Genomic DNA, 54,750 nt, shown 5'->3' with positions numbered 1-54,750 from the left:
ATCAGGAACCGCCAGCCGGTCAGGCGGGTACGGGGCGGCCTGCCGCCCGCTGCCAGGTTCGAGACGCCCAGTCGGTCGAGGACGTGGACCGGAAGCGGGAGTTCGGGGGTCATCGGCCCCTGGATCGCGCGCAGGGCGGGGGTGTGCGCCTCGTGGACGGCGGTGGGGGAGCCGAGAGCCGCGAGGACGCAGCGCAGGGCGGGCGCGGGAGCCGGAGGGACATGCAGCGGCATGGTGGGTCGCCTCTCACTTGGGAGACCTGTGGAACGGGGGCAGGTGCGGTGCGGACGGCGCTGTCGCATTCTGGGGCCAGAGGGGGGCTGAGGGGCAATGGCCGCGCGCCAACTCTCTGCCTCGTTTGCGGAGTTTATACGACATGTGTTCACGCAGTGTTTCGGCTAGCTGTCCCGCCTATTGCCGACAAGGCGCTTACCGGTCCCGCTGACGTGGCATTCATGCCGGATGCACGCGGACATGACGCGCTGACCTCGGAGGTTACCGGACGGGGGCTCGGCTGAAAAGCACCGGTTTTCCGGAACAGGCAAAGTCGATGCGGAATTTGCGCGAAGTGACTTGCCAGGTGAATGTGCCGTAGCGCCCGTCGGCCAAACCGGCGCGCGCTCCTCGCCACGCACGCCCCCTCCGCGTTATGGATCACTCTGCCGGGGCATCATCGACCGTACATGCGGGCCTGGGTGCACAGGGCCAGGCCCAATCGAGGAGGGGACGCTTCGATGGGGGAGAAGGTCGTGGCAGGCGGATTCGACCTGTCCGATCGGCAGCGGTATCGAAGGAAGCTTCACGAGTGCCTGGAGGGGCTGGAGCGGCTTCTGGCAGAGAAGAGGTTCGATCGCCCGAAGAACATGATGGGGCTGGAGATCGAGTTGAATCTCGCGGGTGCCGACGGTTTGCCGAGAATGGTGAATGCGCAGGTACTGGAGAGGATTGCGAGCCCTGATTTCCAGACCGAACTCGGAATGTTCAACCTGGAGGTGAACGTCCTCCCGCACCGGCTCGGCGGCCGGGTATTCGACCAGCTCGCCGAGGAACTCAGCGCGGGTCTGGGCTATGCCCACCGGCAGGCCGCGGAGATCGACGCCGGTGTGGTGATGATCGGTATTCTGCCGACGATCTCCCGCGAGGACCTGGTCACCGCCAACCTCTCGGCGGTCGACCGCTACTCGCTGCTCAACGAGCAGATCCTGATGATGCGCGGTGAGGACTTCACGCTCGACATCGACGGGGTCGAGCGGCTGACCTGGAACTCCGGGTCGATCGTGCCGGAGGCCGCCTGCACCTCCGTACAACTGCATCTTCAGGTCACCCCGGCGCGGTTCTCGGACGTGTGGAATGCGGCCCAGGCCGTGGCGGCCGCGCAGATAGCCGTCGGCGCCAACTCGCCGTTCCTGTTCGGGCGTGAGCTGTGGCGGGAATCCCGGCCGCCGCTGTTCACACAGGCCACCGACACCCGGCCGCCCGAGCTCCAGGCGCAGGGGGTGCGGCCGCGCACCTGGTTCGGGGAGCGCTGGGTGGACTCGGCGTACGAGCTCTTCGCGGAGAACATCCGCTACTTCCCCGCGCTGCTGCCGATCTGCGACGAGGAGGAGCCCCTGCGCGTGCTCGGCGAGGGCGGGATACCGGGGCTGCAGGAGCTGGTCCTGCACAACGGCACCGTCTACCGGTGGAACCGGCCCGTGTACGGGGTCGCCGACGGGGTGCCGCACCTGCGGGTGGAGAACCGGGTGCTGCCGGCCGGGCCCACGGTCGCCGACGTCGTCGCCAACGCCGCCTTCTACTACGGACTCGTACGCACCCTCGCCGACGAGCCGCGCCCGGTGTGGACCCGGCTGCCCTTCGCCGAGGCGGAGGCGAACTTCGACGCGGCCTGCCGGTACGGGATCGACGCGCGGCTGCGCTGGCCGCGCCGGGGCCGGGGCGGGGGGCTGGCGAGCGTGCCCGCCGTCCGGCTGGTCCTGGACGAGCTGCTGCCGATGGCGGCGGCCGGACTGGACGCCTGGGGCATCGAGCCCGCGGACCGGGACCGCTATCTCGGCATCATCGAGGAGCGCTGTCGGCGGCGGGTGAACGGGGCGACCTGGCAGGTGGACACCTACCACCGGGCGCTCGCCTCCGGGCTGGAGCGGGACGAGGCGCTGGCCGCGACCACCCGGCGCTACAGCGAGCTGATGCACAAGGGCGACCCCGTGCACACCTGGCCCGTGGGGCTGGGGGAAGGAGAGGTGGGCGCCTCGGGGCCGGCCGTGCGCTGAGTCCGGTGATCCCGTTCCGTGGCCGAAGGGGCAGTATGGGGAGGTCGGAACGGGACGGTAGGACGGGAGTCGGGCGTGCGGGCGGAGCCGGAGCCGGTGGTCGTGGAGCTGCGCGAGGACGGGCGGCGGGGTCTCCTGCGCACGGAGACCCTGCTGGTCCTGGCGCTGTCGCTGGGCGCCAGCGCGGTCTCGGCGCTGATCAGCTTCATCGGCTCGCTCACCAAGCCGGGCGGCCTCAAGGACCAGGCCGCCACGCTCAACGGCTCCTACGCGCCCGGCCGGCCCTGGCTGGACCTGGCCTGGCAGCTGTTCGGCATCGGGACCGCCCTGGTACCCGTACTGCTGGTGGCCCACCTGCTGACCCGCGAGGGTGTGCCGGGGCTGCGGGTGCTGGGGTTCGACCGCACGCGGCCCGGGTGGGACCTGGCGCGGGGTGTTCTCGTGGCGGCCGGGATCGGGAGCGCCGGGCTGGTCTTCTACCTGGGGGCGCGGGCCGGCGGATTCAACCTCACGGTTGTGCCGGAGGCGCTGCCCGACGTGTGGTGGAAGTTCCCCGTGCTGGTCCTCTCCGCGGTGCAGAACTCCGTGGTGGAGGAGGTCATCGTGCTGGCCTACCTGCTGCGCCGCCTCGACCAGCTGGGCTGGTCGCCGACGGCCGCGCTGCTGGCCAGCTCGGTGCTGCGCGGCTCGTACCACCTCTACCAGGGCATCGGGGGCTTCATCGGCAACGTGGTGATGGGCGTCGTCTTCGTGCTGGCCTACCGCCGCTGGGGCCGGGTCGGACCGCTCGTGGTCGCGCACGCGCTGCTCGACATCGTGGCCTTCGGCGGGTACGCGCTGCTCGCGGGCAAGGTGGGCTGGCTGCCGACGCCGTGACGGGCGGCCGGTCGGGGCCGGCCCGCCGCGGCGCCGGCGGCGGTCCGGTCAGGGGGCGGTGAGGAGCTCCCCGTCGAGGACGGTGACCGCGTGGCCGGTCAGCAGGGTGCGCTCGCCCGCCAGGGTCACCCGTACCAGGCCCTTGCGGGCGCCGCCCTGGAGGCCGGTGAGCTCGGTGCGGCCCAGGCGCTCGGCCCAGAACGGGGCGAGCGCGGTGTGGGCGCTGCCGGTGACCGGGTCCTCGTCGATGCCGAAGGCCGGGAAGAAGCCGCGGGAGACGAAGTCGTACCCGAGAGAGGGATCCTCGGCGGGCGCGGTGACGATCACCCCGCGCTTGGCGAACGCGCGCAGGGCGGAGTGGTCCGGCTCCAGTTCGCGGACGGTCTTCTCGTCGGCGAGCTCGATCAGCAGGTCCCCGATGTGGGCGGCGGTGTCGTGTACGGAGAGGATCGGGGCGCCCCCGAGGGCGTGGTCCACCGCGGTCGGAGGCTGCACCGGGGTGAGTGAGGACGTCGGGAAGTCCATGGTGATCGCCCCGTCCTCGGCGGTCTCGGCCGTGAGGATGCCGCAGCGCGCGGTGAAGCGGATCCGGCCCGTGGCGAGGCCCTCCGTCGCCAGTACGTGGGCGGTGGCGAGCGTGGCGTGGCCGCACATGTCGACCTCGGCGGCCGGGGTGAACCAGCGCAGCGCCCAGTCTGCGTCCCCGCCGGGCGGCAGGGGGTGCGCGAAGGCGGTCTCGGAGAGGTTCACCTCGGAGGCGACCTGCTGGAGCCAGGCGTCCGGGGGGAACCCGGTGTCGAGGAGCAGGACTCCGGCGGGGTTCCCGTGGAAGGGGCGGTCGGTGAAGGCGTCGACGATTCGGATGCGCATCCCCCGACGGTAGGGCGGTTTCTTGATCACCGACAAAGGCCAATCGGGGTGACTGGCCTTGTTCGAAGCTGTTCGCTCAGAAAGTTTCCGATATATCGTTGACGTGTCGCGATAGAGCATCGATAGTGGAGGCATCGGACAACCGATACGACACCACGAACAGACGGAAGGAGCGCGGTCATGCGTTCACACGGACAGCACGGACACGACCACGGACATGAGCACGGACGGGGCCACGGCCACTGCGGGCCGGATCGTCGGGAGGAGTTCAAGGGGCGCCGCGCCGCCTTCGGCCCGTTCGGACCGCCCTTCGGCGGAGGCCCCTTCGGTGGGCGCGGCGGCCGCGGGGGACCGCGGGGCCGGGCCCGGCGGGGTGACGTGCGCGCCTCGATCCTGGCGCTGCTCGCCGACCGGCCGATGCACGGCTACGAGATGATCCAGGAGATCGGCGAGCGCAGCGGCGGGACCTGGAAGCCCAGCCCCGGCTCGGTCTACCCGACCCTGCAGCTGCTCGAGGACGAGGGGCTCATCACCAACGAGAGCGAGGGTGGCAAGAAGCTGTTCACGCTCACCGAGGCCGGCCGCACCGAGGCCGAGTCGGGCCCCGACGCCCCCTGGGCGGATGCGGGGCGCGGCGTCGACTTCGAGGCCATGCACGAGATCCGTTCGGCCGGCGTCGGCCTGTGGGAGGCCTTCGGGCAGGTCTTCAAGACCGGCACCCCCGAGCAGCGGGAGAAGGCCGTCGCGGTCATCAACGACGCCCGCAAGAAGCTCTACCTGATCCTGGCCGACGAGCACTGACCGGTCGGCCCGGACGATCGCAGCGGCGCGCCCCGCGAGTGACTCGCGGGGCGCGCCGTCGTGCGTACGGAAGCGTTCGGGAGGTCAGGCGACCAGGCCGGCCAGCTTGCGCAGCGACTCGTTCAGCGCGGCGGTGGCCGAGTCCTTGAGCTTGCCCGCCATCAGCGAGACGGCAGCCCCGGTGAACTCGCCGTCGATGCGGACGGTGGTGGCCGTGCCGTCCGGGGTCAGGGTGTACCGGGTGAGGACGGCCACGCCCATCGGGCCCTTGCCGGTGATGGCGAAGACGCGCTCGTCCTCCAGCTCCGAGACGGTCCAGACGACCTCGGCGGGGAAGCCCATCATCTTCATGTTCTCGGCGAAGGTGGAGCCGATCGCGAGGGTCTCCGGGCCGCCCTTCGGGAAATTGGTGTGGGTCATGCTCCACTGGCCGTACGCGTCCCAGTCCGTCAGCTGGGACCAGAGCTGCGCGGCGGACGCCTCGATGCGTGATTCCGCGGTGACTTCGGCCATGCGACCACCCCTTCTCGTCGGGTACGTGCGGCGGAACGTAGCCCCGGCGGGCGGAACATTCAATACTGACGACCTGTCAGATATCGGAGGGGTGGGTGGCGGTGGTGTCATCTGCGTCTCAACAGGTGTCATGACCGTGACGCTCCTGACGAGCCCTGCCATGATGGCCCGATGCAAGCGTCAGGGAAAAACGCCGGACTGGGTCTCGCCCTCGTCTCGGCGGTCGCGTTCGGTGGTTCCGGAGTGGCGGCGAAGCCGCTGATCGAGGCGGGTCTGGACCCCCTCCACATGGTCTGGCTCAGGGTGGCCGGGGCAGCGCTCGTGCTGTCCCCGCTGGCCTGGCGCCACCGTGACCTGATCGTGCGCAGGCCGGCGCTGCTCGCGGGCTTCGGGCTGGTCGCCGTCGCCGGTGTCCAGGCCTTCTACTTCGCCTCGCTGTCCCGGATTCCGGTCGGCGTGGCCCTGCTGCTGGAGTACCTCGGCCCGGCGCTGCTGCTCGGCTACATCCGCTTCGTGCAGCGCAAGCCCGTGACGCGGGGCGCCGCCGCCGGAGCGGCCGTGGCCGTCGTGGGGCTGGCCTGCGTGGTCGAGATCTGGGCCGGGCTGCGGCTCGACCTGCTCGGCGTGCTGTTCGGCCTCTGCGCGGCCCTGTGCCAGGCCTTCTACTTCGTCTTCGCCGACCAGGGCGCGGACGGGGACGACGCCCCGGACCCGCTCGGGGTGATCGCGTACGGCATGCTCGTCGGCGCCCTCGTGATGACGGTGATCGCCCGGCCGTGGGAGATGGACTGGCAGGTGCTGGGCGGGGAGGCCGCCGTGGGCGGCACTATGGTCCCCGCTCCGGTGCTGCTCGGCTGGGTGGTGCTGATCGCGACCGTCTTCGCGTACGTGACCGGCGTGGTCTCCGTACGCAGGCTCTCACCGCAGGTCGCGGGCGTGGTGGCCTTCCTGGAGGCGGTCGTCGCCACCGTGCTGGCCTGGATCCTGCTCGGCGAGCACCTCTCGACCTGGCAGATCGTCGGCGGCGGGCTGGTGCTGGGCGGCGCGTTCATCGCGCAGTCCTCCCGGCCGGCCCCGTCCCCGTCCACCGCCCCGGCCCCGGCCCCGGCCCCGGCCGCGGCCGCGGCCGATCCGGCCGTGGTGGACCGCGAGACCGCGAGGGCCTAGGGTGGCGATCATGCCTTCGACCGTGCTTCCGCCTCCCGCCGCCTAGCGCGGGCGGCACTTCCTCGAACGAGATCCCCTGCCCGGGGAGTTCCCGGGTGGGTGCGCGCTGCCCGCGAAGCGATGACCTGCTTCTTTCATCCTTCACGCATGCGCGGAGAACCACGTGTCGAACCATTCGCCCGCTGCCGGGCGCAGTCTGCTGTACCTCGTCATCGCCGGAGCCGCCTGGGGCACCGCCGGGGCGGCCGCCTCGCTCCTCTTCCTCGCCAGTGACCTCGGTCCGCTCGCCCTGTCGTTCTGGCGGTGCGCGGGCGGGCTCGTGGTGCTGCTGGGGGTGCTCGCCGTACGCCGTCCCCGGCCCGGTTCCCGGCCTTCGCACCCCGGCCTCGGGCGGACGCGGCCGTCGGCCGGCTCGCTGATCGTGACCGGGCTGCTGTTCACCCTCTTCCAGGCCGCGTACTTCGCCGCCGTGCGCGAGACCGGCCTCGCGGTCGGCACCGTGGTCACCCTCGGCGCCGGGCCCGTGCTGATCGCACTCGGGGCGCGGCACTGGATGGGCGAGCGGCTCGGCCGGGGCGGCGTGGCCGCCGTCGCGGGGGCGCTGGCCGGGCTGGCCGTACTGGTGCTGGGCAGCGGCGGCGGTGAGGTGCGCCCGCTCGGCGTCTGCTGGGCGCTGGTATCGGCCGCCGGGTACGCGGGCATGACCCTGCGGGCCCGTTCGCTCGGGCGGCGCGGGGCGGGCGGGGACCCCCTCGTCACCACGGCCTGGTCGGTCGCGGTGGGCACGGTGTGCCTGTTGCCGTTCGCCGCCGTGGAGGGGCTGCTTCCGCACACCGCCGAACTCGGGCGGGTGCTCTGGCTGCTGCTGTACGTCGCGACCGTGCCGACGGCGCTGGCGTACGCGCTCTACTTCACCGGGGCCGCCGCCGTGCGGGCCGCCACCGTGTCCGTGATCATGCTGATCGAACCGGTGAGCGCGGCGGTGATCGCCGTCCTGCTGCTCGGGGAGCGGCTGACCGGCGCCGTGGTGCTGGGCACCGTACTGCTGCTGGCGGCCGTGGGCGCCCTGATCGCGGCGGAGGCACGGCGCCCGGCGGACCGGCACACGGACGCGGACGGGCCGGTGGTTCGGCCCGTCCGCGCCCCCGAAGTGTCGGGTCAGAGCGCCGCGAGGTAGTCCGGGACGCCGGTCCCGGGGGCCAGGTCGGCCGCCGGGACCGGCGTCCCGTACGCCGGGGCGACCGGGACCACGCCCGCCCAGTACGGCAGGTCCAGGTCCTCGGCGTCGTCGTTCGGTCCGCCCGTACGGAGCTTCGCGGACACCTCGGTCAGGTCCAGGCGGATCACCGCGGTGGCGGCGAGCTCCTTGGCGTTGGCCGGCCGGGAGTCGGCGGAGCGGCCCGGGACCACGTGGTCGACGAGCGCGTCCAGGGCGATCCGGCACTCCTCCTCGTCCGTGACCTGGTAGGCGGTGCCGTGGACGACCACCGAGCGGTAGTTGAGCGAGTGGTGGAAGGCCGAGCGGGCCAGCACCAGGCCGTCGACGTGGGTCACGGTCACGCAGACCGGCAGGCCCGGGTCGGCCTTGCCCGCCGCGAGCAGCGGGCGGGAGCCGGTGGAGCCGTGGATGTAGAGCGCCTCGCCGACCCGGCCGAAGAGCGTGGGCAGGACCACCGGCGCGCCGTCGCGGACGAAGCCGAGGTGGCAGATGTAGGCCTCGTCGAGTATCGAGTGCACCGTCTCGCGGTCGTAGCGCGCCCGGTCGCGGGAGCGGGTCGGCACCGTGCGGTCGGTGGGCTCGTACCCGTTCGCGGTCGCGGTCGCGGTGGTCGGCTCGGAGGTCTCCGTGGCGGACGTGACGGGCGTGGCGGTCATAATGCGAACTCCGTTGTACTAGTGCATACTGTGCTTTGTGCTAGGAGACTATCGGATCACAGGACGTCGCGCATCGGATATCGCGGCCAGCGTCGAAGCGGGCGTGGGGGAGGGCGCGCTCGCGCCTGGAGCGCTGCTGCCGCCGATGCGGGAGCTGGCCGCGGAGCTGGGGGTGAACCCCAACACCGTGGCGGCCGCGTACCGGACGCTGCGCGAGCGCGGGGTCATCGAAACCGACGGGCGGCGCGGCAGCCGGGTCCGGGCGCGCCCGTCGAGCGCGCCCCGGGACGCCCTGCGGATGGAGGTGCCGGCGGGCGTACGGGACATCACGGCGGGCAATCCGGACGTGTCGCTGCTCCCCCCGCTGGACGGGGCGCTGGCGGCGGCGGCCCGGCGGTACGCGGAGGCGCCGACCCTCTACGGGCAGGACCCGGTCGTTCCGCAGCTGGCGCGGCTGGCCCGGGCCGACCTCGACGCGGACGGGGTTCCGGCCGGGCCGGTCGCGGTGACCTCGGGCGCGCTGGACGGGATCGAGCGGGTGCTCGCCGCCCACCTGCGGGCGGGTGACGCGGTCGCGGTCGAGGACCCGGGGTGGGGGAGCGTGCTGGACCTGGTGCCGGCGCTCGGCCTGCGGGTGCTGCCGGTGGCGGTGGACGACGAGGGGCCGCGGACCGACGCGGTGGCGCGGGCCCTGGAGGCCGGGGCGCGGGCGCTGGTGGTGACCTCGCGGGCGCAGAACCCGACGGGGGCCGCTGTGAGCGCGGCGCGGGCCGGGGAGCTGCGGGCGCTGCTCGCGGGCCACTCGGGGGTGCTGGTGATCGACGACGACCACGGGCACGGGATCGTGGACCTGCCGCTGCATCCGCTGGGCGGGATCACCCGGCACTGGGCGCTGGTGCGGTCCACGGCGAAGGCGTACGGGCCGGACCTGCGGCTGGCGGTGCTGACCGGGGACGCGGTGACGCTGGACCGGGTGCGGGGGCGGCAGCGGCTGGGCCCCGGGTGGGTGAGCCGGCTGCTGCAGTACGCGGTGGTCGAACTGTGGACCTCGGGCGCGGTGGACCGGGCCGCGGTGGCCCGCTCGTACGGGGAACGGCGGGACGCGCTGGTCGGCGCACTGCGGGAGCGGGGGGTGGCGGCGCACGGGCGGAGCGGGATGAACGTGTGGGTGCCGGTGGCCGACGAGACGGCCGTGGTGACGAGGCTGCTGGCGGCGGGCTGGGCGGTGACCGCGGGCGCCCGGTTCCGCGTGGAGTCGGGGCCGGGCGTCCGGCTGACGGTCTCGCCGCTGGCGGCGGCCGACGTCCCGGCCCTGGCCGACGCCGTCGCCGCGGCGGTCCGCCCGGCGGGGGGCGGCCGCTCCGTCTGACGGCCGGGCTGGTGGAGCCGGGCCCGCGGCCAGAGGGTCAGAGGGTCAGGGGAGTTCGAGGAGGCCACCCAGGGTGAAGGCGACTCCGCCCAGGGCCATGAATGTGGCCAGGTGGCGGATGACCCCGGCCGAAACGGTCCTCGTCGCCGGGCCGAGGTCACCCTGGGAGTGCCTGCGTAGTTCAGCGTCGGCCTCGCCCCGGCGGGCCGGCCATGCGGCCGATCCGCGGATGTCCAGTGCGACCCAGCCGCCGCCGACGAGGGCGGTGGGACCGGCGGTCAGAAGGACTGTGGCCAAGCTCAAGAGGTGCCCCGGGCGGTGTGGTGATCGCCGGGACGGTACCAGGGGTCAGGCGGGCCGCCGGGCCCCGGGGCGGGTCTGGGTGAGGGCGGCGCCCGCCAGGACGATGGCGGCGCCGACCGGAGTGTTCCAGTGGAGCTGTTCGCCGAGGACCAGGACGCCCGCCGTGGTGGCGATGACCGGGATGAAGTACGTGACCATCTGGGCGGTGGTCGGGCCGACCTCCGAGACCAGGCCGTACTGCATCTGGAGCGCCATGCCCGTGCCGAGGGCGCCCAGGGCGATCACCGACAGCGTCGGCCAGAGGGGGAAGGACGTCGGGGCGGCCGTGAACAGGGCGCTGACCAGGGCGAGCTGGAGGGTGGAGACCAGGAGCTGGGCGCCGGTCAGGGCGACCGGGGAGCCCGGGGTCCCGGCCAGCGTGCGGCGGACGTAGATCCAGCCGATGGGGTAGCAGAGCGAGGCCAGCAGGGCGAACGCGGTGCCCTTGGCGTCGACCCCGGAGAAGCCCTGCCAGGCGCCGAGCACCGTGAGGACGCCGAGGAAGCCCAGGCCCAGACCCGCGAAGCGGCGGCGCGTCGGGCGGTCCTCGGACAGGGCGACCAGGGACAGCGCCATCCCCCACAGCGGGGACGTGGCGTTGCAGATGCCGGCCAGGCTGGAGGGGATGCTCAGCTCCGCGTAGGCGAAGAGGGAGAACGGGGCGGTGTTGAGCAGGAGCGCCGCCACGCCGAGGTGGCCCCAGGTGCGCAGCCCCCGAGGCAGCGGCTCGCGGCGGACCAGCAGCACGGTGAGGAGGGCGAGCGCGCCGAACAGGACCCGGCCCATGGCCACCTGGAAGGGTGCGTACGCCTCCGTGCCCACCTTGATCAGCAGGAAGCTGAAGCCCCAGATGACCGAGAGGATCGCGAAGCGGACGCGCCAGTCCAGGAGGACGCCCCGCCGGGTGGTCGTGGTGGCGGACGGAGAGGGGGCCGCGAGGGTCGGGCGGGGGGCCGTGGGTGCGCTCATGACGCTTACTGTGCTCGTATCAACTTCGTAGGACAAGCGAGATTTTCTAGGAGTGACGGCGTAGCATCGCTTACATGTTGAACCTGGAGCGCCTGCGTACCCTCGACGCCCTCGCCCGCCACGGCTCGGTCAGCGGCGCGGCCGACGGACTCCACGTCACCACCTCCGCCGTGTCCCAGCAGATGGCCAAGCTGGAGCGGGAGGTCGGCCAGCCCCTGCTGGCCAAGAACGGGCGCGGGGTCCGGCTCACCGACGCCGGGCGGCTGCTCGCCGATCACGCGGCCCGGATCATCTCCCAGGTGGAGCTCGCCCAGGCCGATGTGGAGGCCCAGCGGGGCTGCGCCGTCGGGGAGTTGCGCATCGGGGCCTTCCCGACCGCGATGCGCGGACTGCTGCCGCAGGCCCTGTCCGCCCTGCGCGACGGCCATCCGGAACTGCGGGCGCTGGTGCGCGAGCAGGAGCCCGAGGAGAGCATGGCCGCCGTCGTGCGCGGGGACCTCGACCTGGCGCTGGCCATCGACTGGCACAACAAGCGGATGCCGGTGCCCGCCGAACTCACCCGGACGCACCTGCTGGACGACACCGTCGACATCGCGGTCCCGGCCGGCCACCGGCTGGCCGACCGGACCGAGATCTCCCTCGCCGAGTTCGCCGACGACGACTGGATCTCCTGGAACGAGGGCCAGTTCTGCCACGAGTGGCTGGTCTTCACCCTCCGCGGTACGGGAATCGAGCCGCGCATCGCCCACATCGCCGAGGAACACCACACCCAGCTGGCCTTCGTGGAGGCCGGGCTCGGGGTCTGCGTGGCGCCGAAGCTGGGCCGCGGCCCGGTGCCGCCCGGGGTCCGGCTGCTGCCGGTCTGCGACTCCGTACGCCGCCACGTGTACGCCGTCTGGCGCGCGGACGCCGACCGCCGCCCCTCCATCCGGGCCGCCGTCGAGGCGCTGCGGCAGGCCGCCGCCGCGCTCTGAGTCCCCTCGGCTCTAGAGCTTGCGGAAGTCCCACGAGACGACCGACTCCGGGGTCAGGCGGATCCAGGCGTGCCGCCCGTCGTGCGGCATCTCCTCGATGCCGAAGTTCTTGACCGGGAAGATCCGCTCGGCCTCCGCCAGTTCGGGGCACGGTTCGCCGGTGCGCGGGGCCTCGCCCACGAAGACGGCGCTGCCGGACAGTTCCACCCCGCGCAGCTCGTCGTAGGACTCGCCGGAGTCCACGACCACCGAGATCCGCGGGTCCTCGCGCAGGTCGGACCAGCGCCGGCTGCGCGTGATCGAGTACAGCCACAGCGAGCTGCCGTCCCAGGCGAACCACAGGGCGCCCACGTGCGGGCGTCCGTCCGGGGAGACCGTGGCCACCCGGCAGGTCCGCTGCTCGCGCAGGAAGGCGTCCACCTCCTCGTCGCTCATCATGATGCGGCGGCCTCGCCGCTGGGTCCTGTGCACGCGTGTCTCGTCCATCCGTCCCGCGCCCCTTCACATCTGACTGTGTGTCAGGAATCATGCGGGGTCGACGGCCGTCACGCCAGGGGGAGCCATGCCGGATCTCGATCCCGCCACCACCGCACTGCTCACCGTCGAATGCCAGAACGGCGTCGTCGGCGAGGAGAGCGCCCTGCCCGAGCTCGCGAAGGAGGCCCGGGACTCCGGGATGCTCGGGCGGGTGGCCGCGCTCGCCGACGCCGCGCGCGGGGCCGGCGTACAGGTGCTGCACGCGGTCGCCGAGCGGCGGCCGGACGGGCGCGGGGCGAACACCAACGCGCGGCTGTTCCGCGCCGCCGGGAAGCTGCCCGTGCGCCAGCTCTCGGGAAGCCGGGCGGTGGAGGTCGCGGCCCCCATCGTCGTGGCCGAGCAGGACCTGGTGGTCCGCCGGCTGCACGGGCTCTCCCCGATGGCCGGCACCGACCTGGACGCCCTGCTGCGCAACCTCGGCGTCCGCACCCTCGTCGTCACCGGGGTCTCCTCCAACATCGCCATCCCGAACACCGTCTTCGACGCCGTGAACCTCGGCTACCAGGTCGTGGTCCCGGCCGACGCCATCGCCGGGGTGCCCGCCTCCTGCACCGCCGAGGTGATCCGCAACTCCCTCTCGCTGGTCGCCGCCATCACCACGGCCGAAGCGCTGCTTATGCAGTGGGCTCCCGCGTCCTGACCGCCGTAACCTGGGCGGATGCTGTCCGAAGTGATCGCGACCCGTTACGTCACGCCCCTGCGTGAGGGCGGCTCGCTCCCGGGGATCGTCGAGGCCGACGATCTCGGTACCTACGTCATGAAATTCACCGGAGCCGGCCAGGGCCGCAAGACCCTGGTCGCCGAAGTCATCTGCGGGCGCCTCGCCCAGCGGCTGGGCCTGCGGGTCCCGCGGCTGGTGCAGATGCAGCTCGACCCCGTCATCGGGCTCGGCGAGCCCGACCAGGAGGTCCAGGAGCTGCTCAAGGCCAGCGGCGGGCTCAACCTCGGCATGGACTACCTGCCCGGGTCGATCGGCTTCGACCCGCTCGCCTACCAGGTGGATCCGGTCGAGGCGGGCCGCGTGGTCTGGTTCGACGCCCTGATCAACAACGTCGACCGGTCCTGGCGCAACCCGAACATGCTGGTCTGGCACGGGGACGTGTGGCTCATCGACCACGGCGCCACCATGATCTGGCACCACAACTGGCCCACCGCCGAGGCTGCCGCCGCCAAGCCGTACAACGCCTCCGACCACGTACTGGCCCCCGTCGGACCGGACATCGCGGCCGCCGCTGCCGCACTCGCACCGCTGGTCACCGAGGAGCTGCTCACCGAGGTGGCTGCCGACGTGCCGGACGAGTGGCTGGTCGACGAGCCCGGCTTCGACTCCACCGACGCGCTGCGCCGCGCCTATGTGGAGGCGCTGCTGCCGCGCGCGGCCACGATCCACGAGAGGATCTCGATGGAGGCGGAGGCGAAGGCTCCGCAGAAGCCGCCGGGCTGGCTCACCGAGCACCTGACGGAATGGCCCCACAAGACCAAGAAGAAGAGCGACGGCGAGTGACCAAGCGGGACGTGTTCGAGTACGCGCTGGTGCGTGTGGTGCCCCGGATGGAGCGCGGCGAGTGCTTCAACGCCGGCGTGATCGTCTACTGCCGGGCGCGCTCGTACGTGGCGGCGCGCACCCATCTCGACGAGGGGAAGCTCCTCGCGCTGGATCCCGGGGCCGACGTGGCCGGGGTGCGGGCCGCGCTGCGCGGGGTGGAGGGCGTGTGCACGGGCGGCGAGGCCGCCGGCCAGGCCGCGGGTGACGACGCGGGGCGGCGGTTCCGGTGGCTGATCGCGCCGCGGAGCACGGTGGTGCAGCCGGGGCCGGTGCACACCGGCCTGACGGCCGATCCCGCCGCCGAGGTGGAGCGGCTGCTGGACCTGCTGGTCCGCTGACCGGGGTCCCGTCGGTTGTCCGGGTGCGCCGCCGCGGGGCTCCGCCCCCGGGCCCCGGGCCCCGAACGCCGGCGGGGCCGAATCCGTCCCCGTTGACACGGAGTGCCATGGCTCCTAGCGTCTCCTCAGCTGAAGCTACTAAGCGGTTGCTCACCTCCGGGCGGCCGTCTCTCAAGGGCGAGGAGATCCAGCATGTCCACCACCGAGCAGCGTGTCGCGATCGTGACCGGGGCGGCCCGGGGCATCGGCGCGGCCACCGCCGTACGCCTGGCCGCCGAGGGCCGGGCCGTCGCCGTACTCGACCTCGACGAGGCGGCCTGCAAGGACACCGTGGAGGCGATCACGGCGGCCGGCGGCAAGGCCCTGGCGGTCGGCTGCGACGTCTCCGACGGCGCGCAGGTGGAGGCGGCCGTCGCGCGCGTGGCGAGCGAGCTCGGCGCCCCGACCATCCTGGTCAACAACGCGGGCGTGCTGCGCGACAACCTGCTCTTCAAGATGAGCGAGACCGACTGGGACACGGTCATGAACGTCCACCTGCGCGGCGCGTTCCTGATGTCGAAGGCCTGTCAGAAGTACATGGTCGAGGCCAAGTTCGGCCGCATCGTGAACCTCTCCAGCAGCTCGGCGCTCGGCAACCGCGGCCAGGTCAACTACTCGGCCGCCAAGGCCGGTCTGCAGGGCTTCACCAAGACCCTGGCCATCGAGCTCGGCAAGTTCGGCGTCACCGCCAACGCCGTCGCCCCCGGCTTCATCGTCACCGAGATGACCGCCCAGACGGCCGCCCGCGTCGGCATGGGCTTCGAGGACTTCCAGGCGGCCGCCGCCACGCAGATCCCCGTCCAGCGCGTCGGGCGCCCGGACGACATCGCCAACGCCATCGCCTTCTTCACGGGCGAGGCCGCCGGCTTCGTCTCCGGCCAGGTCATGTACGTGGCCGGCGGCCCGCTCAACTGACGAGTCCACGAGAGGCAGGGCGTACGGCCATGACGGACATCAAGGAACACGGCATCGACAGCGGCAAGGTCGCGCTGATCACCGGGGCGAGCCGGGGCATCGGCTACGGCATCGCCGAGGCGCTGGTCGCGCGCGGCGACCGGGTCTGCATCACCGGGCGCAACGAGGAGGCCCTCAAGGAGGCCGTGGAGCGCCTCGGCGCCGACCGGGTGATCGGGGTGGCGGGCAAGGCGCACGACGAGGCCCACCAGGCCGTCGCCGTCGAGCGCACCATGGAGGCCTTCGGCCGGGTCGACTTCCTGGTCAACAACGCCGGCACCAATCCGGTCTTCGGTCCGATCGCGGACCTGGACCTCGGGGTCGCGCGCAAGGTCTTCGAGACGAACGTGATCTCGGCGCTCGGCTTCGCCCAGCGGACCTGGCACGCCTGGCAGAAGGACAACGGCGGGGCGATCGTGAACATCGCCTCCATCGCCGGCGTCTCCGCCTCGCCGTTCATCGGCGCGTACGGGATGAGCAAGGCCGCCATGATCAACCTCACGCTCCAGCTCGCCCACGAGATGGCGCCCGGGGTCCGGGTCAACGCGATCGCCCCCGCGGTGGTCAAGACGAAGTTCGCGCAGGCGCTCTACGAGGGCCGGGAGCAGGAGGCCTCGGCCGCCTACCCGCTCGGCCGGCTCGGGACCCCGGAGGACATCGGAGGGGCCGCCGCGTTTCTTACATCTGCACAAGCGGAATGGATCACGGGGCAAACTCTCGTCGTCGACGGTGGGATGTTCCTCAATGCCGGTGTGCACTGACCGATAATCGGACGGATTTGCCTCTGAAAGGGAGGCAAATGCATACCGAATAGGCACGGAACCGGTCAAGTGCCCCACGAAACCAACCCATTGGATTTGTGGGGCACTGCGGTAGGGTCTGCCGCACCCCTGGCTGATCGAGGAGCGTGCACGTGTTCAACCGGACCAGATGCCTGCAGATCACTGCGGCCCTTGCGTCCATATCCCTGCTCGCCGGTTGCGGCCTGCTTTCGGATGACAGCGCCGACGACGCGAAGAGGATCGTCGTCGGTACGACGAGCGCACCGAGCACCCTCGATCCCGCGGCGGCATGGGACGGCTCCTGGGAGCTGTACCGGAACGTCTACCAGACTCTGCTGGCCTTCCCCACGGGCTCCACCAAGCCCCAGCCGGACGCCGCCCAGAGCTGCGAGTTCACGGACGCGGCGAACGAGTCGTACCGGTGCACCCTGCGCAAGGGCCTGAAGTTCTCCAACGGGGAGCCGCTCGACGCCAAGGCGGTCAAGCACTCCCTGGACCGGATCCGGACCATCGGGTCCAAGGTCGGCCCCAAGGACCTCTTCGGCAGCCTCGACAAGATCGAGACCCCGGACGCCCTGACCGTCGTCTTCCACCTGACGACCCCCGACGCCACCTTCCCCCTCGTCCTCGGCTCGCCCGCCGCCTCGCTGGTCGCGCCCAAGGAATACCCGGCCGACAAGGTGCGCGAGGACGGCAAGGTCACCGGTTCCGGCCCGTACGTGCTCGACTCGTACAAGGAGGGCGCCGAGGCCGTCCTCGGCCGCAACGAGAGCTACACGGGCTTCGCCAACCGCCGTAACAACGGCGTGACCATCCGCTACTTCGCGGACTCCACGAAGATGGTCGCCTCCCTCAAGGCCAAGGAGATCGACGCCACCTACCGAGGCCTGTCGGCCCCGGAGGTCAGGGACCTGCAGACCCCCGAGTCGCACTCGGCGGGCGTCCAGGTCGTCGAGAACGTCGGCGCCGAGATCCGCTACCTCGTCTTCAACCCGAAGGACCCGGTGGTCGCCAAGCTCCCGGTCCGCCAGGCCATCGCCCAGATCGTCGACCGCGGGGTGCTCGTCTCCAAGGTCTACCAGGGCACCGCCGAGCCGCTGTACTCGATGGTTCCCAAGGGCGTCGTCGGCCACAAGACGCCCTTCTACGACAAGTACGGCCACGCGGACGTCAAGAAGGCCCAGAAGATCCTCAAGGACGCCGGGATCCCCACGCCGGTCGACCTGACCTTCTGGTACACCACGGACCGGTACGGCTCCTCCACCGCCGACGAGTTCACCGAGCTCAAGCGCCAGCTGGACGAGAGCGGGCTCTTCAGGATCACCCTGCGCAGTCAGCCCTGGAAGGCCTTCCAGGAGGGTTACAAGGGCCAGGAGTACCCGGTCTTCGGCCGCGGCTGGTTCCCCGACTTCCCGGACCCGGACAACTTCATCGCGCCGTTCGTCGGCAAGGAGAACGCGGTCGGCACCCCGTACGAGCCGGCCGAGATCCTGACCGACCTGCTGCCCAAGACCCGCCGCGAGGGCGACCGCTCGGCCGGTGTCCACGAGTTCGAGCGGGCGCAGCAGATCTTCTCCGAGGACGTCCGGCTGCTGCCCCTGTGGCAGGGCAAGCTGTACGTCGCCGCGCGCGACGACATCGCGGGCGCCGAGCGGGCGCTGGACCCGCAGACCGTCATGCAGATGTGGGAGTTCTACCGCAAGACCAGCTGGTAGCCGCTCCACCGGAGCGGGCGGCTGAGGCGTTGTCAGTGGTCCCCGGTAGGTTCAGAGCAGTTGAATTGAACTTGTACCGGAGGTTGTCGCCGTGACCCAGATGCTGCCCGAGTCCTGGCTCCCCGTCCTCGGCGGGGAGCTGGACCAGCCCTACTTCAAGGAACTCGCGGAGTTCGTCGAGAAGGAGCGGGCGAACGGGCCGGTCTACCCGCCCCACGAGCAGGTCTTCGCGGCCCTGGAGGCCACCCCCTTCGACCGGGTGAAGGTGCTCGTCCTCGGCCAGGACCCGTACCACGGCGCGGGGCAGGGCCACGGCCTGTGCTTCTCCGTCCAGCCCGGGGTCAAGACCCCGCCCTCGCTCCGCAACATCTACAAGGAGATGAAGGAGGAGCTGGGCCTGCCCGTCCCGGACAACGGGTACCTGATGCCGTGGGCGAGCCAGGGCGTGCTGCTGCTCAACGCGGTGCTCACCGTCCGTGAGGCCGAGCCCAACTCGCACAAGGGCAAGGGCTGGGAGAAGTTCACCGACGCGGTGATCCGCTCCGTGTCCGAGCGCCCCGACCCGGCCGTCTTCGTACTGTGGGGCGCCTACGCCCAGAAGAAGATCCCGCTGATCGACGAGGAGCGGCACGTCATCGTCAAGGGCGCCCACCCCTCCCCGCTGTCGGCCAAGAAGTTCTTCGGCTCCCGGCCCTTCACGCAGATCAACGAGGCCATCGCCGCCCAGGGCCATGAGCCGATCGACTGGCGGATCCCGGACCTCGGCTGACGGCCCACCGCGCCTCGGCGCCAATGCCGGTACCTCCGGCTAGCTTCTTGACGATCAGACCGGAGCAGGTCTGGCGCAGAGCAAGCCGGAGGCCGCCGTGACGGAGCAGCAGCAGGAGGCGTCGGAGGACGCCGTCATGACCAGGATCGGCCAGGCGGTCATCCTGCTGCACGCCGGGGACCGCGAGGAAGCCCGCAACCGGCTCGGCGCGATCTGGTCCGAGATCGGCGAGGAGGGCGACTCCCTGCACCGGTGCACGCTCGCCCACTACATGGCCGACGCCCAGGACGATCCCGCCGACGAACTGGCCTGGGACCTGAGGGCCCTCACCGCCGCCGAGGCGCTCCGCGACGGGCCGCCCGCACAGGGGGAGCCGCATCCGGCGATGCGGGTGTTCTACCCGTCCCTGCACCTCAGCCTGGCCGCCGACTACGTGAAGCTCCAGCGGCCGGAGGCGGCCCGGGTCCACCTGGCGCGGGCCCGCGCCGCCACCGGCGCGCTGCCCGACGACGGGTACGGGAACGGCGTACGGGCCGCCATCGCCCGGCTGGAGCGGCGGCTGGCGACGGAACCGGGCGGGGGTCCCCGGCCGTTCCCGGAGCAGTCCCCGTGATCCGGCCGGCGCCCGCGAGCGGACAGGTCCGCTTCCCGTCAGCTGATCAGTCCCCCTGGACGCCCGCGCAGATGCGGGCCTCCGGGCTGTCCGGATGCCAGCGCCCGTGCCGGCGGCCCAGCGCGCACACGTCGGCGGGCCGTACCGGCAGCTTCCGCACCAGCTCACGCTCCACAGCGGCGTCGGGTCGCGGGCCGTGCGGGCGGCCGCCGCCCTGACGGCCCGCGACCGGTTCGGCGGGCCTGCGCGGCTCCGGGATGTCGGGCACCGGCGGCGCGGCCTCCAGGGGACCGCCGGAGGCGCCCTGGGCGGTGCGCTCGGCGGACCGCGCGGCGGGGGCGGGGGCCGTGGGCCGCGCCGGCTTCCGCGGAACCGCCTCCAGTGCCTCCAGGGCGGGTGCCCGGACGACCACCGGGGCGGCTCCCGGCCCGCCGCGCGGCTCGTGGTGCGGCGGCAGCCCCGCGGCGGGAGGCGCCGCCCCCGGCTGCCCGGGGGCGGGGCTCACGTTCACACAGCCGGAGACGGCCGAGACAGCACAGGCGACTCCGAGCAGCAGCTTCGTCGTGGTTCGGGTTGGATGCACTCGCGCAACTCTGCTCTGCGAGGACCACGTTGCGAAAACCCGCGAGCCATATTCACCCCGCACGGGTGACGGAACACCGCTAGTCGCCGGTGGCTCCGTCTATCTGCTCGCGCAGCAGGTCCGCGTGGCCGTTGTGGCGCGCGTACTCCTCGATCATGTGGGTGTACACCCAGCGCAGGCTGAACACCTCGCCCCGGTGGTGGCTATCGGCCTCCGACAGCAGGTCCAGCGAACGGCCCGCGGCGGCCTGGCGCGCCAGCTCGACCTCGGTCTGCCACACCTGCTCCACCTCGGCCCAGGTGTCCTCGTCGGTGAAGTGGAAGTCCCCGTCCGGGTCCTCGCTCGTGCAGTACAGCTCGGGAAGGTCCTCGCCGAGCATGATCTCCCGGAACCAGTACCGCTCCACCTCGGCCATGTGCCGTACGAGGCCCAGCAGGCTCAGTTCCGAGGGCGCGAGCGGGCTGCGGCGCAGCTGCTCGTCCTGGAGCCCCTCGCACTTCCAGGCGAGGGTCGCGCGGTGGTAGTCGAGCCAGCCGTCCAGCATGCCGCGCTCGTCGGCGGTGGTGGAGGGCTCATTGCGATGTGATCCAGAACTGGTGGTCATGGGGGACATCCTCGGGGAACGCGGCCCCCGCCACCAGGGATTAAGTCCTGCTCGACCACAGGACTTAAGCTGCCGGAGTCCCACAAGGAACGAACCAGGAGGCTCCCGGTGAAGGTCGGCTGCATCGGACTCGGCGACATCGCGCAGAAGGCGTACCTGCCCGTCCTCACCACCCGCCCGGGAGTCGAGCTGCACCTGCAGACCCGTACCCCCGCCACGCTGGAGCGGGTCGGCGCGGTGCACCACATCCCGGCCGGGCGCCGGCACACCGACCTCGACGCGCTGCTCGCCGAAGGGCTCGACGCGGCCTTCGTGCACGCCTCGACCGCCGCCCACCCCGAGATCGTCGGGCGGCTGCTGGAGGCCGGCGTCCCGACGTACGTGGACAAGCCGCTCGCGTACGAACTCGCGGACTCGGCGCGGCTCGTGGAACTGGCGGAGGAGCGCGGGGTCTCGCTCGCCGTCGGCTTCAACCGCCGCTACGCGCCCGGCTACGCGCAGTGCGCCGACCACCCGCGCGAACTGATCGTCATGCAGAAGAACCGCGTCGGGCTGCCCGAGGACCCCCGCACGCTCGTGCTGGACGACTTCATCCACGTCGTCGACACCCTGCGCTTCCTGCTGCCCGGCGAGGCCGACCACATCGACGTGCGGGCCGTGGTGCGCCAGGGGCTGATGCACCAGGTGGTGCTGCAGATGTCCGGCGACGGATTCACCGCGCTCGGCATCATGAACCGGCTGTCCGGTTCCACCGAGGAGATCCTGGAGGTCTCCGGGCAGGAGACCAAGCGGCAGGTCGTCAACCTCGCGGAGGTCATCGACCACAAGGGCCAGCCGAGCGTGCGGCGCCGCGGGGACTGGGTGCCGGTCGCCCGCCAGCGCGGCATCGAGCAGGCCGTGGACGCCTTCCTGCAGGCCGTCGGGGCGGGCAGGACGCTCAGCGCGCGGGACGCGCTGCTCACCCACGAGTTGTGCGAGCGCGTGGTGGCCTCGGCTCTGCGGCAGGCCTCCTGAGCGCACGGGAGCCCTCCGCCGCGCAGTAGGCCGCCAGCGCGGCGAGGGCCGCCGCCACCGCCCAGTCCCCGAAGCGGACGTAGAGGGTCGTGCCCCGGGCGAGCGGGACCTCGTACACCTGCGCCGTGCTCGCGGAGGTGGGCAGGGCGGGGCCGATCCGCTCGCCGGACGGGCCGTGCACCGCGCTGACACCGGTGAGGGTGGCGTGCACCATCGGGCGGCCGGTCTCGGCCGCCCGCAGCGCGGCCAGCGAGGCGTGCTGGGCCGGGGCCCAGCTGTCCTGGAAGCTGGAGGTCGCCGACTGGGCGACGAGGAGCGCGGCGCCGTCGCGCGCCAGGCGCCGGCTCATGTCGGGGAAGGCCGACTCGAAGCAGACCAGCGGGCCGAGGCGGACGCCGGGCCGGCCGTCCGGCCGCCCGGGCAGGTTCATCACCACCGGGGTGTCTCCCGGCACCCGGTCCTCGCCGGCCGCCTTGCCGACGGAGGTGGCCCAGCCGAGCAGGGTCCGGGCCGGTACGTACTCGCCGAACGGGACCAGCCGCATCTTGTCGTACCGGTCCCCGGTGGGGCCTGCGGGGCCCATGAGTACGGCGCTCTTGCGGATCCCGGGACTGTCGGACCCCCGTGCGTCCACATTGACCAGCAGCGGAGCCCCGACCCGAGAGGACAGCGAGGCCAGCCGTGCGGCCAGGTCCGGGCGGGCCGCCAGGTCCCCGCCGACGCTGCTCTCGCCCCACACCACCAGGTCGACCGGCTGCCCGGACAGGGCCCGGGTGAGCCGTTCCCCGGCGGCGAACCGCCGCTCCGCGCTGTCCGGACCGTCCGCCACCAGGCCCGGCTGTACGACGGCCACGCGCAGCCTGCCCGACACCTCGGGGCGTGGTACCCACAGCCACACCATTCCCGTCAGCACCGCACACCCCGTCACCCCGGCCACCGCCGGCACCCGCGCCCCGGGCACCGCGACGAGCAGTACCAGCGCGCAGTTCACCGCCACCACCAGCAGGCTCACCAGCCACACCCCGCCCACCGAGGCCAGCCGCAGCGCGGGCGGCACCTGCCACTGGCTCGCCCCCAGCAGCCCCCACGGCCCGCCCAGCCCCTGCCAGGACCGCGCCAGCTCCGACAGCAGCCACCCGGCGGGTACGAGGACCAGCGCGGCGCCCGTACGGCCCGCCGAGGGGACCCCGCCGAGCAACTCCCGCACCAGCAGGGCCCAGGGGATCCAGAGCAGGCCCAGCAGCGCGGCCACCGGCACCAGGAACACGTGCAGGCTCGGCAGCAGCCAGTGGTGGACGGCGACGATGAAGGCCGCGCCGCCGAGCCAGCCCTCCAGCGCGGCCCGCCGCCCGGTGGGGGCCGACCGCAGCAGCAGCATCCAGGGCACGAGGGCGACGTAGGCGAACCACCAGAGCGCGGGCGCGGGGAAGGCGAGCGCGGGCAGTGCTCCGGCGGCTACGGCGGCCGGCGCACGCCACCGCGGGAACGAACGGGCACGGATCGAGACCATGGCGCGCCTCCGCTTCCAGTGTGGCAGTCAGGCGGAGATGTGCCGCCACTTCTCGTGCACGGTGACGCGGGTGAGCCGCCAGCCGTCGTGGGTGCGGGCCAGGGCGAAGGAGTAGCGCCCGGCGGCGACGAAGTTGGGCGCTGTCACGGTGCCGTCGAACGCGCCGCCCTCGAGCCGCATCGGATTGAGGAAGTCCGCCCGCACCTCCGCGCTGTCGCCGGGCGAACCGCCCAGGTCCTCCAGCCGGATCAGCCGGTTCACGATGAGGTGCTGACGCACCGGGAACAGCTTCATGGTCTCCGCGAGCCAGTCGGCGACCTCCCCGGCCGGGCCCTCGATCCCGCCCGCCGAGCTGTAGTCGGCCCGCCCGGACGCGGTGAACAGGGCGCGGTACGCCGCCCAGTCGCCGTCGTCGACGGCCACCGCGTACCCCGTGACCACCTCGTCGATCGCCAGCCGGTCCATTACCGTCGCGAGGTCCACACGCTGCGTCATCGGGTCAGTGTGGGGCTGCCGGGGCGCGAGGCCAAGGGGCGTGCGCCGACCGGATCTTCGTACGGGCCCTCAGTGACCGGAATACGCCTCCCGCTGCCGGACCACGACGAGGAACGCGTCGCTGTCCAGGTCCATCACCACCTCGGCCGGCACGCCCTCGCGCATCCGCTGCGCGGCGTACTCCTCGGCGGGCCAGCTTCCCCTCGGACTTCCGGCCGGAAAACGCTCCAGAACCACGCGACCCATGGGACACCCCCTGCTTCTTGCCTTCAGGTCTCTCCGGGGACAACGACGCGGAGGCCGCCCGGGAACGTTCCCGAGCGGCCTCCGGTTCACGCGAAGCGGTGATCTGGCGGTGTGCCCCGGACGGGGCCTAGCCGCCGGACTCGCCGGCGTGCGGGCTCAGCACACCCATGCCGACCAGGACGAACAGGACGACGCCCAGCAGGATCCGGTAGATCACGAAGGGCATGAAGCTCTTGGTGGAGATGAACTTCATGAACCAGGCGATGACGACGTAGCCCACGAAGAAGGCGATGACCGTCGCGAAGATCGTCGGCCCCCAGGAGATGTGGCCCGGTTCCTCGACCACGTCCTTGATCTCGAAGGCGCCCGAGGCCAGGACGGCCGGGATGGCGAGGAGGAAGGAGTAGCGGGCGGCGGCCTCGCGGGTGAAGCCCAGCAGCAGACCGCCGGAGATCGTCGCGCCGGAGCGGGAGACGCCCGGGATCAGGGCCATCGCCTGGCAGACACCGAAGATCAGACCGTCCTTGACGCCCAGCTCCCTGAGCGTCTTGCGCTCGCGGATCGCGCGGTGCCGGCCGCCCTCCTCGTCGCGGGCGGCCAGCCGGTCGGCGATGCCCAGCACGATGCCCATCACGATGAGGGTGGTGGCGGTCAGCCGCAGATCGCGGAACGGCCCCTCGATCTGGTCCTTGAAAGTGAGGCCGAGCACGCCGATCGGGATCGAGCCGACGATCACCAGCCAGCCCATCTTGGCGTCCTGCTCGGAACGCAGCGCACGCGTGTACAGCGAGCGGAACCAGGTGGAGACGATCCGCGCGATGTCCTTGCGGAAGTAGATCAGTACGGCCGCCTCGGTGCCGATCTGCGTGATGGCGGTGAAGGCCGCTCCTGGATCGTGCCAGCCGGCGAACGCCGCGGTCAGCCGCAGATGGGCGCTGGAGGAGATCGGGAGGAACTCCGTAAGCCCCTGGACGAGACCGAGGATTAGGGATTCGAACCAGCTCATGTCGGGGTGCGCTCGTCCTTGTGATCGTCGGGCAGTTCGGGTCCGATGCTAGGGCCCGTGCGAAGCGCCGGTGACCACAGGGGGGTGCTGGGGCGTCAGTTCGTACGTGGTCGCGTGGATCCGGGCGGGTGCCAGGCGGTGCCGCTTGCGCCAGGCGACCACCGCGGCGGCCACCACGGAGACCACGATGAAGCCGAACGAGACGAGGAAGGCGGGCGAACCGGGGGAGGAGGCGCTGGCCCCCGCGATCACGTACGCCGTCGTGTTCGGGACGACTCCGAGCGCCGTGGCGCCGAGGAAGGGCAGCCAGCCGCAGCGGGACACCGCCGCGCAGTAGTTGGCGACCACGAAGGGCATCCCGGGGAAGAGCCGCACGGCGAGCATCGAGCGGAATCCGTGCCGGCTGAGCTGCCCGTCGGCCGCCTGGAGCCAGCGGCCGCGCAGGAACGGGCGCAGGGCCTCCTGGCCCATGACCCGCCCCAGGCCGAAGGCGATCGCGGAGCCGAGCACCGTGCCGCCGACCGCCGCGAGGAGGCCGAACTGGATGCCGAAGACCGCTCCCGCGGCCAGGTTGAGCAGGGGGCGCGGGACGAAGGCCGCCGCGCACACGCCGTACCCGGCGGCGAACAGCAGGACCGCCGCGCCCACCGGGAACCCCGGGGGCCACCCCTCCGACAGGATGCGCTGGGGCTCGTACAGCAGCACGCACACGCCGGCCGCGACGAGCAGCACGACGAGCAGCGACAGCCGGGTCCACGGCGCGAGGAGGAGGGACATCCCGGGAGACTAGCCGACCTGTGCGGCGCCCCGCCGTAATCTGGGCCTCATGCTGTCGAACGACCGGCGACCTCCGAACGTGCCGCGCAGCGTCCTCGCCGACACCCTCCTGGAGCGGCTGACCGGGGCGTACGCGGCGGCGGCCGACCCCGTGCGGGCCGCGGCCATGACCGCGTACATGAAGGACGTCGCCCCCTTCCTCGGCATTCCCACCCCGCTGCGCCGCGAACTGTCGAAGGAAGTGACCAAGGACACTCCGCGGCCGTCGGAGGCGGACTGCGCGGCGCTCGCGCTGCGCTGCTGGGGACTCCCGGAGCGCGAGTACCACTACTTCGCGGTGGACTACCTGCGCCGGCACGTCTCCCGGTGCTCCTCCGGCCTGCTGCCGGTGGTCCGGCACCTGATCGCCACCGTCCCGTGGTGGGACACGGTCGACCTGCTGGCCGCGCACACCGTGGGCCCGCTGGTCGCCGCCGACCCGGCGACGGCCGCGGTGATGGACGAGTGGATCGGCGACGAGGACCTCTGGCTCGCCCGCGCCGCCCTGCTCCACCAGCTCCGCTACAAGTCCGCCACCGACACCGGCCGGCTCTTCGGCTACTGCCGCCGCCGGGCGGACCACCCGGACTTCTTCGTCCGCAAGGCCATCGGCTGGTGCCTGCGGGAGTACGCGAAGACGGATCCCGCCGCCGTGCGCGCCTTCGTCGAGGCCGAACGCGGCTCCCTGTCCCCGCTGTCCGTGCGCGAGGCGCTCAAGAACCTCTGAGCACGCGGAAATTCATTCGACGGACCCGGGGCGGTCCGGCAGGATCAGCGGCATGTCCCGGTACGCCTTCCTCGTCGCATCGTCCGCAGTCGCGGACGCGCCGAAGGCTGCCGCATTCGCTGTTCCCGCAGAGGCATTCCCCTTCGCCGCATTCGACGGCGCACGAAGCTGACCCTTCCCGGATCGTCCGGCGGACCCCGCAGGGGGAGGGTCGGCTCGACTCAGGGGTCCCGTTCCAGCTTCGAGCCACGGGAAGAGATCATGGCCAAGACGGCCTTCGTGCGGACCAAGCCGCACCTCAACATCGGCACCATGGGTCACGTCGACCACGGCAAGACCACCCTCACCGCTGCCATCACCAAGGTCCTCGCCGAGCGCGGGGGCGGCTCCTTCGTGCCCTTCGACCGCATCGACCGGGCCCCCGAGGAGGCCCGGCGCGGGATCACCATCAACCTCACGCACGTCGAGTACGAGACCGACACCCGCCACTACGCCCACGTGGACATGCCCGGTCACGCCGACTACGTCAAGAACATGGTCACCGGCGCCGCGCAGCTCGACGGGGCGATCCTCGTCGTCTCCGCGCTCGACGGGGTCATGCCACAAACCGCGGAGCACGTGCTCCTCGCCCGGCAGGTCGGCGTCGACCACATCGTGGTGGCGCTCAACAAGGCCGACGCCGGGGACCCCGAGCTGACCGACCTGGTCGAGCTGGAGGTCCGCGAACTGCTCACCGCGCACGGCTACGGCGGTGACAGCGCGCCGGTCGTACGGGTCTCCGGGCTCGGGGCGCTGGAGGGCGACCCGCGGTGGACCGGGGCGATCCAGGCGCTGCTGGACGCGGTGGACACGTACGTGCCCACGCCGGTGCGCTACACCGACGCGCCGTTCCTGCTGCCGGTGGAGAACGTGCTGACGATCACCGGTCGCGGGACCGTCGTGACCGGCGCCGTCGAGCGGGGCACCATCCGGCTCGGCGACCGCGTGAGCATGCTCGGCGGGGACGGCGCGTCCGACCCGGTCGTGGTCACCGGGCTGGAGACCTTCGGCAAGCCGATGGAGTCCGCCGAGGCGGGGGACAACGTCGCGCTGCTGCTGCGCGGGGTCCACCGGCACGAGGTGCGCCGCGGCGACGTGGTGGCCGCGCCCGGCAGCGTGACGCCGAAGCGGCGCTTCACGGCGCAGGTGTACGTGCTCTCGGCGCGCGAGGGCGGGCGTACGACGCCGGTCGCCACCGGATACCGGCCGCAGTTCTACATCCGCACCGCCGACGTGGTGGGGGACGTGGACCTGGGGGAGGCCGGCGTGGCCCGGCCGGGGGAGACGGTCACCATGACCGTCGAGCTCGGGCGGGACGTCCCGCTGGAGTCGGGTCTCGGCTTCGCGATCCGCGAAGGCGGGCGGACCGTCGGCGCGGGCACGGTGACGGCCGTACCGGAGTGACCCGGGCGGGCTGATCCGGCCGGTGATCCGCGCGGTGGTCCGCGCGGTGATCCGGGCCCCTGTGTGGTGGCGGCGGTCCGCCTGCGTCAGACTGCCGTCACCACAGGCATGCGCGGAGGGGCGGGCGGGAATGGGCGGCGACACGGCACTGGTGCTCGGCGGCGGGGGGCTGACCGGCATCGGCTGGGAGTGCGGAATCCTGTACGGGCTCGTCCGCGCGGGAGTGGACCTCACCACCGCCGACCTGGTCGTCGGCACCTCGGCGGGTTCGGTGGTCGGCGCCCAGCTCACCTCCGGGCTGCTCACCGCGCAGGAGCTGTACGAGCGCCAGCTCGGCGACGCCGCCGGGGAGCTAGCGGCGAAGCTGGGGGCCGGCCTGATCGCGCGGTACGCCGTCGCCATGGCGCGCTCGCGTCGCGACGCGACGGCCTACCGGCAGCGGGTCGGCGCCATGGCACTGGCCGCCGACACCGGGGCGGAGGCCGAACGGCGCGAGGTGCTCGCGTCCCGGCTGGTCTCGCACGAGTGGCCCGCCGACCGGCGGCTCGTCGTCACCGCGGTGGACGCGCTCAGCGGCGAGCCCGCCGACTTCGACCGGGAGAGCGGGGCCGGGCTGGTCGACGCCGTCTCGGCGAGCTGCGCCGTGCCCGGGGTATGGCCGCCGGTGACCGTCTGCGGGCGCCGCTTCATCGACGGAGGCGTCCGTTCCGCCACCAATGCCGACCTGGCCGCCGGTTACGGGCGTGTGGTCGTCATCGCGCCGATCGCGCTCGGCTCGGGGCTCGTCCCCTCGCCGTCCGTACAGGCGGCGCGACTGCGGAAGGCGGGCGCCCAGGTGCTGCTGATCACCCCGTCGGCGGTGGCCCGCAAGGCCTTCGGGCGCAACGTACTCGACCCGGCGCGGCGGGATCCGGCCGCGCGGGCGGGCCTGGCGCAGGCCGAGGAGCACGCCGCCGAGGCGGCGGCGGTCTGGTCGGGCTGAGCCGGGACCGGACCGACAATGGACGGGTGAGCGACGAACAGATCCCGGTGATCCGGGACGTGGGCCAGGGCACCGCCAAGCTGATGCCGGACGTGGACCGGGAGCGGGCCTGGCTGCTGACCGTCGACGGGGCGCCGCAGTCGTATGTGGACCTGGACGATCCGCGGCACCTGGAGTTCGAGTACGTACGCCGTCTCGCGCACGTCCTGGACTGCGCGGCGGAGCCGGGCCTCGCGCTGGACCTCCTGCACCTGGGCGGCGGCGCCCTCACCCTGCCGCGCTACGCCGCGGCGACCCGGGCGGGTTCCCGGCAGGCGGTCGTCGAGTTCGACGCGGGGCTGGTGGAACTGGTCGCCGAGCACCTGCCGCTGCCGGCGGGGGCCGGGGTCACGGTGCACGCCGCCGATGCCCGGGCCTGGCTGGAGGCGGCGCCCGCGGGGAGTGCGGACGTGGTGGTGGCCGACGTGTTCGGCGGTTCTCGGGTGCCGGCCCAGCTGACGTCCGTGGAGTACGCGCGGGAGGCGGCGCGGGTGCTGAGGCCCGGCGGGCTGTACGCGGCGAACCTCGCCGACGGGGCGCCGTTCGGCTTCCTGCGGGCGCAGCTGGCGAACTTCGGGGCGGTGTTCGGGGAGCTGGCGCTGATCGCGGAGCCGGCGGTGCTGCGGGGGAGAAGGTTCGGGAACGCGGTGCTGCTGGCGTCCGACGCTCCGCTGGAGGTGGGCGCGTTGGCCCGGCGGTGTGCCGGGGACGCGTTCCCCGCCAGGGTGGAGTTCGGGGATGCGCTGGCGCGGTTCATGCGCGGGGCCGTGCCCGTGGCCGATGCGGAGGCCGCGCCGTCCCCGGCTCCGCCGGAGGGCGCGTTCAGCCTGGGGTGACGGGGTCGGGCGCGGCGCCGCCGCTGGGGCTCCGTCCCGGACCCCGCGCCTCAGACGCCGACGGGGCTGGAGGGGACGGGGGTGGTGGCAGGGGCCTGTTCGGCCGGCGGCTTGCGGGTCAGGTGGCGGACGTCCGGGATCAGCAGGACCAGGGCTGTGGCCAGGACGACCAGGGCCGCGCAGCCCCACAGGGCCTGGGTGCGGCCGAAGGCCGATTCGGCCGGGCCGGCCAGGGCCGTGGCCAGGGGGAGCATCGACACCGAGCCGAACCAGTCGTAGGCGGAGACCCGGGAGAACTTCTCCTCGGGGATCTCCTGGTGCATCGTCGTCATCCAGTTCACGCCGAACACCTCGATGGCCGTGCCGCTCACGAACATCACCGCGCACAGCGCCCACACCGGCAGCGGTACGGCCAGGCCCGCCGACGGCAGCGCCAGCGGGAACACGCACAGGGTGCCGACCAGCAGCAGCCGGCGCGGCTTCCAGACCATCATCAGGACGGCGCCCGCGATGGTGCCCGCGCCGAAGCAGGCCAGGGCCAGCCCCCAGGGCGCCGGCCCGCCGAGCCGGTCCCGGGCGACCAGGGGCCCGTAGACCGCCTCCGCGGCGCCGACGACGGCGACCACGACGGAGAACTGGAGCACGATGCTCCACAGCCACGGCCGGGTCCTGACCTCCACCCAGCCCTCGCGCAGGTCGGCCAGGAGGCCGCCGCCGGGAGCCCGTTCGGCAACATGGCCGACGTCGAGGAAGGCCCGTAGGGCGCCGGCGATCGCGAAGGCCGCCGCGTCCACGGCCAGCACCCAGCCCGGGCCGATCGCGGCGATCATCGCGCCGCCGAGGGCCGCGCCGCCGATGCCCGCGCCGTTCATCGCCATGCGGAAGAGCGCGAAGGCGCGGTTGGCGTGCTCTCCGGAGACGGTGGACAGCAGCATGCCCTCGGCCGCCGGGTTGAAGAAGGCCGTACCGGTGCCGCACAGCGCGGTCAGCAGCATCATCTGCCACAGCTGGGGGTCACCGGCCAGGACGAGCACGGCGAAGGCGGCCTGGGAGAGGCAGTTGAGGGCGTTGGCCGCGACCATCACGCGGTGGCGCGGCAGCCGGTCGGCGAGCGCGCCGCCGATGAGCAGGAAGAGGACGAGCGGCAGCGTACGGGCGGCCGCGACCAGTCCGACGTCGGCGCCGGAACCGCCGGCCTCCAGCACCGCGAACGCGGCCGCGATGAGCGCTCCGTGGCTGCCGAGGTTGGTGACGACCGCCGCGCCCGTCAGCAGGGTGTAGTTGCGGCCGGCCCAAGCGGGCCGGCGGCGGCGTGCGGACGTACGGGGAGAACCGGCGGGGGGAGAGCTCACCCCCGGACTATCCCCGCCCCGGGCCGGGAATCCAAACGGATTGTCGGCCCGGGGCGGAAGGGGAGGGAGATCAGCCGGCGGACAGGCGCACCGAGCTGAGGATCTTCTCCATCGTCTCCTTGCTGACCTCGTCCGGGACCCCCGCGGCGCTGTAGAGGATCCAGCTGGCGAAGTCACCGTTGGCGTTCTTGAAGCTGAAGGCGATGGACTTGCCGTCGGAGGAGCACTTGTTCTCCTTCGGCACACCCGTCACGCTCGCGGTCGCCATGTGGCCCTTGAGGCCCGAGGAGGTGGTGTACTCCTTCGGCTCGGAGACCTTGGTGGTGCCCTTCGGCGCCTTCTGCGCGTATCCGGCCCACGCCCAGTTGCCGGCCTCGTTACGCACGGCCTCGGCGGTGTCCTTGGCGCCCTGGCCGCCCTTGGTGCCGGTGCCTGCCAGTGCGGTCGACTCCTCGCTGCCGTTCTTGTCGGCGTCGACCTTGCACCAGTCCTCCTTGAGTTTGGCGGGCCCCGACATCATCACGGCGGCGGAGCCGTCGTTCTTGGCCTCGTCTCCGAAGCCGATGGCCATGCCGGAGCCCAGCACGTTCCACTCCGGCGGGACGTCGAAGGCGGTGCCGTGCTTGGGGTTGAGGACGACCTTCCAGCCCGGGATCACGGGCTTGGCGTCGCCGCCGGCCCGCGGGTTCGCGCTGCTGCCGGCCGGGGCGGGCGCGGAGGACGCCGGAGCCGAGGCGGAGGCCGACGGCTTGTCGTCGGCCTCGTTCGTCTTCTTGTCGTCCCGGGTCAGGACGAAGGCGCCGGTCGCGGCGGCCGCCACTACGACGGCGGCGGCGGCGACGATCGCCACGGTCTTGGTCTGGTAGGGGCTCCCGCCGCGGCCCGGCTGCTGGGGCGGCTGGGGCTGGCTCCACGGCTGGGTGGGCGGGGGCGTCTGGTAGCCCGGCTGCGGGTACCCGTAACCCGGCTGCTGCTGCTGGTACGGGTTCGGTTGCCCCGGCTGTCCCGGCTGCTGCTGGTACGGATTCTGTTGCGCGTCCTGGGGGTTCTGCTCGCCCCCGGGCGGCTGCTGCTGTCCTGGCCACATGGCCGGTAACGATAGTGGGAGCGGGACCCCGGAGCCACGGCCGCCCCCGTTACGGCTCTGGCCAAGCGCATCTACTCGTGGGTAACATCGCGTTCCATGAGCGCAGATCAGATGAACGTGGGCGAACTGCTCGCCGCGACGGTGCCGATGGCCCGGACCCTGAACCTCCAGTTCCTGGAGACCACCCCGGAGCGCGCGGTCGTCCGCCTCCCGGACCAGCCCGACTTCCACAACCACGTGGGCGGCCCGCACGCCGGCGCCATGTTCACCCTCGCCGAGTCCGCGAGCGGCGCGATCGTCCTGGCCGCCTTCGGCGACCAGCTCTCGCGCGCCGTGCCCCTCGCGGTGAAGGCCGAGATCGGCTACAAGAAGCTCGCCAAGGGCGTCGTCACCGCCACCGCCACCCTCGGCCGCCCGGCGGCGGAGGTCGTGGCCGAACTCGACGCGGGCGGCCGCCCCGAGTTCCCGGTCACCATCGCCATCCAGCGCGAGGACGAGGCCGTGACGGGCGAGATGACCGTCGTGTGGACCCTGCGCCCCAACGCCTAGGCGTCCCGGCTGACAAGGCCCCCGCTCCGCGCAGGAGTGGGGGCCTCTTGCCGTGCCGTCAACCGCGCTTCCACCGGTTCGGCGTGGGTTCGCGTGCCGCCCCAGAGCCCGGCCGCGGGGTGGGAACCTCGGAATCCGGGGGTGGGTGGCGGCTAGAGTCCGTCGCACGACGATGGAGGGGGTACCCCGTGGCCAAGGTCAACATCAGCCTCGACGCCGAGCTCGTGGTGGAGGTGATGGTGCTCGCCGGGGTCGGATCGCCGCAGGACGCGGTGGAGGCCGTCGTACGGGACTACATCGCGCGCGGGCACCGGACCGAGGCGCGGGTGCAGCTCCAGGGCGAGCCCCGGCGGGACGCCGACAGCGTGTCGCAGCCGCCGCAGGGCTGAATCCCGGCGCCGCGGTGGCGCGTCTCGAGCGGGCTCCGCGGGTGCGCGGCGCACAGTGGGCGGGGGAGCGGTCCGGCGCGGGCCGCTCCCGCCGACCCACGCTGCCGGGAGCGCCATGAGCGAGGCCGTGTCCAGACGTTCCGCGATGCGGCTGCTCGGAGCGGTGGGCGTGGTGGGCGCGGCTTTCGGGGCTGGCGGCTGTGTCGCGACCGTGCCGCCGGGCGCGGGACTCCGCACCGGGGCCTCCGCCGCCCCCGCGCCCGCTCCCGAGCCCGCGAGCGCGGCCCGGATCGACAGCCTGATCGAACGGCTCACCCTCGACGAGAAGACCGACCTACTCCACGGCGTCGCCGACCCGGCCTCCCTCGGCCAGGCCGGCTACGTGCCCGGCGTCCCCCGCCTGGGCATCCCCGCGCTCCGTCTCGCCGACGGGCCCGCCGGCGTACGGGTCACCCGGCCCGCCACCGCGCTGCCCGCGCCCGTCCTGCTCGCCTCCGCCTTCGACCCCGCGCTGGCCCGCGAGTACGGCCGGGTCATCGGCCGCGAGGGCCGCGCGCTCGGCCAGGACGTCGTCCTGTCGCCCATGGTCAACCTCATCCGCACGCCGTACGCGGGCCGGAATTTCGAGACCTTCGCCGAGGACCCGCGCCTCACCGCCGACCTCGTCGGCGAGATGGTCCGCGGGATCCAGGACGAGGGGCTCATCGCCACCGTCAAGCACTTCGCCCTCAACAACCAGGAGCACGGCCGCGACACCGTCGACGTGGTCGTCGCCGAACAGACCCTGCACGAGACCGAGCTGCGCGGCTTCGAGGCCGCCGTGGCCGCCGGCGCGGGCGCCGTGATGGGCGCCTGCAACCGCGTCGACGGCGTCCACGCCTGCGAGAGCAAGGCGCTGCTCGACGACGTGCTCCGGGGGAGCTGGGGGTTCGACGGCTGGGTGATGTCCGACCGGGACGCCACCCACAGCACCGTCGCCGCCATCGGCGCCGGACTCGACATGGAGATGCCCGGCGGCACCTACTTCGGCGGCCCGCTGCGCGAGGCGGTGCGGGGCGGCTCCGTCCCCGAGAGCGCCGTCGACCTCGCCGTACGCCGGATCCTGACCACCATGGACCGCTTCGGGCTGCTCGCGGCCCGGCCCGCCGCACGGCCCGCGCGGAACGCGGCGGCCGGGGCGCGGGTCGCCCGCAAGGTGGCCACCGCCGGGGCGGTGCTGCTGCGCAACGAGCACGGCACCCTGCCGCTGACCGGCGCCGCCGCCCGCTCGATCGCGGTGATCGGCCCCACCGGCCAGGTCCCCTTCGTCGGTGGCGGCGGCAGCGCCCACGTCGTCCCCGACGGGGCGGCCGCCCCCCTCACCGCCGTCCGCCGCCGCGCCGGGAACGGCTCCACCGTGCGCTACGCCCTCGGCGAGGACCTGTACGGCCGCCCCCTGCCGCCGACCCTGCTGACGCCCCCCGCCGACCTGGACGACCGCGTCGTGGACGCCGGGCACGACTGGAGCCACGAGGCGGAGTTCCGGCTCGCGGCCGACGACGAGTGGACCCTGGTCGTCCACTACACCGGGCAGCGGCCGGGCGTCCGCCTGGACGGGGAGGAGCTGTTCCCCGTACGGCAGGGTGAGGCCGAGCACTTCGCGGGCGGACTGCTCGGCTGCGCACCCGACGGGATGACCGTCCGCCGCCGCACGCTCGCCCTCAAGACGGGCACCCACCGGCTCGCCGTGACCGCTCAGGGCGGCGACAAGGGCCGGCGCTTCCGGCTGCGGCACATCACGAAGGCCGGCCGGGCCGAGGACCTCGCCGAGGCGGTCAGGACCGCGAAGGCGGCCCGCAGCGTGGTCCTGTTCGCCTACGAGGACGCCACCGAGGGCAGCGACCGGACCACCCTGGCACTCCCGGGCGGACAGGACGCGCTGATCGAGGCGGTCGCCGCCGCCAACCCCCGCACCACGGTCGTGCTCAACACCCCCTCCAGCACGACCATGCCCTGGCTCTCCCGTACCGGGGCGGTCCTGCAGATGTACTACCCGGGGCAGGAGGGCGCGGGCGCCACCGCCGACATCCTCTTCGGGGACGTGGATCCGGGCGGCCGGCTCACCCAGACCTTCCCGGCGGACGAGCAGGCGACCCCGGTGGCCGGGGACCCGCTGCGCTACCCGGGCGTGGGCGGCCGGCAGGAGTACACCGAGGGCGTCCACGTGGGCCACCGCTGGTACGACGCGCGGCGCGTGGCCCCGCTGTTCCCCTTCGGGCACGGGCTCTCGTACACGACGTGGCAGTACGAGAAGCTGACGGTCCGGCCGGAGCGGGGCGGCCTGCGCGTGGAGTTCACCGTCCGCAACACCGGCCGCCGCAAGGGCACCGAGGTGGCCCAGGTGTACGTCGGCCCGTCCGCGGAGATCACGCTCGACCAGCCGGTGCGCGCGCTGGCCGGCTACCGGCGCCTCACCCTCGCGCCGGGCGAGGCGCGGCGCGTCACCGTCGACATCGACGCCCGGGCGCTGTCGTCCTGGGACCCGGAACAGCACGCCTGGGTGCTGGGTTCCGGCCGCCGGGAAGTGTTCGCGGGCCGTTCCTCGCGGGAACTCCCACTGAGGTCAAAGGCGGTCGTGAGGAGCAGATAGGCTGCCCGTTCGGCGTGTCACAGGGGGCGCGCCGGGGACGACACGGGAGGACGTACCGGTGCACATCCAGGAATGGCTGGAGACGATTCCGGCGGTCAGCATCTATCTCCTGGTGGGTCTGGTCATCGGGCTGGAGAGCCTCGGCATCCCGCTGCCGGGCGAGATCATCCTGGTCAGCTCGGCGCTGCTGGCCTCGCAGCACGGCGAGATCGACCCCGTCGTGCTGGGAATCTGCGCGACCACCGGGGCGATCGTGGGCGACTCGATCGGCTACGCGATCGGCCGCAGGGGCGGCAAGCCGCTGCTGGAGAAGCTCGGCCGGCGCTTCCCCAAGCACTTCGGGCCGGAGCACGTGGCCCTGGCGGAACGCTCCTTCGAGCGCTGGGGCATGTGGGCCGTCTTCTTCGGGCGGTTCGTGGCGCTGCTGCGGATCTTCGCGGGACCGCTCGCGGGCGTGCTGCACATGCCGTACTGGCGGTTCCTGATCGCGAACATCCTCGGCGGGATCCTCTGGGCCGGCGGCACCACGGCCGTCATCTACTCGGTCGGGATCGTCGCGGAGCCGTGGTTGAAGCGGTTCTCCTGGCTGGCGCTGGGACTCGCCGTGCTGTTCGGCATCGCGGTGACGCTGGTGGTGCGCAGCCGCATGAAGAAGGCGGCCGCGGCGGCCGGCCCGGTGGAGCCGGCCACCCCGGTGGCCGTCGCCGAATAGGCCTGCCGCCCCGGACGGGTCCTAGGCCTCCGGGGTCACCGAGGCGCGGTGCTGCTCGGCCAGCTCCACGTACATCGCGGCATTGACCTTGATGCCCTCGCGCTCCTCCTCGGTCAGCTCGCGCCGCACCTTGGCCGGGACGCCCGCGACCAGCGAGCCGGGCGGGACGACCATGCCCTGCGGGACCAGCGCCTGGGCGGCCACCAGCGAGCCGGCGCCGATCACCGCGCCGTTCAGGACGGTCGCGCCCATGCCGATCAGGCAGTCGTCCTCGACGGTGCAGCCGTGCACGACTGCGTTGTGGCCGATGGAGACGCGCTCGCCGATCGAGACCGGGAAACCGGGGTCCGTGTGGAGCGTGCAGTTGTCTTGCACGTTGCTGTCCGCGCCGAGCGTGATCGGGCCGCAGTCGGCGCGCAGCACCGCCGAGTACCAGATGCTCGCGCCGGCGGCCAGGGTGACCTCGCCGACCACGACGGAGGTGGGTGCGGCGAAGGCCGTCGGGTCGACGGACGGCTGCCTGTCGCCCACGCCCGCGATGAGTGCCCGCCCTTGCGTCGACTGATGCGTCATGATCATTTCCTCTGTTTCCGGATGCCGCGCTACCGGCACCGTAGGGCACGGGCCGGACCCGCCCCGAGATGGGGTGAAGATCACAGGATCGCGGCCCGGCCGACCGGCGCCCGGCGCACTACCGTGGCCGGGTGCCGAAGAACCAGAACGCGTTCTCATCTCTGACGGTCCTGCGCCGCCGGCTGGCGAGCCGCGCGGTCCACGCCGGCTGGCGCTGGATGCAGCGGGCCGGCGCGGTCACGGCGCAGACGCCGGGGCGGTTGCGGTTCGGCGCGATCGGGCACGGCACCCGGCTCGCCTTCCCGCAGGGCACGGTCTTCGGCGAGCCCTGGATCCGGCTCGGCGACTACTGCATCATCGGCGAGCAGGTCACCCTCACCGCCGGCATGATGCCGGACCTCGACCTCGGCACGGAGCCGGTGCTGGTCCTCGGCAACGGGGTGGTCATCGGCCGGGACAGCCACGTCATCGCCGACACCCGGATCACCATCGGGGACGACACCTTCTGCGGCCCCGGGGTGTACATCACCTCCACGAACCACAGTTACGACGACCCGCACCAGCCCGTCGGCAAGCAGTGGCCGCGCAGCGCGCCGGTCGAGATCGGCCCCGGCTGCTGGCTCGGTACGGGTGCGGTCGTCCTGCCGGGCGCGCGGTTGGGCCGCAACGTCGTGGTGGCCGCCGGGGCCGTCGTACGGGGCGAGGTGCCGGACCACGCCGTGGTGGCCGGGGCGCCGGCGCGCGTCGTCCGGCGCTGGGAGCCGGAGACCGGCTGGCAGCCGCCGCTGCGTACGCCGGCGCCGGTGCCGATCCCCGACGGGATGACCCCGGAGCAGTTGCGCGGGCTGGCGGAGCTGGCGGAGGCCGAGCAGTCGTAAGTCTTTCGCGCGCTCAGCCCGACGCCAGCAGGACCGTACCCGCCAGGGCCAGGCCGGCGCCCGCCGCCTGGACGGGGCGCAGGCGTTCCTTCAGTACGGCGAAGGCCGCGAGCGCGGTGATCACCGGGTACAGCGAGGACAGTACGGCGGCCATGGTGACCGGGCCGTTCTGGGCGGCGACGGAGTAGGTGCCGTTCGCCGCGACGTCGGCGAGGCCGACGAAGGCCAGCGCGGGCAGCAGCCCCCACAGGACCCGCTGGCCGGTGTCCGCCGGGAGCGCCGGCGTGCCGCGCCGGGTCTGCACCCACAGGGCGCCGCCGCCGACCGCGACATTGGTGACCCGCTGGACGAACAGCGCCAGGAACAGCCCGGTCACGGTGGTGGAGGCCTGCGCGATCAAGGCCATCACCGCGCCGAAGCCGAAGGCGGCGACCAGGGTGAGCACGACTGCCCGGCGCTGGACGGGCGCACCGCGCAGCTCCGGACCGCCCGCGAGGACGATGCCGACGACGGCCACCGCGATCCCCGCGAACTGGCCGGGGCCGGGCCGCTCGCCCAGGATCAGCCCGGCGGCGACCGGCACGACCACCCCGAGGGAGCCGAGTGGCGAGACCACGCCCATCGGGCCGAGGGCCAGCGCCTTGTAGAAGCTGAGCATCGCGACCGGCCCGACCAGACCCGCGCCGACGGCGAACCACAGCTGCGGCCCGGCCTCCCGCCACGCGCCTGTGCCGAGCACGACCGCGCCGAGCACGACGACGGCGACGACCTGCGAGACGACGACCACCGTCAGCGCCGGTATCCGGCGGGTCAGCAGACCGCCCCCGAAGTCGGCGAGGCCCCACAGCACGGCTGTGGCCAGGGCGAAGAGGGCGGTCATGGGCAGGACCTCGCAGTACGGTGCGGTGGGCGGTGGGGTGCGGACAAAAGAACCCCAGCACCGCCACCGCGGTCAAACCGGCCGCCGCGGGACGTGTCCTAGAGCGCGGGTATCTCGATCGCCGGGCAGCGGTCCATGACCATGTCCAGCCCGGCCTCGCGGGTGCGCCGGAAGGCGGCCTCGTCGACCACGCCCAGCTGGAACCAGACGGCATCGGCGCCGACGGCCGCCGCCTGGTCGGCGACCGGCCCCGCCAGCGCGCTGTTCACGAAGACGTCCACCACGTCCACCTTGAAGGGGATCGCCTCCAGCGACGGGTACCCGGGCTCGCCGTGCACCGTCTCCGCCTTGGGGTGTACGGGGATCACGCGCTTGCCGTACCGCTGGAGGACGCGGGCCACCCCGTAGGCCGCCCGGTCCCGGTTGTTGGAGAGGCCCACCACGGCCCAGGTGTCGCCCAGTTCGGTGAGGATCTTGCGGATGGTCGCCGGATCGCCGTACACGTGTGCTGCCTCCTGCTGCTCTGGAACCGCTGTTGCGGTCGTACCGCTCTCGGGTCAACCGAAAGGACACATGTCCGATTCCCCTTAGGGTGGAGCGGTGAAGGCAGACCAGTACGTGACGGTGTCCCGCGAGGGTGTGCACGAATCCGAGATCAACCGCTCGCGCTTCCTCTGCTCGCTCGCGCCCGCCGCGACCGAGCAGGAGGCGCAGGCGTTCGTCGCGCGGATCCGCAAGGAGCACCCCACCGCCACGCACAACTGCTTCGCGTACGTCATCGGCGCCGACGCGTCCGTCCAGAAGGCCAGCGACGACGGCGAGCCCGGCGGCACCGCCGGGGTGCCCATGCTGCAGATGCTCATGCGCCGGGACATCCGGTACGCCGTCGCCGTGGTCACCCGCTACTACGGCGGTGTGAAACTCGGCGCCGGCGGTCTGATCCGGGCCTACGGCGGAGTCGTCGGCGAGGCCCTCGACGCGCTCGGAACCGCCACCCGGCGCCGCTACCGGCTGGCCACCGTCACCGTCGACCACCAGCGCGCCGGCAAGATGCAGAACGACCTGCGCTCCACCGGCCGCGTAGTCCTGGACGTGTGCTACGGGGAGGCCGTCTCGATCGAGATCGGCCTCCCCGAGGCGGACGTCGAGCCCTTCCGGGCCTGGCTCGCCGACATCAGCGCCGGGACCGCCGGCTTCGAGCTCGGCGGCGAGGCCTACAGCGAAGGCTGAGCCGGACGGTCAGAGAGCGCGGAACAGCCGGTCGGCGTTGCGCAGCGCGTAGCGCCCGACCGCGTCACCGAGCCGTACGCCCGCCTCGTCGGCCGTGCGGCTGTGGATGCCCGAGTAGACCCGGGCGTCCACATTGTCCTGGGTGAGCCGGCTCCAGCTGCTGTAGGTGCGGCGAACTCCGGGCGCGGTGGGGCTGGTGAGCTCGAAGGGGGCGGTCTGCGGCCCGGCGAGCGCGTCCAGGACGGCCTGGGCGGCGCCCGCGTACGTGGCGTGGCCGCTGGGGTAGTCGGGGTGGGCCGGGGTCTCGTGGAGCGGGCTCCAGGTGGGGTCGGCGGCGATGGACCCGGTACGGATCGCCGTCACCGGCCGCCAGCGCAGGTAGGTGTACTTGCTGTCGGACGTCGCGATCTGGGTGTCGACGAGGGCCGCGTGGAAGAGCGCGAGCAGGGCCGCCTGGTCGGCGGTCGAGCGGTGCGAGCGGGCCACGGCCACCCGCAGCGGCTCCGTGTAGAGGGTCAGCGAGGACCCGTACCAGAAGTTCGCGGTCTCGGTCTGGCGCGGCGTGCGGACGGAGCTGTCGGCCGCGCCGTACGCGCGCACCTCGGCGAGGTCGGCCTTGTAGCGGCGGGAGTCGAGCGCGGGCGGCGGGCCCAGCCGGAACTGGTCGGGACGCTCCAGCAGGAACGGCCTGGCGAGGCGGTTGCCGTACTGCACGGCCGGGGCGTAGCCGTCGGGGGTCGGCTGCCAGACCCCGGGGGCGGCGGCCGGCGCCGTGAAGGGCGTGTTGACCGAGGCCGGGTCGAGGCCGTCGCCGGCGCGGGAGGCGAGTACCGCCGCGGCCTGGCGGGCCCCCGCGGCCACGCCCTGGGTCTCGGCCGGGCCGTCCGGGACCCGGTCGAGCGTGGCGGCCAGCGCCGCGTCGAGCTCGGCCTTGCGGGTGGGGGCGAGGCTGACCAGCGCGTCGTGCACGGCGGAGGCGACGGCCGCGTCCTGGAAGGGCGTGCGATCGGCGCCGCCCGGGGCCTCACGGGTGGCGCGGGCGGCGGCGATCCAGCCGATCGCCCAGGTGCGGCTGTTGGTGATCTGGGTGGGGGCGGCCGTGGCCGCGACGGTCGCGGCGGTGGTGTCGTACCAGTCCAGTACCACCGACCTGGGCGCGGCCGGGGCCGGCTGCGGGGGCGCGGCGGCCGAAGGCACGGCGGCGGTCAAGGCGAGCAGGGCGGCGGATCCGGCCGCGAGCAGCGCGGGACGGACCCGGAGGGCAGGGGAGAGCGACATGCGGGCGAAGCTAGCCAGCGGCCGGGACGCCGTACAAGTACTCAAAGCCGCCAGCGGAGTTCGGCCACAGAGGTTTCGCACCGGCGCCATGATCCTGTAACGCACGGGGCCCGGCAGGCCGGGCGGGAACCGCGGGACGGCAGTGCACCCCCTGGGGGACGGGTTAGCCTGGAGGGTCGGTGCGGGAGCCACGAAGGAGATCAAGCGTGCGGGTCGGAGCGGTCGAGTGAAGTTCCTGCACACCTCCGACTGGCACCTCGGCCGGTCCTTCCACCGCGTGAACCTGCTCGGCGCCCAGTCCGCCTTCGTCGACCACCTCGTCGAGACCGCCCGCGAGCGCGAGGTCGACGCCGTCCTCGTCGCCGGGGACGTCTACGACCGGGCCGTGCCCCCGCTGCCCGCCGTCGAGCTGTACGACCGGGCCCTGCACCGGCTTGCCGAGCTCGGCGTGCCCACCGTGATGATCTCCGGCAACCACGACTCCGCCCGCCGGCTCGGGGTCGGGGCCCGGCTGATCGACCTGGCCGGGATCCACCTCAGGACCGACCCGGCCGGCTGCGCCGACCCGGTGGTCCTGGCCGACGTACACGGCGAGGTGGCGCTGTACGGGCTGCCGTACCTGGAACCGGCGCTGGTCAAGGACGAGTTCGGCACCGAGAAGGTGAGCCACGAGGCGGTGCTGGGCGCGGCCATGGACCGGATCCGGGCCGACCTCGCCGCCCGTGCGCCCGGCACCCGCTCCATCGTCCTGGCCCACGCCTTCGTCACCGGCGGGCAGGCCAGCGACAGCGAACGCGACATCGCCGTCGGCGGGGTCGAGGCCGTGCCCGCCTCCGTATTCGACGGGGTGGACTACGCCGCGCTCGGCCACCTCCACGGCTGCCAGACGATCAACGAACGGGTCCGTTACTCCGGTTCCCCGCTCGCCTACTCCTTCTCCGAGGCCGGCCACCGCAAGAGCATGTGGCTGATCGAGCTGGGCGGGGAGGGGGAACTCGTGAGCGCGGAGCGGATCGACACCCCCGTGCCCCGGGCCCTCGCGCGGCTGCGCGGCCCCATGGAGGACCTGCTGGAGGACCCGGCGTACGCGGTCCACGAAGACGCCTGGGTCGAGGCCACCCTCACCGACCCGGTCCGCCCCGACGACCCCATGGCCCGGCTCGCCGCCCGCTTCCCGCACACCCTCAGCCTCGCCTTCGACCCCGAAGGCCGCGAGGAGGAGACCGGCGCCTCCTACGCCCAGCGGCTCAAGGGCCGCAGCGACCAGGAGATCGCCGAGGACTTCGTCGCCCACGTGCGCGGCGGCGGCCACGCGGACGAGGCCGAGCGCGCCGTCCTGCAGAGCGCCTTCGACGACGTACGGGCCGACGACAGCCGCCAGGAGACCCACCGATGAGGCTGCACCGGCTCGAAGTCACCGCCTTCGGCCCCTTCGCCGAGCCCCAGGAGATCGACTTCGACGCGCTGTCCGGCGCCGGGATCTTCCTGCTCCACGGACCCACCGGCGCGGGCAAGACCTCCGTCCTCGACGCCGTCTGCTACGCCCTCTACGGATCCGTGCCCGGCCCCCGCCAGGCCCCCGGCACCAGCCTGCGCAGCGACCACGCGGCCGCCGGGACCCCGACCGAGGTCACCCTCGAACTGACCGCGGGCGGCCGCCGCCTGGAGATCACCCGGCGCCCCGAGCAGGACCGCCCCAAGAAGCGCGGCACCGGCACCACCAAGGACAAGGCGCAGAGCTGGCTGCGCGAGCACACCGGCGAGGGCTGGCAGCCGCTCAGCCGCTCCCACCAGGAGATCGGCGAGGAGATCGAGCAGCTGCTCGGCATGAGCCGCGAGCAGTTCTGCCAGGTGGTGCTGTTGCCGCAGGGGGAGTTCGCGAAGTTCCTGCGCGCCGACGAGGCGGCCCGCGGGCGGCTGCTCGGCCGGCTCTTCGACACCCGCCGCTTCGCGGCCGTCGAGGCACTGCTCGGCGAACGCCGCCGGGCCGCCGAGGCCAAGGTGCGCGCCGGGGACGAGAAGGTGCTCCACACCGCCCAGCGGCTCGCCCAGGCCGCCGGGGACAGCGCCGACCTGCGTGCCTGGCCGCTGCCCAGGCACCAGCCCGGCGACCCGGGGCTCGCCGAGGCGATCCGCGCCTGGTCCGCCGTCGCCCGGTGCTCGGCACGGGAGCGGCTGGGCGTCGCCGAGTACGCGCTGGCCGCCGTCGAGGGGCGGCACGCCGCCGCCCGCCGGGCCGCCGAGGAGGCGCGGGAGCTCGACCGGCTCCAGCGCCGGCACGCGGAGACCGCCCGCCGGGCCGCCCTGCTCGCCGAGGCGGAGCCCGAGCGGGAGCGGGTGCGCGCGCTGCTGGACCGGGCCCGGCGGGGCGCCCTGGTGGCCCCCGCCCTGGAACTGCGCGGAGCGGCGAACGCCGCGCACCTGGCCGCCGCGCACGCGGAGAGCGCCGCCCGGGCCGAACTCCCGCCGCAGCTGCGGGAGGCGGGCACCGAGCAGCTGGCCGCCGTCGAGCAGCGGCTGCGCGAGGACCTCGGCGCGCTCGGCGCCGCACACCGGGCCGAGCAGCGCAGCGCCGAGATCGGCCGCGAGCGGGCCGACCTGGAACGCGAGGCCCGGGCCGCCGAGGAACAGCACCAGGAGTCCGCCCAGTGGCTGGAGCGCTGGGAGGCCACCCGGACCGCCCTGCACGAGCGCGCGGACGCCGCCCAGCAGGCCGCGACCCTGGCCGAGCAGCTCGCCGGCAAGCTGGAACCCGCCCGGATGCACCTGAACGCCGCCCGGCGGCGCGACGAGCTGGCCGCCGCCGCGGAGCGCGCCGCCGGCGAACTGCTCTCCGTACGCGAGGAGTCGACGGCCGCCCGGGAACGCTGGCTGGAGCTCAAGGAGGCCCGGCTGCGCGGGATCGCCGCCGAACTCGCCGAGGCGCTGGTGGCAGGCGAGGCATGCACCGTGTGCGGATCGGCGGAGCACCCCGCTCCGGCCCGCCCGGCCCCCGGCCATGTGGACCGCGCCGCCGAGGACGCCGCCCACGCCCTCTTCGAGCGGGCCGAGGAGGCCCGGGCCGCCGTCGAACGCCGGCTCGCCGCCGTCGAGGAGGCCCGCACCGAGGCCGCGGCCGCCGCGGGCGACGCCACCACCGACGAACTCCTCGCCCTGACCTCGGACCTGAGCTCCCGGCATGCCGCCGCCCACGCCGCGGCCGCCGGACTGCACGCGGCCCGTGAGCAGCTCGCCCGCGCCGAGCGGGAGCACGCGGCCCGCAGCGCCGACCGGCTCGCCGCCGCCGAGCGCGCCGCGGCCCGCGTCTCCCGCCGCGAGGCCCTGGACCGGGAACAGGCCTCGCTGGAGGCGGAACTCGCAGTCGTACGGGGCGACGCGCCCACCGTCGCGGCCCGCGCCCGGACCCTGGAGGACCGGGTCCGCATGGTCTCGGCCGCCGCCGCCTCGCTGCGCCGGGCCGAGACCACCGCGGCCCGGCTGAAGGAGGCCGACGACCAGCTCGCCGACTCCGCCTTCAAGGCCGGCTTCGACACCATCGAGGCCGCGGCCGACGCGGTGCTCCCGGAGTACGAACGCACCGCGCTCCAGCGCCGCACGGACACCTGGCAGGCGGAGGAGGCCATGCTGGCGGACCGCCTCGGCGAGGCCGACACGGCCGCGGCGGCAGCCCTGCCCCCGGCCGCGCCGGAGGAGGCCGAGGCGTACGCGGCCCAGGCCGCGGCGAAGCTTCGTACCGCCGGATCCGCCGTCGACGCGGCCCGGGTCCGGTGCGCCGAGCTCGACCGGCTCTCCCGGCAGGCCGAGCAGGAGCTGCGCGCCCTGGGCCCGCTGCGCGACGCCTACGACCGGGTGGCCCGGCTGGCCGGACTCACCGCGGGCACCTCCGCCGACAACGAGCGCAAGATGCGGCTGGAGGCGTACGTCCTGGCCGCCCGCCTGGAGCAGGTCGCCGCCGCCGCGACGGTACGGCTGCTGCGGATGTCCGGCGGCCGCTACACCCTGGTCCACTCCGACGCGCGGGCGAGCGGACGGGGCCGTTCCGGCCTCGGGCTGCACGTGGTCGACTCCTGGACCGGCAGCGAGCGCGACACCGCGACCCTGTCGGGCGGCGAGACCTTCTTCGCCTCGCTCGCGCTCGCGCTGGGCCTCGCCGACGTGGTCACCGACGAGGCGGGCGGCATGCGGCTGGACACCCTCTTCATCGACGAGGGTTTCGGCAGCCTCGACGACCAGGCGCTGGACGAGGTGCTCGACGTACTGGACTCGCTGCGCGAGCGGGACCGCAGCGTCGGCATCGTCAGCCACGTCGCCGACCTGCGGACCCGGGTGCAGGCCCAGTTGGAGATCGTCAAGCAGCGCGGGGGGTCGGTGGTGCGCCACCGGACCGCGGCGCTCATGGACTGAGCGGCCGCCGGGGGAGCGGGGACGAGTACACGATGCTCGTGGTCACCGGGCCGAGGCCCGCGATCCGCCCCGTGACCTCCTCCAGGTGCGCCATCGAACGGGCGGCGACCTTCAGCACGAAGCAGTCGTCACCGGTGACGTGGTGGGCCTCCAGGATCTCGGAGGTGGCGTCCAGGAAGTCGTGGAACGGCTTGTAGTTGCCGTGCGGGTAGCGGAGCCGGACCAGCGCGAGGATCGATTTGCCGAGCTTCTCCGGGTCCACGACCGCCGTGTAGCCGGTGATGATGCCGGCCTCCTCCAGGCGGCGGACCCGCTCGGTGACGGCGCTCGCGGACATCGACACGGAGCGGGCCAGCTCGGTGAAGCTGGCGCGCCCGTCCCGCTGGAGGGCTTCGAGGATCCGCCAGTCGGTGGCGTCAGGGGAATAGTCGGTCATCTTGCAGGTCTAGCAGGGGATTCCTCGGTCGGGCAAGGAAAAGGCCGGGGAAAACCACTTCCGGAGAAGATCAACAGATCGTAGATTTCTGGCCATGACGACGACCCGGAACACCGCCACCGCCCCTGCTTCCGCCAACCCCGTGCTGCGCGTACCGCCGGCCGCTCCGGCCGCGGCCGCCGCCTACTTCGCGGCGAGCCTGGCCTTCCACGCGGACGTGTCGGACGTCGCCGCCGCCTTCAAGGCCCACCGCGAGCAGGGCGCCGAGCTCGGCTTCCAGCTGGTCGACTCCCGCTCCACGCCGTCCTGGGACCAGGCCCACGTGCCCGGCGCCGTCCACCTGCCCACCGCCCTCATCCCCGAGCAGGCCGAGCGGCTCCTCGACAAGGACGTCCCCGTGGTGACGTACTGCTGGGGTCCCGGCTGCAACGGCGGCGCCCGCTCCGCGCTGGCCCTGGCCGAACTCGGCTTCCAGGTCAAGGAGATGCTCGGCGGCATCGAGTACTGGATCCGCGAGGGCTTCGAGGTCGAGACCTGGCAGGGCAGCCAGCAGCGCGCCGAGGCCGACCCGCTGACCGCCCCCACCGACTCGGACGACTGCGGCTGCTGACCGCGGATACCGGATTCGCGTACACGCGGATCCGCGTACACGCGGACACCGGACACCGGACACACGGACACGCCGAAAACACGGAACGGGCCGCTCACCGCTCGGGGCGGGCGACCCGTTCCGTGTCGTGGATCAGAGCCTCGACAGCTCGTCCACCAGGTCGTCCAGTCCCAGCGAACCCTGCGACAGCGCCGCCATGTGCCAGGCCTTGAGGTCGAAGGAATCGCCGTGCGCGGCCCGGGCGTTGTCCCGGCCCAGCAGCCAGGCGCGCTCGCCCAGCTTGTATCCGATCGCCTGTCCGGGCATCGAGAGGTAGCGGGTCAGCTCGCTCACCACGAAGTCCGTGGGACGGCCGCTGTGCAGGCCGAAGAACTCCTGCGCGAGATCGGGCGTCCACGTCTCGCCCGGGTGGAACGGCGAGTCCGCCGGGATCTCCAGACCCAGGTGCATGCCGATGTCCACGATGACCCGCGCGGCACGCATCATCTGGCAGTCCAGGTAGCCCAGGCGCTGCTCGGCGTCCTTGAGGTAGCCGAGCTCGTCCATCAGCCGCTCCGCGTACAGAGCCCAGCCCTCGGCGTTGGCGCTGACGAGACCGACGCTGGCCTGGTAGCGGGAGAGCTGGTCCGCGACGTGCGTCCACTGCGCGAGCTGGAGGTGGTGGCCCGGAACGCCCTCGTGGTACCAGGTGGAGACCAGGTCGTACACGGGGAAGCGGGTCTGGCCCATCGTCGGCAGCCAGGTGCGGCCCGGGCGGGAGAAGTCCTCGGACGGAGCCGTGTAGTACGGGGCCGCGGCGCCGCCCGGAGGGGCGATCCGGGACTCCACCTTCCGGACCCGCTCGGCGAGTTCGAAGTGGGTGCCGTCGAGGTTCTCGATGGCCTCGTCCATGAGGCCCTGCAGCCAGGCCTGGACCTCGTCCACGCCCTCGATGTGGGTGCCGTGCTCGTCGAGGTGCCGCAGCGCCTCCCAGGGCCCGGCGCCCGGCAGGATCTTGGCCGCCTCGGTCTTCATCTCGGCCAGCAGGCGGTGGTACTCCGACCAGCCGTAGGCGTACGCCTCGTCCAGGTCCAGGTCGGTGCCGTTGAAGTACCGCGACCAGCGGGCGTACCGCTCGCGGCCCACCGTGTCCGGCTTGCCCGCGACGGCCGGGGCGTACACCGTGCTCATCCAGTCGTGCAGTTCGGCGACGGCGCCGGTCGCGGCGGCCGCCGCCTCGTCGAGTTCGGCGCGCAGGGCGTCCGGGCCGCCGGAGGCGAAGTCCGTGAAGAAGGCGGGCTCGTCGGCGTCCTGGCCGGCCCAGGTGGCGAGCTGGCCGATCATGGTGGTGGTGGCGCGCGGGCCGCCGTACAGGCCTCGCTCCAGACCGAGGCTCAGGCTCTCGCGGTAGCCGCCGAGGGCGGCGGGTACGGCGCGCAGCCGCTCGGCGATCGCCGCCCAGTCCTCGTCGGTGTCGGCGGGGGTGAGGGTGAAGACCTCGCGGATGGCGTGCGCGGGGCTGTGGATGTTGCTGACCGCGCGCAGGTCCTCGTCGGCGTCGTGGACCGCGAGTTCGGCGGTGAGGCGTTCGCGCAGCAGGCGGGCACAACGGCGCTCGGCGTCGCTGTCGGCGCCGGGCAGCCGCTCGGCGGCGTCGAGACGGGCGAGGGTGGTGCGGGCGAGCTCGGCGACGGCCGCGCGCCCGGCCGGGGAGAAGTCCGGGAGTTTGCCGGAACTCGCCGCGACGCCCAGGTACGTACCGGTGATCGGGTCGAGGGCGATGAGGTCGTCGACGTAGGCGTCGGCCACCTGGCGGGGCAGCCGGTCGCTGCCGTTGTGGAGGGTCTCTGACATGCGGCCATCTTCGTACGGGAAATGGGGCCATGTCATCACCGTTTGGCGCCAGCCTGCTGACGTTTTACGGAGCCGCGACCTCCGGCGACCCGGTCCGCCCCGGTGCGGGCGAGGGGGACCGGGTGCGGATCGGGGCCCTGTCGGCGGCGGTTTCCGTTCCGGTTTCCGGTCCGGTGTCAGTGCCGGTGGCGCGGGGTCTGCTGCTCGCGGGGGAGATCGCGGGGGAGTTCGTACGGAACCTCGTACGGGAGCTCGTACGGCAGCCGGGAGCTGACCGGGGTGGCGTCCAGCCGGGCCGTGATCACCAGGGTGCCCTCCTCGATCTGGTAGTCGAGGGGCAGGCCCAGGCCGCGCATGGCTGCGACCATGCCGGTGTTGGAGGCCTGGGTGACGGCGTAGACGCTGTCGCAGCCGGCCTCGACGGCCATGGCGATGAGCCGGCGCAGCAGCTCGGAGCCGATGCCGCGGCGCTGCCAGTCGTCCTCGATCAGCAGCGCGACCTCGGTCTCGTCGCCGTCCCACAGCAGGTGGCCGAGGGCGACGAGCTTGCCGGACGCGGTGGTGGCGGCGAGGGTGCGGCCGAAGCGGGGGCTCAGCAGGTGTCCGAGGTAGCGGTCGGCGTCGGCGACGGGGCCGTGGTAGCGCAGGCCCAGGGTGCGCTCGGAGCAGCGGTCGTGCATCGCGCGGGCCGCCGCCTGGTCGGAGCCGTCGGCGCGGCGCACGGTGATCTCGTTGCCCTCGGGCAGGGTCAGCACGTCCTGGCTGCGCGGGACGCGGGGGCCGAGCCGGGCGTCGAGCTCGACCAGGGCGCGGGCGCGGGCGAACTCGGTCGGGGTGAAGGGCAGGTAGGGCCGCTCCACGGTGATCGCGCCGCCGGAGGGGTCGCGCAGCCGCATGACCGTGGCCTCCAGGACCCCCTCGACCGGGGCGTCGGCGCCGGCGTTGGGTCGGCCGGAGAGGGTGGTCGCCGGGATCGAGTGGATCGTGCAGCGGCCCAGGAGCTGGCGCAGCGCGAGCGGGAGCTCGGCGGCGTCCAGGGCGGTGCGGGTGGCGAGGCCCAGGACCCGGGTGGGGGTGTCCACCAGGTCGTGGGCGTCGGCGCGCTCGATCCAGGTGCTGCGGCCGCCGGCCTGGGCGATCGAGCGGGTGAGCTCGGCGGAGGGCAGCTGCTGCGGGGCGCGCAGCAGGAACTCGTCGACCGTGCCGCCGTCGGGGAGCGGGTGCGTCTGGAGGGTCAGGATGTCGACGCCGTTGCGGGCGAGGGCGGTGCAGAGCGAGGCCAGGGAGCCGGGCTCGTCACGGACGGTGGTGCGCATCCGCCACAGGGCGGCGGTCGCGCCGGTCCCGCCGGTCCCGGACGCGGACGCCGCCGGATCCGTCGGCGCTGTGCTCACCGGCGGGGGCGCATGGCTGTGGCGCCGTGCCCACCAGGTGTGGAAGGCGGCGGTGACCAGGAGTGCGACGGCCGAGGCGACCAGCAGGATCGGGCCCCTCGGACCGTGCACGACGAGATTGGCCACGGCGTCGGCGACCGCGACGGCGCAGAAGAGTGCGGCGAGTTCGACGACGTCGCGGCGCCAGTGGTGGCGGTGGGGACGCTGGGCAGAGGAAGGGTTACGGTCAGTCATGCACACCACTGTGGCGCAGGGGTGTTGCGTGATCACGAACGATCTGTGACCGACTGGTTAAGTATCCATCTGGCCGATTTCACCCAGTTTTCCTGGCTATTTCCCGAACCCGGGAGGTCAGGGGCCGGGTGGGATGCCCTGCTGCCTGCTGCCTGCTGCCTACTGGCCCACGCGCCCGGGCTGGAGCGTCCGGGTGAAGAGTACGCCGCCTCCCTGGCGCCGCAGCCGGACGGTGAGTTCCCCGCTGCCGCCGTCGATGTCGACCTCGCCGTAGTACGGAGGGTTCTCCGAGGGCGACATGTTGGCCAAGGGCGCCGACTGGACGTACGCGGTCTGCGGGCCGAAGGTGGCGTCGAGCCGCCCGGCCGGGAAGCCGCCCGCGCCGACCGGCCCCGAGACGAACTCCCAGAACGGTGCGAAGTCGGTGAAGGCCGCCCGCTCGGGCGCGTAGTGGTTCGCGGCGGTGTAGTGGACGTCGGCGGTGAGCCAGACGGTGCCGGTGATGCGCTGGTGCTTGATGTGACGCAGGAGTTCGGCGATCTGGAGCTCGCGGCCCAGCGGGGCGCCGGGGTCGCCCTGGGCCACGGCCTCGAAGTTCGCGGCCCCGTCGGCGACGACGATGCCCAGCGGCATGTCGGCGGCGATGACCTTCCAGGTGGCGCGCGAGCGTGAGAGCTCGCGCTTGACCCAGGCCAGCTGCTCGGGGCCGAGGATGCCGATGGGGTCCTCGGTCTGGGTGCCGGGCGAGTTGGCGTTGCGGTAGGTGCGCATGTCGAGGACGAAGACGTCGAGCAGCGGCCCGTAGCGCATCACGCGGTACATCCGGCCCTCGGCACGGCCGCCGCGCAGGTCGGTGACGGGGAAGTACTCGCCGAAGGCCTGGCGGGCACGGGCGGCGAGGGTGTCGGCTTCCTTGACGGTGTAGCGGGGGTCCTCGATCAGCTGGCCCGGGTACCAGTTGTTGCGCACCTCGTGGTCGTCCCACTGCGCGAGGACCGGGACCTGGGCGTTGAAGTCGCGCAGGTTGCGATCGAGCAGGTTGTAGCGGAAGTTCCCGCGGAACTCGGCGAGGGTCTCGGCGACCTTCGACTTCTCCTCGGTGGTGACATTGCGCCAGACCGTGCCGTCGCGCAGGGTGACGGAGGGCTGGATGGGCCCGTCGGCGTAGATGGTGTCCCCGCTGAAGAGGAAGAAGTCGGGGTCGCGCAGCCGCATTTCCTCGAACACGCGGTAGCCGCCGAGGTCGGGGTTGATGCCCCAGCCCTGGCCCGCCAGGTCGCCGGACCACAGGAAGCGCACGTCGTGGCGGCGGGAGGCGGGCATGGTGCGGAAGGTGCCGTGGACCGGCTCGCCGGTGCGGCGCGGGTCGTCGGGGTCGGCCAGGACGACGCGGTAGTGGATCTGCTGCCCGGGCGGGAGGTCGCGCAGGACGGTGGTGCCGGTGAAATCGCCGGACGGGCCGAGCAGCGGGCCGCGGTGGCGGCGTACGGCGTAGCGGAACGCCTCGCTCGGGGAGGTCTCGACGTACATCCGCGCGGGGCGGTCGGCGCGGGTCCAGACGGTGGCCGAGTGGGCGGTGATCTCGCCGGACTGGACGCCCCAGAGCGCGTTCGGCCGACCGGAGCGGGCGAAGGCGGGGGCGGCGAGCGCCGGAGCGGCGAGCAGCGCGGTGGACAGGGCGAGGGAACCGCCGATGAGGGTCCGTCGGGTGTGCGGGGTCGATGCCATCGGTGCTTCTCCAGGGGCCGGCGAGGACGGGCCGGACCAGAGTGCCGCCGCACACCGGCCCGGCCGCGTCGGCCACGCGAACCACGGATGAACAACCGTCAGCAGCTCAGGCGGCCGGGTGGGTTGCCGGCTCCGGTCGGGCGGCCTGACGGGCTGGAGGGCGGGCCCGCGTTCCGCAGTCGGGTAAGCCGGGCGGGTTGCCGCGCTCCGGTCAGGCCGCCTGGCGGGCCGTCGCGCTGCGGGCCGTGTCCAGGATCACCCGGGAGACGAGCGCCGGATCGTCGTTCATCGGGACGTGACCGCAGCCCGGGAGCCGGACCAGCCGGGCGCCGGGGACGGTGTGCTTGGCGCGTACGCCCTGGCGGCGCAGGAGCACCCGGTCGCGCGTGCCCCAGGCGATGGTGACGGGCAGGCCGGGCACGTCGTCGGTGAACCGTACGGAGCCGCCCGCGGCCAGCGTCTCCTCGAAGCCGGTGGCGTCGCGCAGGGCGAGCGCCTCGGCGACCACGGCCTCGGGCGAACGGCGGGCCGGGCGGGCGTAGATGGCGCCGGTGAGGGCGGCCCGGCCGGCGGCGCTGAGCGAAAGCCGTTCCAGCGCGGGGCGGGGCAGCGCCCTGGCGCCGGCCCGCAACGCGAGGAGGGTGGCGAAGGCGTAGCGGCGCTCGCCCTCGGTCCAGAATCCGGCGGGGGACAGGGCGGTGACCGAGCGGGCCAGGCCGCTCCGGCCCATTTCGAGCGCGAGCAGGCCGCCGAGCGAGTTGCCCGCCACGTGCGGGCGCTCGACGCCGAGGGCGGCGCACAGCGCCCCGAGCGCCGGAGTGACAGTGGCCAGGTCGTACGGGACCCCCGCGGGCAGCGGCTCCGAGGCGCCGAAACCGGGCAGGTCGACGGCGATCACCTCGTGCTCGGCGGCCAGGATGTCGGTCACCGGGTGCCAGGCCTGGAGGTGGTGGCCGATGCCGTGCAGCAGGAGAAGCGGCTCACCCGCGCCTTTGCGCACGTAGGAGACGGTGGCGGTGCGCGGGCCCAGCGGCGAATCGATCGTGAAGGAGGCCGTGGCGGTCATGCTGCTCCTCGTCGGGTGGACGCGTGTGAGACAGGCTGTCAGTAGTTCCTGCCGCCATGATTACCGTCCGGTAGCCCTTGACTACAAGCCTTTGGAGCGCACGAGAACATCCCGTGAACGGCTTGATACATATGCCCGGTCTGCCCGGCATGGGGGTGAGCATTGGTCTTGACCAAGGGGGTGCACCGTCCTATCGTCGCAGGGATAGTGCAGGAACCTTTAATAAACAAAGGCGCGGAACTGCCGCTGGAACACACGGCGAGTGCGGCGATGGCAGGAGGAGTCAGGGTGGGGACCACGCAGCTCGAAACGGTGCCGGAGCCGAAGTACTGGCACCTCAAGACCGTCCTCAGCGAGGCACTCGACCAGGACTTCGCCGTCGGCGAGGTCCTTCCGAACGAGCGTGAGCTCGCCGCCCGTTTCGGAGTCGCCCGCGCGACCCTGCGCCAGGCGCTGGAGCAGTTGGAGCTCGAAGGCCGGCTGCAGCGGCGCCGCGGCGTCGGTACGACTGTCGCCCCGCCGCGCGTCGGCGTCGCCGTCGGCAGTGCGCGGCACAGCTGGCCCGGCGAGAGCGTCGACGGCTGGGAGCCGGTGGACGCGGTGGAGGGCCTGCCGCCGGCCGCGGTCCTCAAGCTCCTCGGTACGGGCGGGGCAGGCGGGGCGGGTGGTACGGGCGGGGCCTTCGCCGCCGACCGGCCCGTCCACACCGTGCGCCGCACCCGGGTCACCCAGGGCCAGGTCGTCGCCGCCGAGATGCTCTACGTCCCGGCCGCCTCCGTGCCCGGACTCCCCGCCATCGAGGCCCCGGCCGGACCCGCGCGCGCCCGCGCCGTCCTGCGTGAGCTGCAGCGGCTGGTCCTGGACGGCCAGGACCGCTCCGTGGAGCTCGGCTCCGCCCGCGCGGACGACGCCAAGGAGCTGGACCGGTTGCCCGGCGCCCCGGTCCTCCTGGTCACCACCCGGTACTTCACCGCCGCGGGCACCGCCGCCGTCTCGGTCGCCACCTACCGCGCCGACACGTGCCGCCTGACCTTCGGAGACTCGGGCGACGTCGAGATCACCCACGAGCCGCGCGTCGCCTCCTGACCCGCACCGCTCGGTACCTGAACCTGACCCGCACCGCTCGGTACCTGAACCGACCGTTTCCCGAACAGCCCGCTCCTGAACAGCCCGTTCCCGAGCAGCCCGTTCCCGAACCACGCCGTGCCGTTGCGAACGACTCCGTGCGACGCCTTCCGAGGCGTCGCACGGGCGTATCGTGACGCGGCGTCAGCGGCGCCGGGCCGTGACCGTCTTCTCCACCGCGAAGAGCTCTTCCTCCACGTGGTCCAGTGCGAGCCGCAGCGCACCGGTGGCCACCGCGGCTTCGCCGAGCAGGGACAGGGCCACCCTCGGCGGTCGCAGGCAGTAGCGCTCCAGCTCCTGGCGCAGGGGGTCCAGGACCCCGTCCAGGCCGGCCGCCCAGCCGCCGACGACGACCAGCTCCGGATCCATCGCCAGGACCAGCGCCGCCACGTCGTGCACCAGCCGCTGGATGAACCGCTCCACGGCGGCGACCGCCCGCTCGTCGCCGCGCCGGGCCTTCGCGAAGACCTCGGCCACCGCCGGTTCGTCCAGCGGATGCAGCGGCTCGCCGGTGGTGGAGAGCAGCTTCTCGGGAGTGGCCTCCCGGCCCAGCAGATGCAGTGCGCCGATCTCGCCGGCCGCCCCGCCGAAGCCCCGGTGCAGCCGGCCGCCGATCAGCGAGCCCGCGCCCGGGCTGAGCCCCGCCATCACGAACACCATGTCGTCGGTGTCCCGCGCGGCACCCTTCCAGTGCTCGGCGACCGCGGCCGCGTTGGCGTCGTTCTCGACCTGCACCGGGCAGC

General features: G+C 73.3%; 56 protein-coding genes (2 of these 56 running past the window's edge). 30 read left to right on the top strand and 26 right to left on the bottom strand.

Features of this window, described 5'->3' with window-relative positions:
- Window positions 1–233 carry the beginning of a hypothetical protein gene (locus ACGFYQ_RS22440; protein WP_393746513.1) on the bottom strand. The gene continues 388 nt to the left of window position 1, outside the view, so the window shows 233 of its 621 coding nt (coding positions 1–233); it begins with the start codon at window positions 231–233; its stop codon lies beyond the left edge, outside the window.
- Window positions 234–734: 501 nt separating this feature from the next.
- Here ACGFYQ_RS22440 and ACGFYQ_RS22435 point away from each other — a divergent pair.
- Window positions 735–2,270: a glutamate--cysteine ligase gene (locus ACGFYQ_RS22435; RefSeq protein ID WP_393746511.1), complete on the top strand. Its 1,536-nt coding sequence runs from the start codon at window positions 735–737 to the stop codon at window positions 2,268–2,270.
- Between the two features lie 75 nt (window positions 2,271–2,345).
- Window positions 2,346–3,146, top strand: a complete 801-nt coding sequence (locus ACGFYQ_RS22430; RefSeq protein WP_393746509.1) for a CPBP family intramembrane glutamic endopeptidase — start codon at window positions 2,346–2,348, stop codon at window positions 3,144–3,146.
- Window positions 3,147–3,194: 48 nt separating this feature from the next.
- On the opposite strand, the gene ACGFYQ_RS22425 is transcribed toward ACGFYQ_RS22430, so the two are convergent.
- Complete coding sequence (locus ACGFYQ_RS22425) at window positions 3,195–4,016, bottom strand: PhzF family phenazine biosynthesis protein (RefSeq protein ID WP_393746507.1); 822 nt, start codon at window positions 4,014–4,016, stop codon at window positions 3,195–3,197.
- 180 nt (window positions 4,017–4,196) lie between these two features.
- Here ACGFYQ_RS22425 and ACGFYQ_RS22420 point away from each other — a divergent pair, with 180 nt between their 5' ends.
- Window positions 4,197–4,817: a PadR family transcriptional regulator gene (locus ACGFYQ_RS22420; protein ID WP_393746505.1), complete on the top strand. Its 621-nt coding sequence runs from the start codon at window positions 4,197–4,199 to the stop codon at window positions 4,815–4,817.
- Window positions 4,818–4,901: 84 nt separating this feature from the next.
- On the opposite strand, the gene ACGFYQ_RS22415 is transcribed toward ACGFYQ_RS22420, so the two are convergent.
- A complete protein-coding gene (locus ACGFYQ_RS22415) occupies window positions 4,902–5,330 on the bottom strand; it encodes an SRPBCC family protein (RefSeq protein WP_393746503.1) in 429 nt (142 codons plus the stop codon).
- A 171-nt stretch (window positions 5,331–5,501) separates the two neighbouring features.
- Between ACGFYQ_RS22415 and ACGFYQ_RS22410 the strand changes: the two genes are divergently transcribed.
- Together ACGFYQ_RS22410 and ACGFYQ_RS22405 are read left to right on the top strand one after the other, a co-directional pair.
- A complete protein-coding gene (locus ACGFYQ_RS22410; protein WP_393746501.1) occupies window positions 5,502–6,497 on the top strand; it encodes a DMT family transporter in 996 nt (331 codons plus the stop codon).
- A 163-nt stretch (window positions 6,498–6,660) separates the two neighbouring features.
- On the top strand, window positions 6,661–7,674 hold the full coding sequence (locus ACGFYQ_RS22405) for a DMT family transporter (protein ID WP_393746499.1): 1,014 nt from the start codon (window positions 6,661–6,663) through the stop codon (window positions 7,672–7,674).
- On the opposite strand, the gene ACGFYQ_RS22400 is transcribed toward ACGFYQ_RS22405, so the two are convergent.
- Complete coding sequence (locus ACGFYQ_RS22400) at window positions 7,656–8,372, bottom strand: pyridoxamine 5'-phosphate oxidase family protein (protein ID WP_393746497.1); 717 nt, start codon at window positions 8,370–8,372, stop codon at window positions 7,656–7,658. The genes ACGFYQ_RS22405 and ACGFYQ_RS22400 overlap by 19 nt on opposite strands.
- Window positions 8,373–8,409: 37 nt before the next feature.
- Between ACGFYQ_RS22400 and ACGFYQ_RS22395 the strand changes: the two genes are divergently transcribed.
- Window positions 8,410–9,741, top strand: a complete 1,332-nt coding sequence (locus tag ACGFYQ_RS22395; protein ID WP_393746495.1) for an aminotransferase class I/II-fold pyridoxal phosphate-dependent enzyme — start codon at window positions 8,410–8,412, stop codon at window positions 9,739–9,741.
- A gap of 45 nt (window positions 9,742–9,786) precedes the next feature.
- Here ACGFYQ_RS22395 and ACGFYQ_RS22390 read toward each other — a convergent pair whose 3' ends face one another.
- Window positions 9,787–10,038: a hypothetical protein gene (locus ACGFYQ_RS22390; protein ID WP_393746493.1), complete on the bottom strand. Its 252-nt coding sequence runs from the start codon at window positions 10,036–10,038 to the stop codon at window positions 9,787–9,789.
- 51 nt (window positions 10,039–10,089) lie between these two features.
- A complete protein-coding gene (locus tag ACGFYQ_RS22385) occupies window positions 10,090–11,052 on the bottom strand; it encodes a DMT family transporter (RefSeq protein ID WP_393746491.1) in 963 nt (320 codons plus the stop codon).
- A 74-nt stretch (window positions 11,053–11,126) separates the two neighbouring features.
- On the opposite strand from ACGFYQ_RS22385, the gene ACGFYQ_RS22380 reads away from it, so the two are divergent.
- Window positions 11,127–12,026: a LysR substrate-binding domain-containing protein gene (locus ACGFYQ_RS22380; RefSeq protein ID WP_393746489.1), complete on the top strand. Its 900-nt coding sequence runs from the start codon at window positions 11,127–11,129 to the stop codon at window positions 12,024–12,026.
- Between the two features lie 12 nt (window positions 12,027–12,038).
- On the opposite strand, the gene ACGFYQ_RS22375 is transcribed toward ACGFYQ_RS22380, so the two are convergent.
- On the bottom strand, window positions 12,039–12,497 hold the full coding sequence (locus ACGFYQ_RS22375; protein ID WP_393746561.1) for a pyridoxamine 5'-phosphate oxidase family protein: 459 nt from the start codon (window positions 12,495–12,497) through the stop codon (window positions 12,039–12,041).
- A gap of 91 nt (window positions 12,498–12,588) precedes the next feature.
- On the opposite strand from ACGFYQ_RS22375, the gene ACGFYQ_RS22370 reads away from it, so the two are divergent.
- The 8 genes from ACGFYQ_RS22370 to ACGFYQ_RS22335 all read left to right on the top strand — a co-directional run bounded on the left by ACGFYQ_RS22370 (window position 12,589) and on the right by ACGFYQ_RS22335 (window position 19,319).
- The gene (locus ACGFYQ_RS22370) at window positions 12,589–13,203 is read left to right on the top strand and encodes a cysteine hydrolase (RefSeq protein WP_393746487.1); all 615 of its coding nucleotides are present in this window, start codon (window positions 12,589–12,591) and stop codon (window positions 13,201–13,203) included.
- A gap of 18 nt (window positions 13,204–13,221) precedes the next feature.
- Window positions 13,222–14,067: a HipA family kinase gene (locus ACGFYQ_RS22365; protein WP_393746485.1), complete on the top strand. Its 846-nt coding sequence runs from the start codon at window positions 13,222–13,224 to the stop codon at window positions 14,065–14,067.
- Entirely contained in the window at window positions 14,064–14,447 is a 384-nt protein-coding gene (locus tag ACGFYQ_RS22360) for a DUF3037 domain-containing protein (RefSeq protein ID WP_393746483.1), read from the top strand. The genes ACGFYQ_RS22365 and ACGFYQ_RS22360 overlap by 4 nt, the downstream gene beginning before the upstream one ends.
- 192 nt (window positions 14,448–14,639) lie before the next feature.
- Window positions 14,640–15,401, top strand: a complete 762-nt coding sequence (gene fabG, locus ACGFYQ_RS22355; protein ID WP_266610951.1) for a 3-oxoacyl-ACP reductase FabG — start codon at window positions 14,640–14,642, stop codon at window positions 15,399–15,401.
- Between the two features lie 29 nt (window positions 15,402–15,430).
- On the top strand, window positions 15,431–16,201 hold the full coding sequence (locus tag ACGFYQ_RS22350) for an SDR family oxidoreductase (RefSeq protein ID WP_393746480.1): 771 nt from the start codon (window positions 15,431–15,433) through the stop codon (window positions 16,199–16,201).
- A 152-nt stretch (window positions 16,202–16,353) separates the two neighbouring features.
- Window positions 16,354–17,937 carry an ABC transporter substrate-binding protein gene (locus tag ACGFYQ_RS22345; protein ID WP_393746478.1) on the top strand — a complete coding sequence of 528 codons (1,584 nt, stop codon included), beginning with the start codon at window positions 16,354–16,356 and terminating at the stop codon, window positions 17,935–17,937.
- 100 nt (window positions 17,938–18,037) lie between these two features.
- Window positions 18,038–18,706 carry a uracil-DNA glycosylase gene (locus tag ACGFYQ_RS22340; protein ID WP_393746559.1) on the top strand — a complete coding sequence of 223 codons (669 nt, stop codon included), beginning with the start codon at window positions 18,038–18,040 and terminating at the stop codon, window positions 18,704–18,706.
- Between the two features lie 136 nt (window positions 18,707–18,842).
- Entirely contained in the window at window positions 18,843–19,319 is a 477-nt protein-coding gene (locus tag ACGFYQ_RS22335; protein ID WP_393746557.1) for a hypothetical protein, read from the top strand.
- Window positions 19,320–19,365: 46 nt separating this feature from the next.
- Here the strand turns inward: ACGFYQ_RS22335 and ACGFYQ_RS22330 are convergent, their stop codons facing one another.
- On the bottom strand, window positions 19,366–19,902 hold the full coding sequence (locus ACGFYQ_RS22330) for a hypothetical protein (RefSeq protein WP_393746475.1): 537 nt from the start codon (window positions 19,900–19,902) through the stop codon (window positions 19,366–19,368).
- Window positions 19,903–19,981: 79 nt separating this feature from the next.
- Window positions 19,982–20,506 (bottom strand): DinB family protein, encoded by a 525-nt coding sequence (locus ACGFYQ_RS22325; protein WP_393746473.1) that lies wholly within the window; start codon window positions 20,504–20,506, stop codon window positions 19,982–19,984.
- A 108-nt stretch (window positions 20,507–20,614) separates the two neighbouring features.
- Between ACGFYQ_RS22325 and ACGFYQ_RS22320 the strand changes: the two genes are divergently transcribed.
- The gene (locus ACGFYQ_RS22320) at window positions 20,615–21,520 is read left to right on the top strand and encodes a Gfo/Idh/MocA family protein (RefSeq protein ID WP_393746471.1); all 906 of its coding nucleotides are present in this window, start codon (window positions 20,615–20,617) and stop codon (window positions 21,518–21,520) included.
- Here ACGFYQ_RS22320 and lnt read toward each other — a convergent pair.
- The 5 genes from lnt to ACGFYQ_RS22295 form a co-directional block, all read right to left on the bottom strand.
- On the bottom strand, window positions 21,465–23,030 hold the full coding sequence (gene lnt / locus ACGFYQ_RS22315; RefSeq protein WP_393746469.1) for an apolipoprotein N-acyltransferase: 1,566 nt from the start codon (window positions 23,028–23,030) through the stop codon (window positions 21,465–21,467). The two genes, ACGFYQ_RS22320 and lnt, sit on opposite strands and share 56 nt — an antisense overlap.
- 27 nt (window positions 23,031–23,057) lie before the next feature.
- Window positions 23,058–23,525 carry a nuclear transport factor 2 family protein gene (locus ACGFYQ_RS22310; RefSeq protein WP_393746468.1) on the bottom strand — a complete coding sequence of 156 codons (468 nt, stop codon included), beginning with the start codon at window positions 23,523–23,525 and terminating at the stop codon, window positions 23,058–23,060.
- Between the two features lie 69 nt (window positions 23,526–23,594).
- On the bottom strand, window positions 23,595–23,771 hold the full coding sequence (locus tag ACGFYQ_RS22305; protein ID WP_388555731.1) for a hypothetical protein: 177 nt from the start codon (window positions 23,769–23,771) through the stop codon (window positions 23,595–23,597).
- Window positions 23,772–23,898: 127 nt separating this feature from the next.
- A complete protein-coding gene (locus ACGFYQ_RS22300) occupies window positions 23,899–24,777 on the bottom strand; it encodes an undecaprenyl-diphosphate phosphatase (RefSeq protein WP_393746465.1) in 879 nt (292 codons plus the stop codon).
- Window positions 24,778–24,825: 48 nt separating this feature from the next.
- Window positions 24,826–25,554 (bottom strand): TVP38/TMEM64 family protein, encoded by a 729-nt coding sequence (locus ACGFYQ_RS22295; protein WP_393746463.1) that lies wholly within the window; start codon window positions 25,552–25,554, stop codon window positions 24,826–24,828.
- A 49-nt stretch (window positions 25,555–25,603) separates the two neighbouring features.
- On the opposite strand from ACGFYQ_RS22295, the gene ACGFYQ_RS22290 reads away from it, so the two are divergent.
- The 4 genes from ACGFYQ_RS22290 to ACGFYQ_RS22275 all read left to right on the top strand — a co-directional run bounded on the left by ACGFYQ_RS22290 (window position 25,604) and on the right by ACGFYQ_RS22275 (window position 29,620).
- Window positions 25,604–26,320, top strand: coding sequence for a DNA alkylation repair protein (locus ACGFYQ_RS22290; RefSeq protein ID WP_393746461.1), 717 nt, complete (start codon window positions 25,604–25,606; stop codon window positions 26,318–26,320).
- Between the two features lie 261 nt (window positions 26,321–26,581).
- On the top strand, window positions 26,582–27,763 hold the full coding sequence (tuf, locus tag ACGFYQ_RS22285; RefSeq protein WP_393746459.1) for an elongation factor Tu: 1,182 nt from the start codon (window positions 26,582–26,584) through the stop codon (window positions 27,761–27,763).
- Window positions 27,764–27,893: 130 nt separating this feature from the next.
- The gene (locus ACGFYQ_RS22280) at window positions 27,894–28,745 is read left to right on the top strand and encodes a patatin-like phospholipase family protein (protein ID WP_393746457.1); all 852 of its coding nucleotides are present in this window, start codon (window positions 27,894–27,896) and stop codon (window positions 28,743–28,745) included.
- 83 nt (window positions 28,746–28,828) lie between these two features.
- Complete coding sequence (locus ACGFYQ_RS22275) at window positions 28,829–29,620, top strand: spermidine synthase (RefSeq protein ID WP_393746555.1); 792 nt, start codon at window positions 28,829–28,831, stop codon at window positions 29,618–29,620.
- 50 nt (window positions 29,621–29,670) lie between these two features.
- Here ACGFYQ_RS22275 and ACGFYQ_RS22270 read toward each other — a convergent pair whose 3' ends face one another.
- Window positions 29,671–30,972: an MFS transporter gene (locus ACGFYQ_RS22270; protein ID WP_393746455.1), complete on the bottom strand. Its 1,302-nt coding sequence runs from the start codon at window positions 30,970–30,972 to the stop codon at window positions 29,671–29,673.
- Between the two features lie 70 nt (window positions 30,973–31,042).
- Window positions 31,043–32,059, bottom strand: coding sequence for a hypothetical protein (locus tag ACGFYQ_RS22265; RefSeq protein WP_393746453.1), 1,017 nt, complete (start codon window positions 32,057–32,059; stop codon window positions 31,043–31,045).
- Between the two features lie 96 nt (window positions 32,060–32,155).
- Here ACGFYQ_RS22265 and ACGFYQ_RS22260 point away from each other — a divergent pair, with 96 nt between their 5' ends.
- The 4 genes from ACGFYQ_RS22260 to ACGFYQ_RS22245 all read left to right on the top strand — a co-directional run bounded on the left by ACGFYQ_RS22260 (window position 32,156) and on the right by ACGFYQ_RS22245 (window position 36,338).
- A complete protein-coding gene (locus tag ACGFYQ_RS22260; protein WP_078904414.1) occupies window positions 32,156–32,608 on the top strand; it encodes a DUF4442 domain-containing protein in 453 nt (150 codons plus the stop codon).
- Window positions 32,609–32,796: 188 nt separating this feature from the next.
- Window positions 32,797–32,997, top strand: coding sequence for a type II toxin-antitoxin system VapB family antitoxin (locus ACGFYQ_RS22255; protein WP_388555758.1), 201 nt, complete (start codon window positions 32,797–32,799; stop codon window positions 32,995–32,997).
- Window positions 32,998–33,124: 127 nt separating this feature from the next.
- Window positions 33,125–35,626, top strand: coding sequence for a beta-glucosidase (locus ACGFYQ_RS22250; RefSeq protein WP_393746450.1), 2,502 nt, complete (start codon window positions 33,125–33,127; stop codon window positions 35,624–35,626).
- Window positions 35,627–35,684: 58 nt separating this feature from the next.
- Window positions 35,685–36,338, top strand: a complete 654-nt coding sequence (locus ACGFYQ_RS22245) for a DedA family protein (protein ID WP_393746448.1) — start codon at window positions 35,685–35,687, stop codon at window positions 36,336–36,338.
- Between the two features lie 21 nt (window positions 36,339–36,359).
- On the opposite strand, the gene ACGFYQ_RS22240 is transcribed toward ACGFYQ_RS22245, so the two are convergent.
- Window positions 36,360–36,911: a gamma carbonic anhydrase family protein gene (locus ACGFYQ_RS22240; protein WP_393746446.1), complete on the bottom strand. Its 552-nt coding sequence runs from the start codon at window positions 36,909–36,911 to the stop codon at window positions 36,360–36,362.
- A 131-nt stretch (window positions 36,912–37,042) separates the two neighbouring features.
- Between ACGFYQ_RS22240 and ACGFYQ_RS22235 the strand changes: the two genes are divergently transcribed.
- The gene (locus ACGFYQ_RS22235) at window positions 37,043–37,789 is read left to right on the top strand and encodes an acyltransferase (protein ID WP_393746444.1); all 747 of its coding nucleotides are present in this window, start codon (window positions 37,043–37,045) and stop codon (window positions 37,787–37,789) included.
- 13 nt (window positions 37,790–37,802) lie between these two features.
- On the opposite strand, the gene ACGFYQ_RS22230 is transcribed toward ACGFYQ_RS22235, so the two are convergent.
- Both ACGFYQ_RS22230 and ACGFYQ_RS22225 read right to left on the bottom strand, forming a co-directional pair.
- On the bottom strand, window positions 37,803–38,669 hold the full coding sequence (locus ACGFYQ_RS22230) for an EamA family transporter (protein ID WP_393746442.1): 867 nt from the start codon (window positions 38,667–38,669) through the stop codon (window positions 37,803–37,805).
- A 98-nt stretch (window positions 38,670–38,767) separates the two neighbouring features.
- Window positions 38,768–39,172 carry a CoA-binding protein gene (locus ACGFYQ_RS22225; protein WP_393746440.1) on the bottom strand — a complete coding sequence of 135 codons (405 nt, stop codon included), beginning with the start codon at window positions 39,170–39,172 and terminating at the stop codon, window positions 38,768–38,770.
- 97 nt (window positions 39,173–39,269) lie between these two features.
- On the opposite strand from ACGFYQ_RS22225, the gene ACGFYQ_RS22220 reads away from it, so the two are divergent.
- Window positions 39,270–39,899, top strand: a complete 630-nt coding sequence (locus ACGFYQ_RS22220) for a YigZ family protein (protein WP_393746438.1) — start codon at window positions 39,270–39,272, stop codon at window positions 39,897–39,899.
- A 9-nt stretch (window positions 39,900–39,908) separates the two neighbouring features.
- On the opposite strand, the gene ACGFYQ_RS22215 is transcribed toward ACGFYQ_RS22220, so the two are convergent.
- Window positions 39,909–41,177: a vanadium-dependent haloperoxidase gene (locus ACGFYQ_RS22215; RefSeq protein ID WP_393746436.1), complete on the bottom strand. Its 1,269-nt coding sequence runs from the start codon at window positions 41,175–41,177 to the stop codon at window positions 39,909–39,911.
- Between the two features lie 226 nt (window positions 41,178–41,403).
- Here ACGFYQ_RS22215 and ACGFYQ_RS22210 point away from each other — a divergent pair, with 226 nt between their 5' ends.
- Window positions 41,404–42,573 (top strand): exonuclease SbcCD subunit D, encoded by a 1,170-nt coding sequence (locus tag ACGFYQ_RS22210; RefSeq protein ID WP_393746434.1) that lies wholly within the window; start codon window positions 41,404–41,406, stop codon window positions 42,571–42,573.
- Entirely contained in the window at window positions 42,570–45,581 is a 3,012-nt protein-coding gene (locus ACGFYQ_RS22205; RefSeq protein ID WP_393746432.1) for an AAA family ATPase, read from the top strand. The genes ACGFYQ_RS22210 and ACGFYQ_RS22205 overlap by 4 nt, the downstream gene beginning before the upstream one ends.
- On the opposite strand, the gene ACGFYQ_RS22200 is transcribed toward ACGFYQ_RS22205, so the two are convergent.
- On the bottom strand, window positions 45,571–46,017 hold the full coding sequence (locus ACGFYQ_RS22200) for an Lrp/AsnC family transcriptional regulator (RefSeq protein WP_393746430.1): 447 nt from the start codon (window positions 46,015–46,017) through the stop codon (window positions 45,571–45,573). The two genes, ACGFYQ_RS22205 and ACGFYQ_RS22200, sit on opposite strands and share 11 nt — an antisense overlap.
- 94 nt (window positions 46,018–46,111) lie before the next feature.
- Between ACGFYQ_RS22200 and ACGFYQ_RS22195 the strand changes: the two genes are divergently transcribed.
- Window positions 46,112–46,627, top strand: coding sequence for a rhodanese-like domain-containing protein (locus ACGFYQ_RS22195; protein ID WP_393746428.1), 516 nt, complete (start codon window positions 46,112–46,114; stop codon window positions 46,625–46,627).
- A gap of 132 nt (window positions 46,628–46,759) precedes the next feature.
- Here ACGFYQ_RS22195 and ACGFYQ_RS22190 read toward each other — a convergent pair whose 3' ends face one another.
- The 4 genes from ACGFYQ_RS22190 to ACGFYQ_RS22175 all read right to left on the bottom strand — a co-directional run bounded on the left by ACGFYQ_RS22190 (window position 46,760) and on the right by ACGFYQ_RS22175 (window position 52,882).
- On the bottom strand, window positions 46,760–48,460 hold the full coding sequence (locus tag ACGFYQ_RS22190) for a DUF885 domain-containing protein (RefSeq protein ID WP_393746426.1): 1,701 nt from the start codon (window positions 48,458–48,460) through the stop codon (window positions 46,760–46,762).
- Between the two features lie 176 nt (window positions 48,461–48,636).
- On the bottom strand, window positions 48,637–50,088 hold the full coding sequence (locus ACGFYQ_RS22185) for a GNAT family N-acetyltransferase (RefSeq protein ID WP_393746424.1): 1,452 nt from the start codon (window positions 50,086–50,088) through the stop codon (window positions 48,637–48,639).
- 159 nt (window positions 50,089–50,247) lie between these two features.
- Window positions 50,248–51,816, bottom strand: a complete 1,569-nt coding sequence (locus ACGFYQ_RS22180; RefSeq protein WP_393746422.1) for an alkaline phosphatase D family protein — start codon at window positions 51,814–51,816, stop codon at window positions 50,248–50,250.
- 211 nt (window positions 51,817–52,027) lie between these two features.
- A complete protein-coding gene (locus ACGFYQ_RS22175; protein WP_393746420.1) occupies window positions 52,028–52,882 on the bottom strand; it encodes an alpha/beta fold hydrolase in 855 nt (284 codons plus the stop codon).
- A 288-nt stretch (window positions 52,883–53,170) separates the two neighbouring features.
- Between ACGFYQ_RS22175 and ACGFYQ_RS22170 the strand changes: the two genes are divergently transcribed.
- Entirely contained in the window at window positions 53,171–53,968 is a 798-nt protein-coding gene (locus ACGFYQ_RS22170; RefSeq protein ID WP_393746418.1) for a GntR family transcriptional regulator, read from the top strand.
- A gap of 183 nt (window positions 53,969–54,151) precedes the next feature.
- Here the strand turns inward: ACGFYQ_RS22170 and ACGFYQ_RS22165 are convergent, their stop codons facing one another.
- Window positions 54,152–54,750: the 3' portion of an ROK family transcriptional regulator gene (locus tag ACGFYQ_RS22165; RefSeq protein ID WP_393746416.1), read on the bottom strand. 559 nt of this gene lie beyond the right edge of the window; the window shows 599 of its 1,158 coding nt (coding positions 560–1,158); its start codon lies off the right edge, out of view — the gene reads right to left on this strand; it ends in the stop codon at window positions 54,152–54,154.

Source organism: Streptomyces sp. NPDC048258, from assembly GCF_043201995.1.
Lineage (GTDB): Bacteria > Actinomycetota > Actinomycetes > Streptomycetales > Streptomycetaceae > Streptomyces.
This window is presented reverse-complemented; position numbering and strand designations above follow the sequence as displayed.

Coding starts and splice junctions, on each gene's coding strand:
- ACGFYQ_RS22295 (WP_393746463.1), bottom strand. CDS start 25,554: ATGTCCCTCCTCCTCGCGCCGTGGACCCGGCTGTCGCTGCTCGTCGTG.
- ACGFYQ_RS22350 (WP_393746480.1), top strand. CDS start 15,431: ATGACGGACATCAAGGAACACGGCATCGACAGCGGCAAGGTCGCGCTG.
- ACGFYQ_RS22180 (WP_393746422.1), bottom strand. CDS start 51,816: ATGGCATCGACCCCGCACACCCGACGGACCCTCATCGGCGGTTCCCTC.
- ACGFYQ_RS22325 (WP_393746473.1), bottom strand. CDS start 20,506: ATGACCACCAGTTCTGGATCACATCGCAATGAGCCCTCCACCACCGCC.
- ACGFYQ_RS22240 (WP_393746446.1), bottom strand. CDS start 36,911: ATGACGCATCAGTCGACGCAAGGGCGGGCACTCATCGCGGGCGTGGGC.
- lnt (WP_393746469.1), bottom strand. CDS start 23,030: ATGGTCTCGATCCGTGCCCGTTCGTTCCCGCGGTGGCGTGCGCCGGCC.
- ACGFYQ_RS22410 (WP_393746501.1), top strand. CDS start 5,502: ATGCAAGCGTCAGGGAAAAACGCCGGACTGGGTCTCGCCCTCGTCTCG.
- ACGFYQ_RS22385 (WP_393746491.1), bottom strand. CDS start 11,052: ATGAGCGCACCCACGGCCCCCCGCCCGACCCTCGCGGCCCCCTCTCCG.
- ACGFYQ_RS22305 (WP_388555731.1), bottom strand. CDS start 23,771: ATGGGTCGCGTGGTTCTGGAGCGTTTTCCGGCCGGAAGTCCGAGGGGA.
- ACGFYQ_RS22310 (WP_393746468.1), bottom strand. CDS start 23,525: ATGACGCAGCGTGTGGACCTCGCGACGGTAATGGACCGGCTGGCGATC.
- ACGFYQ_RS22420 (WP_393746505.1), top strand. CDS start 4,197: ATGCGTTCACACGGACAGCACGGACACGACCACGGACATGAGCACGGA.
- ACGFYQ_RS22370 (WP_393746487.1), top strand. CDS start 12,589: ATGCCGGATCTCGATCCCGCCACCACCGCACTGCTCACCGTCGAATGC.
- ACGFYQ_RS22190 (WP_393746426.1), bottom strand. CDS start 48,460: ATGTCAGAGACCCTCCACAACGGCAGCGACCGGCTGCCCCGCCAGGTG.
- ACGFYQ_RS22380 (WP_393746489.1), top strand. CDS start 11,127: ATGTTGAACCTGGAGCGCCTGCGTACCCTCGACGCCCTCGCCCGCCAC.
- ACGFYQ_RS22260 (WP_078904414.1), top strand. CDS start 32,156: ATGAGCGCAGATCAGATGAACGTGGGCGAACTGCTCGCCGCGACGGTG.
- ACGFYQ_RS22400 (WP_393746497.1), bottom strand. CDS start 8,372: ATGACCGCCACGCCCGTCACGTCCGCCACGGAGACCTCCGAGCCGACC.
- ACGFYQ_RS22280 (WP_393746457.1), top strand. CDS start 27,894: ATGGGCGGCGACACGGCACTGGTGCTCGGCGGCGGGGGGCTGACCGGC.
- ACGFYQ_RS22415 (WP_393746503.1), bottom strand. CDS start 5,330: ATGGCCGAAGTCACCGCGGAATCACGCATCGAGGCGTCCGCCGCGCAG.
- ACGFYQ_RS22290 (WP_393746461.1), top strand. CDS start 25,604: ATGCTGTCGAACGACCGGCGACCTCCGAACGTGCCGCGCAGCGTCCTC.
- ACGFYQ_RS22265 (WP_393746453.1), bottom strand. CDS start 32,059: ATGTGGCCAGGACAGCAGCAGCCGCCCGGGGGCGAGCAGAACCCCCAG.
- ACGFYQ_RS22185 (WP_393746424.1), bottom strand. CDS start 50,088: ATGACTGACCGTAACCCTTCCTCTGCCCAGCGTCCCCACCGCCACCAC.
- ACGFYQ_RS22335 (WP_393746557.1), top strand. CDS start 18,843: ATGACCAGGATCGGCCAGGCGGTCATCCTGCTGCACGCCGGGGACCGC.
- ACGFYQ_RS22340 (WP_393746559.1), top strand. CDS start 18,038: ATGCTGCCCGAGTCCTGGCTCCCCGTCCTCGGCGGGGAGCTGGACCAG.
- ACGFYQ_RS22230 (WP_393746442.1), bottom strand. CDS start 38,669: ATGACCGCCCTCTTCGCCCTGGCCACAGCCGTGCTGTGGGGCCTCGCC.
- ACGFYQ_RS22275 (WP_393746555.1), top strand. CDS start 28,829: ATGCCGGACGTGGACCGGGAGCGGGCCTGGCTGCTGACCGTCGACGGG.
- tuf (WP_393746459.1), top strand. CDS start 26,582: ATGGCCAAGACGGCCTTCGTGCGGACCAAGCCGCACCTCAACATCGGC.
- ACGFYQ_RS22435 (WP_393746511.1), top strand. CDS start 735: ATGGGGGAGAAGGTCGTGGCAGGCGGATTCGACCTGTCCGATCGGCAG.
- ACGFYQ_RS22175 (WP_393746420.1), bottom strand. CDS start 52,882: ATGACCGCCACGGCCTCCTTCACGATCGATTCGCCGCTGGGCCCGCGC.
- ACGFYQ_RS22200 (WP_393746430.1), bottom strand. CDS start 46,017: ATGACCGACTATTCCCCTGACGCCACCGACTGGCGGATCCTCGAAGCC.
- ACGFYQ_RS22205 (WP_393746432.1), top strand. CDS start 42,570: ATGAGGCTGCACCGGCTCGAAGTCACCGCCTTCGGCCCCTTCGCCGAG.
- fabG (WP_266610951.1), top strand. CDS start 14,640: ATGTCCACCACCGAGCAGCGTGTCGCGATCGTGACCGGGGCGGCCCGG.
- ACGFYQ_RS22300 (WP_393746465.1), bottom strand. CDS start 24,777: ATGAGCTGGTTCGAATCCCTAATCCTCGGTCTCGTCCAGGGGCTTACG.
- ACGFYQ_RS22365 (WP_393746485.1), top strand. CDS start 13,222: ATGCTGTCCGAAGTGATCGCGACCCGTTACGTCACGCCCCTGCGTGAG.
- ACGFYQ_RS22195 (WP_393746428.1), top strand. CDS start 46,112: ATGACGACGACCCGGAACACCGCCACCGCCCCTGCTTCCGCCAACCCC.
- ACGFYQ_RS22425 (WP_393746507.1), bottom strand. CDS start 4,016: ATGCGCATCCGAATCGTCGACGCCTTCACCGACCGCCCCTTCCACGGG.
- ACGFYQ_RS22215 (WP_393746436.1), bottom strand. CDS start 41,177: ATGTCGCTCTCCCCTGCCCTCCGGGTCCGTCCCGCGCTGCTCGCGGCC.